The sequence below is a fragment of the Cryptocyanus atlanticus LEGE 06306 genome (assembly GCF_056633155.1).
The window spans coordinates 1-55,661 of record NZ_JBSJOZ010000001.1; the positions used below are offsets into that span (position 1 = coordinate 1).

The 55,661-nt window shown below is 69.4% G+C and carries 52 protein-coding genes (1 of these 52 running past the window's edge); 29 read left to right on the forward strand and 23 right to left on the reverse strand.

Annotation, left to right across the window (positions count from 1 at the left end; all coding sequences use genetic code 11):
• Positions 1-192, forward strand: a 192-nt coding sequence (locus ACWJI7_RS00005) for a sigma factor-like helix-turn-helix DNA-binding protein (protein WP_479934238.1), incomplete at its 5' end; no start/stop codon positions are given.
• Between the two features lie 419 nt (positions 193-611).
• Positions 612-2,237, forward strand: coding sequence for a PhnD/SsuA/transferrin family substrate-binding protein (locus ACWJI7_RS00010; protein WP_479934240.1), 1,626 nt, complete (start codon positions 612-614; stop codon positions 2,235-2,237).
• A gap of 5 nt (positions 2,238-2,242) precedes the next feature.
• On the opposite strand, the gene ACWJI7_RS00015 is transcribed toward ACWJI7_RS00010, so the two are convergent.
• Together ACWJI7_RS00015 and ACWJI7_RS00020 are read right to left on the reverse strand one after the other, a co-directional pair.
• Positions 2,243-2,731, reverse strand: coding sequence for a hypothetical protein (locus tag ACWJI7_RS00015; RefSeq protein ID WP_479934241.1), 489 nt, complete (start codon positions 2,729-2,731; stop codon positions 2,243-2,245).
• A 40-nt stretch (positions 2,732-2,771) separates the two neighbouring features.
• Complete coding sequence (locus ACWJI7_RS00020; RefSeq protein ID WP_479934242.1) at positions 2,772-4,367, reverse strand: ABC1 kinase family protein; 1,596 nt, start codon at positions 4,365-4,367, stop codon at positions 2,772-2,774.
• Between the two features lie 170 nt (positions 4,368-4,537).
• On the opposite strand from ACWJI7_RS00020, the gene ACWJI7_RS00025 reads away from it, so the two are divergent.
• The 3 genes from ACWJI7_RS00025 to ACWJI7_RS00035 are packed head-to-tail and all read left to right on the forward strand — an operon-like array spanning position 4,538 to position 7,479.
• Positions 4,538-5,914, forward strand: a complete 1,377-nt coding sequence (locus ACWJI7_RS00025; RefSeq protein ID WP_479934244.1) for an aminotransferase class I/II-fold pyridoxal phosphate-dependent enzyme — start codon at positions 4,538-4,540, stop codon at positions 5,912-5,914.
• A 12-nt stretch (positions 5,915-5,926) separates the two neighbouring features.
• Positions 5,927-6,577: a precorrin-6Y C5,15-methyltransferase subunit CbiT gene (cbiT, locus tag ACWJI7_RS00030; RefSeq protein WP_479934246.1), complete on the forward strand. Its 651-nt coding sequence runs from the start codon at positions 5,927-5,929 to the stop codon at positions 6,575-6,577.
• Positions 6,574-7,479, forward strand: coding sequence for a phosphatidate cytidylyltransferase (locus ACWJI7_RS00035; RefSeq protein WP_479934248.1), 906 nt, complete (start codon positions 6,574-6,576; stop codon positions 7,477-7,479). The genes cbiT and ACWJI7_RS00035 overlap by 4 nt, the downstream gene beginning before the upstream one ends.
• Positions 7,480-7,498: 19 nt before the next feature.
• Here the strand turns inward: ACWJI7_RS00035 and ACWJI7_RS00040 are convergent, their stop codons facing one another.
• The 5 genes from ACWJI7_RS00040 to ACWJI7_RS00060 all read right to left on the reverse strand — a co-directional run bounded on the left by ACWJI7_RS00040 (position 7,499) and on the right by ACWJI7_RS00060 (position 13,500).
• Positions 7,499-8,173: an LmeA family phospholipid-binding protein gene (locus ACWJI7_RS00040; protein ID WP_479934249.1), complete on the reverse strand. Its 675-nt coding sequence runs from the start codon at positions 8,171-8,173 to the stop codon at positions 7,499-7,501.
• Between the two features lie 26 nt (positions 8,174-8,199).
• Positions 8,200-9,108, reverse strand: coding sequence for an alpha/beta fold hydrolase (locus ACWJI7_RS00045; protein ID WP_479934251.1), 909 nt, complete (start codon positions 9,106-9,108; stop codon positions 8,200-8,202).
• 8 nt (positions 9,109-9,116) lie between these two features.
• Positions 9,117-10,223, reverse strand: a complete 1,107-nt coding sequence (locus tag ACWJI7_RS00050; protein ID WP_479935096.1) for an iron-containing alcohol dehydrogenase family protein — start codon at positions 10,221-10,223, stop codon at positions 9,117-9,119.
• Positions 10,224-10,275: 52 nt separating this feature from the next.
• The gene (locus ACWJI7_RS00055) at positions 10,276-12,840 is read right to left on the reverse strand and encodes an ATP-dependent Clp protease ATP-binding subunit (protein ID WP_479934252.1); all 2,565 of its coding nucleotides are present in this window, start codon (positions 12,838-12,840) and stop codon (positions 10,276-10,278) included.
• A 174-nt stretch (positions 12,841-13,014) separates the two neighbouring features.
• Positions 13,015-13,500 (reverse strand): GNAT family N-acetyltransferase, encoded by a 486-nt coding sequence (locus tag ACWJI7_RS00060; RefSeq protein ID WP_479934254.1) that lies wholly within the window; start codon positions 13,498-13,500, stop codon positions 13,015-13,017.
• A 106-nt stretch (positions 13,501-13,606) separates the two neighbouring features.
• Here ACWJI7_RS00060 and lysA point away from each other — a divergent pair, with 106 nt between their 5' ends.
• The 7 genes from lysA to ACWJI7_RS00095 are packed head-to-tail and all read left to right on the forward strand — an operon-like array spanning position 13,607 to position 20,210.
• Positions 13,607-15,004, forward strand: a complete 1,398-nt coding sequence (gene lysA / locus ACWJI7_RS00065) for a diaminopimelate decarboxylase (protein WP_479935098.1) — start codon at positions 13,607-13,609, stop codon at positions 15,002-15,004.
• A 22-nt stretch (positions 15,005-15,026) separates the two neighbouring features.
• Positions 15,027-15,890, forward strand: a complete 864-nt coding sequence (gene cdaA, locus ACWJI7_RS00070) for a diadenylate cyclase CdaA (RefSeq protein WP_479934256.1) — start codon at positions 15,027-15,029, stop codon at positions 15,888-15,890.
• The gene (locus ACWJI7_RS00075) at positions 15,887-16,681 is read left to right on the forward strand and encodes an isoprenyl transferase (RefSeq protein ID WP_479934258.1); all 795 of its coding nucleotides are present in this window, start codon (positions 15,887-15,889) and stop codon (positions 16,679-16,681) included. The genes cdaA and ACWJI7_RS00075 overlap by 4 nt, the downstream gene beginning before the upstream one ends.
• A gap of 23 nt (positions 16,682-16,704) precedes the next feature.
• The gene (gene bioB, locus ACWJI7_RS00080) at positions 16,705-17,697 is read left to right on the forward strand and encodes a biotin synthase BioB (RefSeq protein ID WP_479934260.1); all 993 of its coding nucleotides are present in this window, start codon (positions 16,705-16,707) and stop codon (positions 17,695-17,697) included.
• The gene (gene trhO, locus ACWJI7_RS00085; protein WP_479935100.1) at positions 17,676-18,623 is read left to right on the forward strand and encodes an oxygen-dependent tRNA uridine(34) hydroxylase TrhO; all 948 of its coding nucleotides are present in this window, start codon (positions 17,676-17,678) and stop codon (positions 18,621-18,623) included. The genes bioB and trhO overlap by 22 nt, the downstream gene beginning before the upstream one ends.
• Positions 18,624-18,651: 28 nt before the next feature.
• Entirely contained in the window at positions 18,652-19,692 is a 1,041-nt protein-coding gene (locus ACWJI7_RS00090; protein WP_479934262.1) for a DUF952 domain-containing protein, read from the forward strand.
• The gene (locus tag ACWJI7_RS00095) at positions 19,686-20,210 is read left to right on the forward strand and encodes a hypothetical protein (protein ID WP_479934264.1); all 525 of its coding nucleotides are present in this window, start codon (positions 19,686-19,688) and stop codon (positions 20,208-20,210) included. Before ACWJI7_RS00090 ends, ACWJI7_RS00095 begins: the two co-directional genes overlap by 7 nt.
• On the opposite strand, the gene ACWJI7_RS00100 is transcribed toward ACWJI7_RS00095, so the two are convergent.
• From ACWJI7_RS00100 to ACWJI7_RS00115, 4 genes are all read right to left on the reverse strand, one after another.
• Positions 20,194-20,895, reverse strand: coding sequence for a phytochelatin synthase family protein (locus ACWJI7_RS00100; protein ID WP_479934266.1), 702 nt, complete (start codon positions 20,893-20,895; stop codon positions 20,194-20,196). The two genes, ACWJI7_RS00095 and ACWJI7_RS00100, sit on opposite strands and share 17 nt — an antisense overlap.
• A 106-nt stretch (positions 20,896-21,001) precedes the next feature.
• A complete protein-coding gene (locus tag ACWJI7_RS00105) occupies positions 21,002-21,940 on the reverse strand; it encodes a mechanosensitive ion channel domain-containing protein (RefSeq protein ID WP_479934268.1) in 939 nt (312 codons plus the stop codon).
• An 18-nt stretch (positions 21,941-21,958) separates the two neighbouring features.
• On the reverse strand, positions 21,959-23,275 hold the full coding sequence (locus tag ACWJI7_RS00110; protein ID WP_479934271.1) for a hemolysin family protein: 1,317 nt from the start codon (positions 23,273-23,275) through the stop codon (positions 21,959-21,961).
• A 108-nt stretch (positions 23,276-23,383) separates the two neighbouring features.
• Positions 23,384-24,184, reverse strand: a complete 801-nt coding sequence (locus tag ACWJI7_RS00115) for a DUF2459 domain-containing protein (RefSeq protein ID WP_479934273.1) — start codon at positions 24,182-24,184, stop codon at positions 23,384-23,386.
• A gap of 147 nt (positions 24,185-24,331) precedes the next feature.
• On the opposite strand from ACWJI7_RS00115, the gene ACWJI7_RS00120 reads away from it, so the two are divergent.
• The 4 genes from ACWJI7_RS00120 to sulP all read left to right on the forward strand — a co-directional run bounded on the left by ACWJI7_RS00120 (position 24,332) and on the right by sulP (position 30,453).
• Positions 24,332-24,556 carry a hypothetical protein gene (locus ACWJI7_RS00120; protein ID WP_479934275.1) on the forward strand — a complete coding sequence of 75 codons (225 nt, stop codon included), beginning with the start codon at positions 24,332-24,334 and terminating at the stop codon, positions 24,554-24,556.
• A gap of 535 nt (positions 24,557-25,091) precedes the next feature.
• Entirely contained in the window at positions 25,092-25,370 is a 279-nt protein-coding gene (locus ACWJI7_RS00125; RefSeq protein WP_479934276.1) for a hypothetical protein, read from the forward strand.
• 611 nt (positions 25,371-25,981) lie between these two features.
• A complete protein-coding gene (locus ACWJI7_RS00130) occupies positions 25,982-28,765 on the forward strand; it encodes a cyclic nucleotide-binding domain-containing protein (RefSeq protein WP_479934278.1) in 2,784 nt (927 codons plus the stop codon).
• 11 nt (positions 28,766-28,776) lie between these two features.
• Entirely contained in the window at positions 28,777-30,453 is a 1,677-nt protein-coding gene (gene sulP, locus ACWJI7_RS00135) for a sulfate permease (RefSeq protein ID WP_479934280.1), read from the forward strand.
• Here the strand turns inward: sulP and gap are convergent.
• Together gap and gltS are read right to left on the reverse strand one after the other, a co-directional pair.
• Entirely contained in the window at positions 30,450-31,445 is a 996-nt protein-coding gene (gene gap, locus ACWJI7_RS00140) for a type I glyceraldehyde-3-phosphate dehydrogenase (protein WP_479935101.1), read from the reverse strand. The genes sulP and gap overlap by 4 nt on opposite strands.
• A gap of 73 nt (positions 31,446-31,518) precedes the next feature.
• The gene (gltS, locus tag ACWJI7_RS00145; protein ID WP_479934281.1) at positions 31,519-32,745 is read right to left on the reverse strand and encodes a sodium/glutamate symporter; all 1,227 of its coding nucleotides are present in this window, start codon (positions 32,743-32,745) and stop codon (positions 31,519-31,521) included.
• Positions 32,746-32,787: 42 nt separating this feature from the next.
• Between gltS and ACWJI7_RS00150 the strand changes: the two genes are divergently transcribed.
• Positions 32,788-33,033, forward strand: coding sequence for a hypothetical protein (locus ACWJI7_RS00150; protein ID WP_479934283.1), 246 nt, complete (start codon positions 32,788-32,790; stop codon positions 33,031-33,033).
• A gap of 94 nt (positions 33,034-33,127) precedes the next feature.
• Here the strand turns inward: ACWJI7_RS00150 and ACWJI7_RS00155 are convergent, their stop codons facing one another.
• The 3 genes from ACWJI7_RS00155 to ACWJI7_RS00165 form a co-directional block, all read right to left on the reverse strand.
• Entirely contained in the window at positions 33,128-33,706 is a 579-nt protein-coding gene (locus tag ACWJI7_RS00155; RefSeq protein ID WP_479934285.1) for a hypothetical protein, read from the reverse strand.
• 66 nt (positions 33,707-33,772) lie between these two features.
• Complete coding sequence (locus ACWJI7_RS00160; RefSeq protein ID WP_479934287.1) at positions 33,773-34,012, reverse strand: DUF3136 domain-containing protein; 240 nt, start codon at positions 34,010-34,012, stop codon at positions 33,773-33,775.
• Positions 34,013-34,127: 115 nt separating this feature from the next.
• Entirely contained in the window at positions 34,128-34,346 is a 219-nt protein-coding gene (locus tag ACWJI7_RS00165; protein WP_479934289.1) for a CP12 domain-containing protein, read from the reverse strand.
• A gap of 195 nt (positions 34,347-34,541) precedes the next feature.
• On the opposite strand from ACWJI7_RS00165, the gene ACWJI7_RS00170 reads away from it, so the two are divergent.
• The gene (locus tag ACWJI7_RS00170) at positions 34,542-34,904 is read left to right on the forward strand and encodes a 4a-hydroxytetrahydrobiopterin dehydratase (protein WP_479934291.1); all 363 of its coding nucleotides are present in this window, start codon (positions 34,542-34,544) and stop codon (positions 34,902-34,904) included.
• Here the strand turns inward: ACWJI7_RS00170 and ACWJI7_RS00175 are convergent.
• Positions 34,901-35,842: a transglutaminase family protein gene (locus ACWJI7_RS00175; protein WP_479934293.1), complete on the reverse strand. Its 942-nt coding sequence runs from the start codon at positions 35,840-35,842 to the stop codon at positions 34,901-34,903. The genes ACWJI7_RS00170 and ACWJI7_RS00175 overlap by 4 nt on opposite strands.
• A gap of 43 nt (positions 35,843-35,885) precedes the next feature.
• The gene (locus ACWJI7_RS00180; protein ID WP_479934294.1) at positions 35,886-36,080 is read right to left on the reverse strand and encodes a hypothetical protein; all 195 of its coding nucleotides are present in this window, start codon (positions 36,078-36,080) and stop codon (positions 35,886-35,888) included.
• Positions 36,081-36,334: 254 nt separating this feature from the next.
• On the opposite strand from ACWJI7_RS00180, the gene ACWJI7_RS00185 reads away from it, so the two are divergent.
• Positions 36,335-37,522 carry a metallophosphoesterase family protein gene (locus ACWJI7_RS00185; protein WP_479934296.1) on the forward strand — a complete coding sequence of 396 codons (1,188 nt, stop codon included), beginning with the start codon at positions 36,335-36,337 and terminating at the stop codon, positions 37,520-37,522.
• 5 nt (positions 37,523-37,527) lie between these two features.
• Positions 37,528-40,308 (forward strand): AAA family ATPase, encoded by a 2,781-nt coding sequence (locus ACWJI7_RS00190; RefSeq protein WP_479934298.1) that lies wholly within the window; start codon positions 37,528-37,530, stop codon positions 40,306-40,308.
• A 4-nt stretch (positions 40,309-40,312) separates the two neighbouring features.
• Here the strand turns inward: ACWJI7_RS00190 and ACWJI7_RS00195 are convergent, their stop codons facing one another.
• A complete protein-coding gene (locus ACWJI7_RS00195) occupies positions 40,313-41,296 on the reverse strand; it encodes a GGDEF domain-containing protein (protein WP_479934300.1) in 984 nt (327 codons plus the stop codon).
• Between the two features lie 114 nt (positions 41,297-41,410).
• On the opposite strand from ACWJI7_RS00195, the gene ACWJI7_RS00200 reads away from it, so the two are divergent.
• Positions 41,411-41,863, forward strand: a complete 453-nt coding sequence (locus ACWJI7_RS00200; protein WP_479934302.1) for a heavy metal-responsive transcriptional regulator — start codon at positions 41,411-41,413, stop codon at positions 41,861-41,863.
• Between the two features lie 15 nt (positions 41,864-41,878).
• On the opposite strand, the gene ACWJI7_RS00205 is transcribed toward ACWJI7_RS00200, so the two are convergent.
• Positions 41,879-43,153: a PQQ-dependent sugar dehydrogenase gene (locus ACWJI7_RS00205; protein ID WP_479934303.1), complete on the reverse strand. Its 1,275-nt coding sequence runs from the start codon at positions 43,151-43,153 to the stop codon at positions 41,879-41,881.
• 121 nt (positions 43,154-43,274) lie between these two features.
• Here ACWJI7_RS00205 and ACWJI7_RS00210 point away from each other — a divergent pair, with 121 nt between their 5' ends.
• Genes ACWJI7_RS00210 through ACWJI7_RS00225 form a run of 4 tightly spaced genes read left to right on the forward strand, consistent with a single transcriptional unit; the run spans position 43,275 to position 48,154 of the window.
• Complete coding sequence (locus ACWJI7_RS00210; RefSeq protein WP_479934305.1) at positions 43,275-43,901, forward strand: succinate dehydrogenase cytochrome b subunit; 627 nt, start codon at positions 43,275-43,277, stop codon at positions 43,899-43,901.
• 16 nt (positions 43,902-43,917) lie between these two features.
• On the forward strand, positions 43,918-45,828 hold the full coding sequence (locus ACWJI7_RS00215) for a fumarate reductase/succinate dehydrogenase flavoprotein subunit (RefSeq protein ID WP_479934307.1): 1,911 nt from the start codon (positions 43,918-43,920) through the stop codon (positions 45,826-45,828).
• Entirely contained in the window at positions 45,825-46,577 is a 753-nt protein-coding gene (locus ACWJI7_RS00220) for a succinate dehydrogenase/fumarate reductase iron-sulfur subunit (RefSeq protein WP_479934308.1), read from the forward strand. The genes ACWJI7_RS00215 and ACWJI7_RS00220 overlap by 4 nt, the downstream gene beginning before the upstream one ends.
• Positions 46,578-46,627: 50 nt before the next feature.
• On the forward strand, positions 46,628-48,154 hold the full coding sequence (locus tag ACWJI7_RS00225) for a bifunctional orotidine-5'-phosphate decarboxylase/orotate phosphoribosyltransferase (protein ID WP_479934309.1): 1,527 nt from the start codon (positions 46,628-46,630) through the stop codon (positions 48,152-48,154).
• 16 nt (positions 48,155-48,170) lie between these two features.
• On the opposite strand, the gene pyrC is transcribed toward ACWJI7_RS00225, so the two are convergent.
• Together pyrC and ACWJI7_RS00235 are read right to left on the reverse strand one after the other, a co-directional pair.
• The gene (pyrC, locus tag ACWJI7_RS00230) at positions 48,171-49,286 is read right to left on the reverse strand and encodes a dihydroorotase (protein ID WP_479934311.1); all 1,116 of its coding nucleotides are present in this window, start codon (positions 49,284-49,286) and stop codon (positions 48,171-48,173) included.
• A 55-nt stretch (positions 49,287-49,341) separates the two neighbouring features.
• Positions 49,342-50,679, reverse strand: coding sequence for a TrkH family potassium uptake protein (locus ACWJI7_RS00235; RefSeq protein ID WP_479935103.1), 1,338 nt, complete (start codon positions 50,677-50,679; stop codon positions 49,342-49,344).
• Between the two features lie 283 nt (positions 50,680-50,962).
• On the opposite strand from ACWJI7_RS00235, the gene ACWJI7_RS00240 reads away from it, so the two are divergent.
• From ACWJI7_RS00240 to ACWJI7_RS00255, 4 genes are read left to right on the forward strand one after another with little or no spacing between them, the layout of a single operon-like run.
• Positions 50,963-52,033, forward strand: coding sequence for an amino acid ABC transporter substrate-binding protein (locus ACWJI7_RS00240; protein ID WP_479934313.1), 1,071 nt, complete (start codon positions 50,963-50,965; stop codon positions 52,031-52,033).
• Between the two features lie 17 nt (positions 52,034-52,050).
• Positions 52,051-53,040 (forward strand): ABC transporter permease subunit, encoded by a 990-nt coding sequence (locus tag ACWJI7_RS00245; protein ID WP_479934316.1) that lies wholly within the window; start codon positions 52,051-52,053, stop codon positions 53,038-53,040.
• Positions 53,040-54,308, forward strand: a complete 1,269-nt coding sequence (locus ACWJI7_RS00250) for an amino acid ABC transporter permease (RefSeq protein WP_479934318.1) — start codon at positions 53,040-53,042, stop codon at positions 54,306-54,308. The genes ACWJI7_RS00245 and ACWJI7_RS00250 overlap by 1 nt, the downstream gene beginning before the upstream one ends.
• A gap of 3 nt (positions 54,309-54,311) precedes the next feature.
• Positions 54,312-55,088 (forward strand): amino acid ABC transporter ATP-binding protein, encoded by a 777-nt coding sequence (locus tag ACWJI7_RS00255; protein ID WP_479934320.1) that lies wholly within the window; start codon positions 54,312-54,314, stop codon positions 55,086-55,088.
• Between the two features lie 6 nt (positions 55,089-55,094).
• On the opposite strand, the gene ACWJI7_RS00260 is transcribed toward ACWJI7_RS00255, so the two are convergent.
• Positions 55,095-55,661: the final stretch of a chromate transporter gene (locus ACWJI7_RS00260; RefSeq protein ID WP_479934322.1), read on the reverse strand. It continues 843 nt past the right edge of the window; only the last 567 of its 1,410 coding nucleotides appear in the window; its start codon lies off the right edge, out of view; it ends in the stop codon at positions 55,095-55,097.

The window sequence follows — 55,661 nt, forward strand, 5'->3', positions numbered from 1 at the left end:
GAGCAGCTGCCGGAGGTGCAGCGCAGCGTGCTGAAGATGCGCTACGGCATCGACGGCGAAGAGCCGATGAGCCTCACCTCGATCGCCCGCAACCTCGGCATGAGCCGGGACAAGACCCGCAACCTGGAGCGCAGAGCCCTGGAGGGAATCCGCTCCCGCTCCCGCCAGCTGGAGGGGTATCTGGTGGCCTGATCGGCAGTCAGGCTGGTTCGCACGGAACTGATGCAGGCCGGGTCACTCCCAGCGGAATCTGGGAGTTGGGATTCCTCTGTGGTTGAGCTGGGAATCCTTGAACGAACAACGCCACTCCCTTGACCCGTGAACTGTCCTCCCCAAACCCGCGTCACCACCACCAACGTTCGATTGCAGCAGCGGAATCTCGAGCGCCTCGACATCCTCACCCGCGCCTGGGGGATGGCCCACCGAGGTGAAGCCCTCGATCACCTGCAGGATCAGCTCTGGGATGAGCCCGTCTATGAGAGAGCTTCGGCGCACTCCCAGCTGGTCCCATCGGGATCCACCGTAGTCAGTCGAGGCTATTCGCCCTTACAGTCGGCCCATCAAGGTGGTGGCGTAGGCAGTTGGCTTCGCAGTCTGCGTACAAAACGGCATTGAGCAGAGCTCTCGACTCCACCCGAGACGGACTCAAGCTGTTTGTAGACGCCAGCCTGGCTGAGCGATTCGGGCATCAGTGGCATCAGCACGAAAAGGTGCGAAAGATGTTCCCCTTTGGACCGCCCTATGGAGCCGAAGGGCCCGCGCTCGATGCGGCTGCTCTACTGAAGCTGCTGTCTGATACGTACTACTGGAAGATTCTCTTCAGCCAGCGATTCGGCTCAGGTAGCCGCTGGAGAATCGACAGCTTGAGGGACCTGCGCAATCGCCTTGCCCACGATCAGGGAGAAGATCCGCTCTTCCGCAGCCGCCCTTCAGTCCTGGGCTATCTCGAGAGCATGGAAGTCCTGCTCCAGGCGATCGACAGCCCCCAGGCAACGGAGGTGCGGGCAATCAAGAGCGAGATCAACCCGGGCCCGATCGAAACTCTGCGGCGCCTGGTCAGCGGAAGGGCCCCTGGCTCGAAGCGCTTCTGGGCGGCAGGGCTGGGGACAATCGCGATCAGTGGCTTCCTGATCGACTACTACCGATCCCCGAAAGTCCGAGCCGAGAGCCTTGTGATCGGCACACCCCATCAACGCCTCGACAACTACCGCACTCTGGAGACGGCGCTGGAGCACCGACTGAAGCCGGATCGGCTGATCAACCATCTGCTCGGCAAGCGCGTTGATGTGATCCTCACAAACACCAACAGCTACCCCAAGGCCGTGGCGGAGCTGAAAGCACTCAACTGGGATGTGGCCTTGGCCTATTCACCGATCGTTTCGATGTCGGCGATGGAGCTCGGCTATCGGCCGATCGGCGTGATGTTCCCGGAGAGCAAAGGGTACACCTCGGTGATCTTCACCCGCAAGGACAGCCCTATCCAGAAACTGGCAGATCTGGGGCCTGATTCCAAGGTGGCCCTTGGAGATTACTACTCCGCTACGAAGTACTTCGTGCCGATGGCGCTGCTCAAAGGCAGGCGTGTGACCCTGCTAACCAATCTGGAGGTGTCCGAGATCTTCGATCTGGTGCGCGATGGCAAGGCCGATGTGGGAGTGGCGGCCCGAAGCTTCGAACAGGAACAACCCTCGGATGAGTTCAGTCCGGAGCGGAGCGAGGAGGGCTTCCGGGTGATTGCGCGCGGAGATCCACTCCCGGCAGCGGTGGTGGCCCTCTCTCCCGGCCTCGCCGACAGGGATCGTGAGGTGCCCGCAAGGGTGCTCATGGAACTTCCCGCCGATGTACGGCACCGGGACCGGGCGAACTACGGCCCCGGTACCATTCCCGATTACGGCCCAATGGAACGGGTGGTGGCTGAGGTTCGGTCCTTCAGCGCCTGTCTCAAGCTGGATGGAACCACCCTGTCAATCGCCTGTCCGCCTGGACTGAATATCGTCTCCCATGACCTGTGGATTGACGACGTCTCGATGGCCGGAACCGCCGTGTTGGTTAACGCCACCGGCATCAATCGCCAGCCGATGGCCATCTCGATCGAGCGCTCCCTCCTCAACCAGCTGGTTTCTGAAGTGACCCACTCCCAGTTGAAAGGCCGTCACCTGCAGGTGCTGCTGGCAGCCGGTGCGGGTCCAGGCCCCCACCACATCCTGCACCCCAACCAGATCGAATGGCAGAACTGATCGGCTCAGAAGAACTGGTCGAAATTGTCGAAATCCACGGCCCGGAAGCTGCCGTCCTGCACCTGGGCCATCAAGCGCTCCAGCTGCACCCACAGGGCTCCGCCGGTGAGCAGGGAGAGCAGCAGGGCCACCAGCAGGGCGGTTCCCCCCCCGAAGCCGAACACCTGCAGGCTGCCGCCGATGAAGAGGGTCACCCCGATCACCAGCGCGCTGTAGGAGGCGATCACGTCGCCGCTGCCCAGCGGCAGCAGGGCGAGGCGATCCTGTTTCCAGCCTTCCAGCCGGTTCTGCACCTGGCGGGCAAAGGTGAGTCCGCAGAGCACGCTGATCAGCAGGCCCACCCCAGCCAGGAAGAAGGGGGGCTGACCCAGGGGAACGGACTCCAGCAGGATCTCCTGGGCGTCAAGGTCACCCAGCAACCCCAGGGACGCCTCCTGAGCCACCTGCTGCAGATCCCCCGAAGCGGAGGTGACGAGGGCGGCAACGACGCTCACGGAAGGGGACCGGACGGGACGGTGACCCTACCGCCGCCCCTCAGGCGGCGGCGCCGAGGGGGTTGAAGCGGTGCAGAACGCCCCCAGCCAGCTTGCGGGGCGAGAAGGTGCGGCGCACTAGGGCAAGCAGGGCCTGCAGGTCCTCGGTGTTGATGCGGTTGTCGCGCACCAGCATCAGCAGCAGCCGCTGGCGCAGGCTGCCGCCCCGTGGACCGAACAGCAGGCGAAGTCCGGCGCCGGCCACCGGCAGCAGATCGGGGTTGGCCTCGTCCTGCTCCACCACGGCCAGCAGGCTCTCGAGCCGCTCCAGCTGGAGCCGCCCCCGGCGATCGAAGAGCACCTCGAGCAACTTCTCGCGAAGCTCGGCGGTGTCGCCGGCCAGCAGCCGGCGGGCCACGTAGGGATAGGCGACCCGGATGATCCGGAAGCTGGGGTCGAGCCGCAGCGCCAGGCCCTCCTGGCTGACCACCGCCCGGATGATCAGGGCGAAGCGGGCCGGCACCCGGAAGGGGTAATCGAACATCAGCTCGGAGAACCGGTCGGTGATCGCCTTGAAGTTGAAGGACCCCACGTTCTCCCCCAGCTGACCACCGAGCACGGTTTCCAGGGCCGGCACGATCGGAGCCAGATCGGCGTCGGGGCGGAGGAAACCGAGGGCGCGGAAGTCGCCGGCGAGGGCCTCGAAATCCCGGTTGATCAGATGGACCACAGCCGCGGTGAGCGTCAGACGGTCCGCGTCGCTGATCGAATCCATCATGCCGAAATCGACATAGGCCACATGGCCCATGGCCCCGGTGCGGCCGGGCAGGGCGAAGAGGTTGCCGGGGTGGGGATCGGCGTGGAAATAGCCGAATTCCAGCAGCTGCTGCAGGCCGGCCATCACTCCGGTGCGGATCAGGGCATCGGGTTCGAGCCGGTGGGCCTCGAGCTCCAGCCGGTCCTGCAGCTTGATGCCGTTGATCCAGGTGGTGGTGAGGACCAGCCGGCTGGAGACCTGCCGCTCCACGCGAGGCACCGTCACCGTGGGGTTGTCGGCGAACAGGGCGCCGAACCGATCGGCATTGTCAGCCTCACGGCGGTAATCGATCTCCTCGAAGAGGGTGTGACCGAATTCATCGATGATGTCCCCGAGCCCGAAGCCCAGGTTCAGCGGCAGGAACGGGGCTGTGAGGATCCCGAGCAGGCGGATGATCACCAGATCGCGGCGCAGCAGGTAGGCCAGATTCGGCCGTTGCACCTTCACCGCTACCCAGTGGCCCGGAGTGAACTCCGCCTTGTACACCTGCCCCAGGCTCGCCGCCGCCACCGGATAGGGCGGGAACGTCTCGAACAGCTGCCCGGCCGGGGATCCCAGCTCCGACTCGATCACTGCCAGGGCCTGGGCGTGGGGGAAGGGGGGCAGGTTGTCCTGCAGCTGGGTGAGCTGCTCGAGCCAGTCGCGCCGCACCAGATCGGGGCGGGTGGAGAGGGCCTGGCCCACCTTGATGAAACAGGGTCCCAGCTGGGTGAGCGTGGTGAGGATGCGGCGGCCGAGCTGGCGCTGCACCGCCGCATCGGCGCTGCTGCCCTGCACGACCAGCACCAAAGCCAGCCCCGCCAGCTGCCAGAGGACCACCAGCAGGCGGCCGACCAGCACCCAGGGTCTCCGGAGCAGCCAGCGCAGATCAGCGTCGGGGTCGTAGCGGGGCGGTGGCCCCTCCAGAGGGACCGGGCGGATGGGTCGGAGCGGGGGGCGGACGGTGATGGTCGGAACTCCTGCGGCGCCTGTGGTCCACTCTCCAGACTCTAGAAAGCCCCCCCCTGAGCATGCTTCTGCCCCGGGCTCTGCGGAGCCTCCGTCCCGGCCTCGATCTGTACCTGCCCGCCCACGGGCGGGGGCGGGGCCTGGCGCCGGAGCTGCGGGAGCTGCTGCGGCAAGCACCCGGCAGCTGGGATCTGCCGGAACTGGCGGCGATCGGGGGGCCGCTGGACATGGAAGGTGCCGTGGCAGCCTCCCAGGCCAGCAGCGCCCGGCTGTGCGGCTGCGACCGCTGCTGGTTCGGGGTCAATGGGGCCAGCGGTCTGCTTCAGGCGGCCCTGCTGGCCATGGCCGCCCCCGGTGAGCGGGTTCTGCTGCCCCGAAACCTGCACCGCAGCCTGCTGCACGGGTGTGTGCTCGGCCGCCTGCGACCGGTGGTGTTCGATCTGCCCTTCGATCCGGCCACGGGCCTCTGGCAGCCACCCAGGGCGGATCAGCTGCGCCGGCTGCTGGACCGGGCCGGCCCCTTGGCAGGGGTGGTGCTGGTCCATCCCAGCTACCAGGGTCTGGCGGGAGACCTGCCGGCGCTGGTGGACCTCGTCCATCGCCGGGGGCTGCCGGTCCTGGTGGACGAGGCCCACGGCGCCCACTTCGGCGGGCCGGGTCTGCCCGGCACGGCCCTGGCGGCGGGCGCCGATCTGGTGGTGCAGTCCCTGCACAAGGCAGCCGGCGGGCTGGCCCAGAGCGCCGCCCTGATGCTGCAGGGCGCGCGACTGCCGGCCGCGGCGGTGGAACGCAGCCTGCTCTGGCTGCAGACCTCCAGCCCCAGCGCCCTGCTGCTGGCCTCCAGCGCCGCCGCCCTGGCCCATCGCCACAGCCCGGCCGGCGAGCGACAGCTCCGTGATGCCCTGGCCATCGCCGCCCAGCTGCGGGCGCGGCTGCTGGCCGCCGGCCTGCCCCTGGTGTCCAATCAGGATCCCCTGCGGCTGGTGCTCCACACCGCAGCCCTCGGCCTCAGCGGCCCGGCGGCCGACACCTGGCTGCAGCAGCGGGGCGTGACGGCCGAACTGCCCGAACCGGGCTGCCTCACCTTCTGCCTGGGGATCATTCCGCCCCGGGGTGTGGGGCGGAGGCTGCCCATCCAGCTGCGGCGCCTGCGGGACGCCCTGGGGGGCGAACCCTTGCCGCCCTTCCGCCGCCCCCCCCTGCCACCAATGGCGGAGCCCGAGCTGGACGTGGAGGTGGCCTGGCGGGCACCCTGGACGGTGGTGCCGCTGGAGCAGGCGGCGGGCCGTCTGGCCGCCGAGCCCATCTGCCCCTATCCACCGGGCATCCCCCTGCTCATTCCCGGTGAGCGGATCGATCCGGGGCGGGTCGACTGGTTACGGCGGCAGCGGGTCCTCTGGCCCGGCCAGATCGCTGATACCGTGAAGGTTGTGGCCTGAACGGCGCAGCGGATGGGCGCACGGGAGCGAAGGGGGCCGCCGCAATCCGGTCCGGCGGTGGAGCCTCCGTTCCAGTGGGATTTCGTCACTCCGGGCCTGCCCGACAGCGTGTTCGAAGGTGCCCCGGGGTTCAGTCCGACTCCGATGGAACTGCGGGTGATGCTGCTGGCCCACCTTCGGCCCAGGGCCGATTCCACCGTCTGGGATGTGGGCGGTGGCACGGGGGCGCTGGCCCTGGAGATCGCCCGGCTGATGCCCTCCGGCGCCCTGCACACGCTGGAGAGGGATCCGGAGGCGATTGAGCTGCTGGAGCGGAACCGCCGCCGCTTCGGAATCTCGAACCTGCACATCCATGCCGGCCAGGCGCCCGAGGATCTGGCGCGCCTGCCGGGCCGGCCGGACCGGGTGGTGCTGGAGGTGGGGCGCCCCCTCGCGACGGTGCTGGAGGCCGTCTGGAGCGCCCTGCTGCCGGGGGGGCGCCTGGTGATCAGCACAGCCAGCCTGGAGGGGCTGGTCGATGCGACCGATACCCTGAGCCAGCTCGACGCCCGGGACGTGCAGGTGGTGCAGGCCACGGTTCATCGCATGCAGCGGCGGGGCAGCCAGGCGCGGCTGGCCGCGGCCGAACCTCTCTTCCTGATCGCGGCCGAGCGTCTCGGGTGAGTCAGACCCGCCGGGCGCCAACCTCCCTGCCCAGGCTGGTCAGTGGACTTGCGGCCGGCGGCTTCGGGCTGCTGGTGGTGGGACTGGGGGGGTGGTGGTTCACGCTGGCGGTGGGAGTGATCGTGCACCTCGGCCTGCTGGAGTTCTTCCGGATGGCCCAGTTCAAGGGCATCCGTCCCGCCACCAAGACCACCCTGGTCGCCTGTCAGCTGTTGCTGATCGCCACCCAGTGGGCCAGCGGCGGGGGCATGGCGGTGGATCTGGCGGCGGCGGTGCTGCCGCTGTCGGGGGCCGTGATCTGTGGCTGGCTGCTGCTTCAGCCCGTGACCGGCACGATCGCCGACATCGCCGCCTCAATCTTCGGGCTGTTCTACCTGGGCTTCCTGCCCAGCCACTGGCTGAGGCTGAGGGATCTCGGCGATGGGCTTCTGGCCCCCCGCCTGGGGGATCCGGGCTGGCCGATCTCGAGCGGAATGGCTCTCACCCTGCTGGCCTGCCTGCTGGTGGTGGCCACCGATATCGGCTCCTATGTGATCGGCCGCCGCCTCGGCCGGCATCCCCTCTCCCCGATCTCCCCGGGCAAGACGGTGGAGGGGGCCCTGGGCGGAGTGGGCTGCGCCGTGCTGGTGGGAGCCGTGGGCGGGGTGCTGCTGGGCTGGCCCTGGGGCTGGCTGGTGGGAGCCCTGCTCGGGGGCATGGTGGCGGTGTTCGCCCTGGTGGGCGATCTGACCGAATCGATGATGAAACGGGACGCGGGGCTCAAGGATTCCGGCGACGCCATCCCCGGTCATGGAGGCATTCTCGACCGGATCGACAGTTACCTGTTCACCCCGGCGGTGGTCTTCTATGTGGTGACTCTGCTGGTACCGCTGCTGGATCAGGCCTCTCCACCGCTGGGCTAGAGCCCCGCCGCGGCTGGGCTCAGGGAGTCACCCTCGCCTCGCCGTCCAGCCGCAGCATCTCCCCCTCAAGGCTGACCCTGTCGATGTGGATGTTGGGATCCATCGGCAGCCGGGCCCTGCTTCGGCCATCGAGACCGAGCAGCTCGACGCCGCCGTCCACGGCCACCGGTCTCGTCTCCAGCTCGACCCCCCGGTGTTCGCCCAGGGCGGCGGCCACGAAGATCAGCTGATCGCGGGCGATGCGTAGCTCCAGCAGCGGCACCAGGCCGAACAGGGTTTCACCGAGCTGGTCACTCAGGCTCCGCCACTGGGGCCTGGCCAGGGAGCGGGTCAACCCGTCCGCGCTGAAGGCCACCTGCCCGACGATGGCGAAGGGATGCTCCAGGGTGACGGTCCGGGTGCGAAGCCACGGACCGATCCGGACCCGCAGGGCCTCGCTGCGCAGCTGCACACGCTCGATCTGCAACCCCTGATAGGTCACCCGTCGGGCCATCAGCGTGACGCCCTCAAGCTGGCCACGCAGCAGCTGCAGAGCCGATCCATGCAGCTGAAGCTCCAGGCTGTCGACCCCCTCGCAGCGGCTCCGCACCCAGAGCTGGAGACCCGCCGCCAGCAGGGCCAGCACGGGTCCGCTATCGCGGCCCCGCTCAGGGGGCTGGGGGAGGGCCTCCGGCGGATCGGGGCGGCTCGTCATCCGCGGATCAGAGGCACCATTCCCTCCTAACAGAGCAGGGGTGTGGCGTCGAAGGCGGCGAACGTGGCGGCCACGGCCTCGGGTCGGTCCAGGTGGGACAGGTGGCCGCAGTCGGCCAGCTCCCGCAGGCGCGTGCCCAGCAGGGCCTGGGCCGCCCGCTTCTGGGGTGCCCTGAGAATCCGGTCCTGCGCCCCCCACAGCACCTGAAGCGGCTGGGGCGGCAACGGATCGCCAGAGCCGGCGAACCCCCCACTGCGGGCGAAGCGCCGGAGGGAATCGGCCCAGCCCGGAGCCTGCAGGTGGAGGGAGGCGATCTCCTCCTCGGCGGGCCCCACGCTGGCGGCCGGGTCGGCGAAGGCCTGGCGACAGAGGGCACGCCGCACCCACGGCAGGCCGAGAAAGCGAACCCCAAGGGCGTCGAGCAGGGGCGGCAGGGGCATCGGACGACCGGTCAGGCCGGCGGGGGCCAGCAGCAGCAGCCGGCGGATCCGAACGGGATGGCGGCGGGCCAGTTCCACCGCCACGGAACCACCCATCGAGGCGCCGATCACCGAAACCGACGGCGCACTCGCCGATCCGACCTGCTCGGACATGGCCAGCAGCAGCGCCTCGAGGTGGGCGAGCACACCGGCCGGGGTGAAGGGCCCCTGCACCGGACGTGGTCCGAAGCCGAACCCGAACAGATCGGGGATGAACAACCGCGCCCGGGGGGCCAGCAATGGAGCCAGTCGCCGGAACTCCAGAAAGGAGCTGTCAAAACCGTGCAACAGCAGCCAGGGCTCCCCGGAGCCCAGCACCGCCACCGGCCAGCGGCCTTCCAGGCCCGGCAGGTTCCACCACTCCACGCTGGCCGCCAGATCACGCCCCAGCGGATCCTGCAATCCGGCGGCGGCGGCGGCCACCAGCCGGGGCCCATCCAGGGGGGCGGACGGCACGGCCGGGCTCAAGCGGACCGCTCGATCGAGAGGGTGGAGGGGGTTCCGGGGCCGGAGGGGTTGGAGCCCCCCTCGTCCGCCGTGCTCACCAGGGCCGCCAGCAGCTCCGGCGGACTCACGGGGAAGGGCAGGTGGTGCAGATCGGACCCGGCTCGGCAGGCATGGACGCAGACCTCCAGGAGCTGACTGAGGCGGGTCGGGGAGAGGCCCAGGTCGGCCAGGGTCACCGGCAGGCCAAGGGCACGGAAGACGGGGAGCAATTGGCGGCGGGCCTGGCCGGCCAGGCGGTTCCCGCCCAGCATCTCCTCCAGCCGCAGCTGGGCCAGCACGCCGACGGCCACCTTTTCGCCGTGCAGCGAACCGTGGGTCGCCTCGAGCTGGGTGAGGCCGTTATGGACCGCATGGGCAGCCACGGTGCGACAGCGGGCGCCCCCCAGACCACCGATCAGTCCGGCGGTGAGAGCACAGGCCTCGGCCACCCGAACCCAGGCCTCGCTCCCGGGCCGCTCGATCGCCGCCGTCCCGTCGAGCAGCAACTGATCCCGCAGCACACGGGCCAGCTGCACGGCCTGCTGCACCAGACCGTCGGTGCTGGCACCGCTGCTCACCGAAGCCTCATACCACTTGGCCATCGCATCGGCGATGCCGCTGGCCAGGGTGCGCGGCGGAGCCGTGCGCACCAGGTCGTGGTCGAAGACGAGAAGATCGGGGCAGCGGGCGAGCTCCACGTCGCGCACGAAGGCGCCCTGGGGGGTGTAGAGATTGGCGAGGGCCGTCCATCCGGCGCAGGTGGCCGCACTGGTGGGCACCGTGACGCAGGGAAGGGCCAGCCGGTGGGCCAGCAATTTGCCGGCATCGAGAACCTTGCCGCCCCCGGCGGCGATCACCCCATCGCGACCGGTGGCGCTGGCTTCGGCGGCAAGCCGCACGAGATCGGGCTCGCAGCAGTCGTCCTGCAGTTCGGCCCCCAGGGGGTCAAGGCCGATTACGCCCAGGTCGGCCAGCAGCCCCTCCCGCCGGCAACGGGTGACCCGGCTTCTCCCGAGCAGCAGCGGCCGTCGGGTGAGGGTGGCGATCGCCCCGAGGGAATGGGACCAGGCCGATGGGCCTCGCATCAGCCTGGCGGGGGCCACGGCGTGCTGCTGCAGCACCTCCACGACGGCCGGATCAGACGCTGGCACCGGCCAGTTCGGGTTCGGTGACGACGGTCTGGTGGCGGATCACCACCTGCTTCTCGTCGTTGACATCGACGAGGGCCGAGTCGCCTTCCTTGAGGCGACCCGAGAGGAACTCCTCCGCCAGGCTGTCCTCCAGCAGGCGCATGACCGCACGGCGCAGGGGACGGGCCCCGTAGCTGGGGTTGTAACCCTCTTCCACCAGGCGCTCCTTGAAGGCCTCGGTGACCGAGAGGCCGATGCCTTTCTCCTGCATGCGGGCGAAGACCTCACGCAGCATGATTTCGGCGATGTCCTTGACCTCGTCGCGGCTGAGCTGCCGGAAGACGATGATCTCGTCGAGACGGTTGAGGAATTCGGGACGGAAGTACTGCTTGAGCTCCTCGTTCACCAGGGAGCGGATCCGGTTGTACTGGGTCTCCTCCACGGCGGCGCCGGAGAATTCAAAGCCGAGCCCCCCGCCACCTTTTTCGATCACCTTCGAACCGATGTTCGAAGTCATGATGATCAGGGTGTTCTTGAAATCCACCGTGCGGCCCTTGGAATCGGTGAGGCGACCGTCTTCAAGCAATTGAAGGAGGAGGTTGAACACATCGGGATGGGCTTTCTCGATCTCATCGAACAGCACCACGGTGTACGGGCGCCGCCGGACCGCCTCGGTGAGCTGGCCGCCTTCATTGAAGCCGACATAGCCGGGAGGGGAACCGATCAGCTTGCTGACGGTGTGGCGCTCCATGAACTCGGACATGTCGAGCCGGATCATGGCTTCCTCGCTGCCGAAGAAGTAGGCGGCTAGGGCCTTGGTGAGTTCCGTCTTGCCGACGCCGGTGGGGCCGGAGAAGATGAAGCTGGCGATCGGACGGTTGGGGTTCTTGAGACCCACCCGGGCACGGCGGATCGCCTTGGACACGGCCTTGACGGCTTCGTCCTGCCCGATCAGACGCTGGTGGAGGGTGTCCTCCATGTTGAGCAGCTTCACCGATTCGCTCTCGGTGAGCTTCTGGACGGGAACCCCGGTCCAGGCCGCCACGATCTGGGCGATGTCCTCTTCGGTGACAACGGGATGGCGCTCCCCGGCGGAGGAAGCCAGGGCCAGATCCGCGGCGGTGCTGACCTCCACCTCCGCTGCGGTGGCGACGGCTTCAAGGCCGCTGTCGCTGGCCGGCTCGCCATCACGGCGGGCCTGGAGGATGGAGCGGATCTGCTCGCGCAACTCCACCTCCTTGTCGCGCAGCTCACCGGCCTTGGTGAAGTCCTGCTGGCGCACCGAGTCCTCCTTCTGCTTCTGAACCTCACGGAGCTGCTTGTCGAGCTCCTTGGCGGCCGGGGGCAGCTTGGAGTTGAGCAGGCGCACGCGGCTGCCGGCCTCGTCGATCAGGTCGATGGCCTTGTCGGGGAGGAAGCGGTCGGAGATGTAGCGATCCCCCAGGGTGGCCGCGGCCACCAGGGCCTCATCGCTGATCTTGAGCCTGTGATGCTGCTCGTAGCGCTCCCGCAACCCGTGCAGGATCTCGATCGTCTCGACCACCGAAGGCTCACCCACCATCACCGGCTGGAAGCGTCGCTCAAGGGCCGCGTCCCGTTCGATGTGCTTGCGGTATTCATCCAGGGTGGTGGCCCCGATGCACTGCAGCTCTCCCCTGGCCAGGGCGGGCTTGAGGATGTTGGCCGCATCGATGGCGCCCTCGGCCGCACCGGCGCCGATCAGGGTGTGCACTTCGTCGATCACGAGGATGACGTTTCCGGCCCCCCGGATCTCCTCCATGATCTTCTTGAGCCGCTCCTCGAACTCGCCGCGGTACTTGGTGCCGGCCACCAGCAGGCCGATGTCCAGGGTGAGGACGCGCTTGTCCTCAAGGATGTCGGGCACCTCTCCCTGAATGATGCGCTGGGCGAGGCCTTCGGCGATGGCGGTCTTGCCGACACCCGGCTCCCCGATCAACACGGGGTTGTTCTTGGTTCGCCGGCCGAGGATCTGGACAACCCGATCGATCTCGTTCTGGCGGCCCACCACGGGATCGAGCTTGCCTTCGGTGGCCAGCTGGGTGAGATTGCTGCCGAATTCATCAAGGGTGGGGGTCTTGGTGGAGCCCTTGCTGCCCCCTCCGGCGGTGACCTCGGCGGTTTCACCCAGCATGCGGATCACCTGGGTGCGGACCTTGGCCAGGTCGACACCGAGATTCTCAAGGACCCGGGCGGCGACACCTTCGCCCTCCCGGATCAGACCGAGCAGCAGGTGTTCGGTGCCGATGTAGTTGTGGCCGAGCTGCCGGGCCTCCTCAAGGGACAGCTCCAGCACGCGCTTGGCCCGGGGAGTGAACGGGATCTCCACCGCCACGAAGCCGGAGCCCCGACCAATGATCTTCTCCACCTCCACGCGGGCATCCTTGAGGTTGACCCCCATGGACTTGAGTACCTTGGCGGCCACGCCCGTTCCCTCGCCGATCAGCCCGAGGAGGATCTGCTCGGTGCCCACGAAGTTGTGGCCGAGGCGGCGGGCCTCCTCCTGGGCCAGCATGATGACCTTGATGGCCTTCTCGGTAAACCGCTCGAACATGGGCGGTGCCTGTGCAAGTTCCCCTAACCTATCAGGGCTGGCAGGGTCCGTGCGGCTCGTTGGGTCGGAATGGCAGATCCGTTGCGCCAACTGGGGAGAGCCCGGTCATTCGCAATAGCCTCGACGACTTAATCCTTCGGCGTTCCGCATCAACAAAGGGCGGCAATCCGTACCTCACTGATCGCCGGCCAGGGGATTGACCAGCTCCACCCATTGGATCAGAGCATCCTGGCCGTCGTGGTAGTAACCGCGACGACGGCCCGCCACGGCGAACCCGAACGCGGCGTAGAGGGCCAGGGCGGCCGTGTTTCCGGCGGAGACCTCCAGGGTGGCCCGTTCGGCCCCTTCCCCGATCGCCTCACGCAGCAGGGCCTCCAGCACCAGGGCGGCCAGGCCCCGGCGGCGGTGGCGGGGGTCCACGGCCACCAGGCTGATGTGGAGCTCTTCGAGGATCAGCCAGCCGCAGGCCACGGCCCGCAGGGCACCCTCCTGCCAGATCCCGAGGCAGGGCCGCCGGGGGCCGGCAAGCTCGCTGCGCCACTGGTTCTCGCTCCAGGCGGCGCGACGGGCCCGGCGATCAAGGGCCACGCAATGGGGATGGTCCTCCGGCCCCAGCCGCCTGACCAGCCGTGTGGCGGGCGATTCGACGTCTCCAGCCATGGTCGTCCCTACGATTGTGAACCGAGCCCGAGCCCCAGTCCGCAGGATTCCCCCGATGATCGTGTCTTCCGTCAGCGCACCAGCGGCACCGGGACACTCACCGGGCATGGACGGCTCAGCTCCTGACGCCCCTGGCTCGGACGCGGTTCCGTTCTACGAGCCCGGCCGCGACCCCGCCAGCCCGAACCGCAATCTCACCCCGCTCAGCACCCGGCTCCAGGCCGACGGGGCCCTCGAGGTGGGCGGCTGCGGACTAGCCCCCCTGGCCCGCCGCTATGGCACCCCCCTCTATGTGCTTGACGAAGAGACCCTGCGGGCCAGTTGCCGGGCCTATCGCGAGGCCCTCCTCGCCCACTACCCCGGCCCCTCCCTGGCGCTCTATGCCTCCAAGGCCAACAGCAGTCTGGTGCTGAGTGCCCTGGTGGCCTCCGAAGGGCTGGGTCTCGACGCCGTCTCGGCCGGCGAACTGCTCACCGCGCTGGAGGGGGGCATGCCACCCGAGCGGATCGTGCTGCACGGCAACAACAAATCGGACCAGGAACTGGCCCTGGCGGTGGAGCACGGCGTGACCGTGGTGGTGGACAACACCCACGACCTGGAGCGGCTGGCGGAACTCGCGCCGGCCGCCGGGCCGCCGGTGACCCTGATGCTCCGCTTCACGCCGGGCATCGAATGCCACACCCACGAGTACATCCGCACCGGCCACCTCGACAGCAAGTTCGGCTTCGATCCCGACCAGCTCGAACCGGTGCTGTGCCAGTTGCGCGACTGCGCCTGGGCCCGTCTCACCGGGCTGCACGCGCACATCGGCTCCCAGATCTTCGAGCTGCAGCCCCACCGGGACCTGGCGGCGGTGATGGCCGATGCCCTGGCGCTGGCCCGCTCCCTGGGGCACCCGGTCTGCGACCTGAACGTGGGGGGCGGGCTGGGGATCCGCTATGTGGAGAGTGACGATCCCCCCAGCATCGAGGCCTGGGTGCGGGGTGTCGCAGGGGCTCTCAGCGAGGCCTGCCGCGCCCGGGGCCTGGAGCTGCCCCGACTGTTGTGTGAACCGGGGCGCTCCCTGGTGGCCACCGCCGGCGTGACCCTCTACACGATTGGCAGTCGCAAGCAGATCCCCGGGATCCGCACCTACCTCTCGGTGGACGGCGGCATGAGCGATAACCCGCGGCCGATCACCTACCAGTCGAGCTACACGGCGGTGCTGGCGGAGCGGGCCTCATCCCCGGCCGAGGAGACGGTGACCCTGGCGGGCAAGCACTGCGAATCCGGTGACGTGCTGCTCAAGGATCTGGCCCTGCCCGCCAGCCGCAGCGGTGACGTGCTGGCGGTGTTCGCCACCGGGGCCTACAACGCCTCGATGGCCTCCACCTACAACCGCATCCCCAGGCCGGCGGCGGTGCTGGTGGGCGAGGGCCGCTCCGAGCTGGTGCAGAGGCGGGAGAGGCCGGACGAACTGCTGCTCCACGACGTTTTGCCAGAACGGTTCCGCCCGGTACCGTGACGTCAGCGCGGATGGGGGCTCTGTGATCTGGCTGAGGCTCATCGATCTGCGCCTGCTGCTGGATCTGCTGTTCGCCTCCGCCCTCGGAGTGCTGCTTCTGGCCCGGGTCCGGGAGCCGCGCACCCTCTGGCTGCTGAGGGGCTGGCTCTTCCTGGTGGCCCTGGTCTGGGTGGTGCAGCGCTTTGCCAACCTGCCCCTCACCACACGGCTGCTGGAGGCGGTGGTGCTGGGCTGCAGCCTGGCTCTGGCGATCCTCTGGCAAGGGGAGCTGCGGCGCCTGATGGAGCTGCTCGGCACCGGCCGCCTGGATGTGCTGCTGGGCAGTCAGTCCACCGATGAAGGCCTCTCGGGCACCGTCGCCCTGCTCAGCCAGGCGGCCGGCAGGCTCTCCCAGAGCCGGCGGGGAGCCCTGATCCTGGTGGATCTCGGCAGCGACCTGCGCCCCGAAGACTTTCTCAACCCTGGAATCGAACTGGACGCGGTGCTCTCGGTCGATCTGATCCTCAACCTGTTCGCCGCCGACACGCCTCTCCATGACGGTGCCCTGCTGGTGCGCGAGAACCGGATCCTCTCCGCCGGTGTGATCCTGCCCCTCTCCCGCCAGGGGATCACCCGCTTTGGCACCCGCCACCTGGCCGCCCTCGGCATCACCGAACGGTTCGATCGCTGCCTCTGCATCGTCGTTTCCGAAGAAACGGGCACCCTCTCGCTGGCACGGCAGGGAAAGCTGGAGCGGCCGATCACCAGCAGCCGCCTGAAGGATCTGCTCACCGCCGCCCTCGACCTGCCGGCACCGAAGCCCGCCACCAAACCCACCGGCGGCTCGGTGGTCGCCCTGCCCACGGGACGTAGCGTGGCCGAGGACAAACCCGAATCCCGCGCATGAGTCGCTCCCAGGCGACCACCGACCCGATCCGGGCGTCCCTGGGCCGTTCGGCACCGCTGCCGGCCCGACTCGATCCGGCCAGGCTGCCCAGCCATGTGGCGGTGATCATGGACGGCAACGGCCGCTGGGCCCGGCAGCGGGGTCTGCCGCGGGTGATGGGTCACCGGGAAGGGGTGGCAGCCCTGAAGCGCATGCTGCGCCTCTGCAGTGACTGGGGCATCGGTGCCCTGACCGCCTACGCCTTTTCCACCGAGAACTGGAACCGACCCGGCGAGGAGGTGAGCTTCCTGATGACCCTGTTCGAGCGGGTGCTGGCCCGGGAACTGGAGGCGCTCGAGCAGGAACAGGTGAGAATCCGGTTTCTGGGCGACCTCGAAGCCCTGCCGGCGGGCCTGCAGGAGCTGATCGCCGCCGCCACGGCGCGGACCGCGGCCAACACGGGGATTCACTTCAATGTCTGCACCAACTACGGCGGCCGCCGGGAGCTGGTGCAGGCCGCCCGGCGACTGGCGGAACAGGCCGCCCGTCACGACCTGGACCCCGCCAGCATCGACGAAGCCTGCTTCGAAGCGGAACTGCACACCGCCGGAGAGGTGGATCCCGATCTGCTGATCCGCACCAGCGGCGAGTACCGGATCAGCAATTTCCTGCTCTGGCAGCTGGCCTACGCCGAGATCCACATCACCGACGTGCTCTGGCCCGATTTCGACGACGATGCCCTGCTCGTGGCCCTGCTCGACTACCAGAGCCGGCAGCGTCGCTTCGGCGGCGTCGAGCCGATCGCCTCCTGAAGCCCCTTCCCCCGCCGCCCGTCTTGATCTCCCCTCAGACCGACAGGGCTTCCGCCCTCCCCGTGCGCCACGACTGGAGCCGCCCCGAGATCCTCTCCCTGCTGGAGGCCCCCCTGCTGGATCTGCTCTGGCAGGCCCAAGCGGTGCACCGCAGCGCCAACCCAGGCTACCGGGTCCAGCTGGCCTCGTTGCTCAGCGTCAAGACCGGCGGCTGCGAGGAGAACTGCGCCTACTGCCCCCAGTCGATGCACAACAGCAGTGATGTGACCGGCCGGCCGGAACTGGAGGTGGAGCCGGTGCTGGCACGGGCACGGGCAGCGAAGCAGGCCGGAGCCCATCGCTTCTGCATGGGCTGGGCCTGGCGTGATATCCGCGACGGCGCTCCCTTCGAAGCGATGCTCGCCATGGTGCGGGGCGTGAGGGAGCTGGGCCTGGAGGCCTGTGTCACCGCCGGCATGCTCAGCGATGCCCAGGCGGAGCACCTGGCGGCGGCGGGGCTCACCGCCTACAACCACAACCTTGACACCAGCCCCGAGCACTACGGGCACATCATCACCACCCGCACCTACCAGGAGCGGCTCGAAACCCTGGCGCGGGTGCGACGCTCCGGCATCACCCTCTGCTGCGGCGGCATCATCGGCATGGGCGAATCGCTCGACGACCGGGCCGGGCTGCTGGAGGTGCTCGCCGGCCTGGATCCCCATCCCGAGAGCGTGCCGATCAACGCGCTGGTGGCGGTGGAAGGCACGAAGCTGGAGGAGCGCCCGGTGGTGGATCCCCTGGAGCTGGTGAGGATGGTGGCCACCGCCCGCATCCTGATGCCGTTCAGCCGCGTACGGTTGAGTGCCGGTCGGAAGCAGCTCAGCCGCGAAGCCCAAATCCTCTGCCTGCAGGCCGGGGCCGATTCGATCTTCTACGGCGACACCCTGCTCACCACCGGCAACCCCGACGTCGCCGCCGACCGGGAACTTCTGACCGCCGCCGGGGTCAGACCCTGGCAGGAGGGGGGAGCCTGAACAGCCTGCAGGTGGCCGGGTTCTATGCGTTCGCGCCGTTGACGGAGCTGCGGATCCTGCGGGACGAGCTGATGGCTTTGGCCGGCGAGGAGGCCCTCCGCGGCACGATCCTGCTGGCCGAAGAGGGCATCAACGGCACGGTCTGTGGGCCGGAGGCGGGGGTGAGGCGGCTGCTGGCCCGGCTGCGAAGCCTTCCAGCCCTGGCGGGCCTCGAAGCCCGGCTGAGCCGGGCGCCCTCCCAGGCCTTCCACCGCCTCAAGGTGCGCCTGCGGCCAGAGATCGTCACGATGGGCCACCCCGAGCTTCGGCCGGCCGAGCAGGCCGGAGCTCCGGTGAATCCAGGGGATTGGGACGCGATGATCCGCGATCCAGACACCCTGCTGATCGACACCCGCAACGCCTATGAGGTGGCCATCGGTCGCTTCGAGGGGGCGATCGATCCACTCACCCCCACCTTCCGCTCCTTTCCGGAGTGGGTGGAGCGGGAGCTCAGGCCCCTGATCGCGACCCGTCGGCCCCAGCGGCTGGCGCTCTACTGCACCGGCGGCATCCGCTGCGAGAAGGCCAGTGCCTACCTGCGCCACACCGGCGTCGAGGCGGTGCACCAGCTGCGGGGGGGGATCCTCGGCTATCTCGAGGCCAGCCCGGCCCGGGGCAGCAGCTGGCGGGGCGAGTGCTACGTGTTCGATCAGCGGGTGAGCCTGACGGCCGCCCTGACCCCGGGCAGCCACAGCCTCTGCCACGCCTGCGGCCTGCCGCTCGCTCCGGCCGACCGGCAGCTGAGCAGCTACGTGCCGGGGGTCAGCTGCCGCCATTGCCTGACGCGCTTCAGCGAGGACGATCGGAGCCGGTTCGCCGAACGCCAGCGCCAGATCGAGCGCTCCGAACGCCGTGGGGAGTGCCACCTGGGCCGACCCCTGACCTGAGACCCCAGCCCTGCCGGACTTCCCCCCCATGACCACCCTGCCGATCCTCTACAGCTTTCGCCGCTGCCCCTATGCCATCCGGGCCCGGCTGGCCCTGGCGGCGGCGGGGCTGAGGCCTGGGCGGGACCTGGAGCTGCGGGAAGTGGATCTGCAGCGGAAGCCCCCCGAGCTGCTGGAGACTTCCCCGAAGGGGACCGTGCCCGTGCTGGCCTTGCCCGAGGGCTCCGGTGCCCCCGGACGGGTGCTTGATCAGAGCCTGGCGGTGATGCGCTGGGCCCTGGAGCGGCGGGATGATCAGGATCTGCTGCGCCAGCGCGGTGGGTCCGCTGTTGCCGGCGAGTCCAGTGCGATGGAGGTCCTGATCGCCGAGAACGACGGCCCCTTCAAGCTTCACCTCGACCGGTTCAAGTACTCCCCACCCGCTGGAAAAGGGGGCTGGGAGCGGGGCAACGGGGATTGGGTGGCACCACGCGCCGCCGCTCTGGCCGTGCTGCGCCGCTGGAGCGCCCGGCTCGCGCCGGGTGGATGGTTGCTGGGCGATCGCCCCTGCCTGGCCGACTGGGCCCTGCTGCCCTTTGTGCGCCAGTTCCGCCAGGTCTCCCCCGAGACGTTCGACACCGAACCCGACTTGGAGCCCCTGCAGGGCTGGCTCCGGCGGTTCCTGGAGGGCCCGGAACTCCAGGAGATGCTCGATTCGACCTGGGGCCCGCGCCGGAGATGGCGCTCGGGTCGCTGGCTGTATCACCTGGCCCTGGCCGGGGAGTGGCGGGCCGCCACCGCCAGCGGGCAGGCCTACGCACGATCCAGCCGGGGGCTCGCTCTGGCCGATGTGGGCTTCGTGCATGCCAGTGGCGCGGGCCAGATCGAGGGCACCTATCGCCGCTTCTATGCCGATGCCCAGGAGGTGCTGCTGCTGACGATCGATCCAGCCCGGTTGACCGTGCCCGTGCGCTGGGAGCCCGCACCGCAGGGCGGTGACTGCTTCCCCCACATCTTCGGCGCCGTGCCCCTGGAAGCCGTGCTGGCGGCCGAACCCTTTCGTCCCGAAGGCGGAGACGAACGATGCTGAGCCTGGCGGCGATCGAGCGGCGGGCGGCCGCGCGGGGCCTGCTGCTGCGGCTGCAGGTGACGGGTCAGCTGGGGCTCCGGAGCCTTCGGGTGGTGGTGGCCCAGCCCCGGGCCGGCCGTCCCCCCCTGCTGATCGGCGAACTGAAGGGCTGGGCCCTGCCGAACGCCGACGGCCTGCAGCTCGACACCCTGCGGGTGCAGGGGGAGGGCCGCTATCGGGTCGGTGTGATGATCTGGGCCGCCAGCTTCGCCTGGGCCCTCGAGAGCACGTCCTGCCGCACCGCGCGGCTGCTGGCGATCCGGGACGACGACGCCGGGCACCGGAAGCTGGTGCGCTACTTCGAGCGACTGGGGTTCACCCCGGTGCGCCAACTGGGGGCGGGCCCGGTGGACCTGGCCCTGCGCCTGGTGTGGGGTGGCTCGGGGCTGCTGATGCGGGGAGACTGCCGCGACGGGCTGCAGCGATGCGAACGCCTGCTGGGCACCACCTCGCCGCCACCGCTCAGGGAAGACGGCTGATCATCACCAGGCCGCGGCTGCGACCTGAGCTGCGATCGCGGCTGCGGGCCGCCCGCCAGAGATCGGCCGTCGGCACCCAGACGGAGGGGTAGCGATAACGGGCCACATCAAGGATGAGCACCCGGTCGCTGGGGGCGTGGAAGGCCGCCAGCGGGGCGATGTGGCCGCCCCCAGCCTGGCCGAGGAGCTTGCGGTCGTAGTTGACCACCAGCCGGTCGGAGGGTGCCGACAGGTTGGCGCGCAGCAGGGAGCGGAACGCGGCGAGATCGAGCCGGTCGGCATGGACCGCCTCGGCCCGCACCCCCTGGCTGCGCAACAGGCCGGCCAGCTGCTGCAGCGTCATTCCTTCCCGCGCCACGGTGGCCGGAGGAACCACCTGGCGGGCGGCCGGGTTGTCGAACAGGTTTTCCTGGGTCCAGAAGCGGTAGCTGCCGTAGCCGGCGGCGGGAGGGCCGGGCACCTGCAGGCTGTTGAGCACCATCACGATGCTGGCCACTCCGCAGTAGGCCAGGTTGGCCTGGGTAAGGAAGTGTTCGGCCAGGGGGCCGTAATCGGCGCGCTCGCCACTGGCCATGAGCAGGGCCTGTCCCGGCGCCTCGGGCAGGGGGATCGGACCCTCGGAGCGGGCCGGCAGCGCCGGGGCGATCAGGCTGAGGGCCGCCAGGCTCAGCAGCGGCAGGATCATAGGGGCACGGAGTGCTGGCGGGAACGGAGCCATCCAGGGAGCAGGGGCCGGCGGTGGAGCCAGAAGCGGTCATTCGCGCTCAGGGCTGCCGACAGCTTGGCGGCTTTCAGAGCGCCGCGGGTCCCCGGCCGGGGCCATCGGCATCCAGCCGGACCCGCAGAGCCGGCGCCGCCACCAGTTCCACCGTGCTCGAGGCCAGCTCGACGCTGCGCGTGCTGGCCTCGATCTCATCGAGGATGCGACTGAACAGCCGGTCTTTGGTGAAGCGGCGCTGCTGGAAATCCACCACATAGCGCAGCGTGAATTCCAGCCAGTTGTCAGTCACGACAAGCGTCACCGTGGATTCGATGCGGGCAGCATCAATCCGGTACTTGCGGGTCATCCGGCTCCAGGCCTCCCGGGCCGGTACCACGGTGCCGGCGGAGGCCTCCTCCAGGACCCGCAGCAACAGAGCCCGGGCCAGATGATGGTCACTGCCGTGGCGGATCGGGATGACCACTTCATCCCAGACATAGGGAAAATCGCCTGAGTAGTTAAATACGGGCTCCTTAAAGACAAAGCTGTTGGCAATACGAACGATCCGGCCGTTGTAGAGATCTGATTTGACCCAGTCACCACATTCCATCAAAGTCGTTCGCAACGGGCTGACATCAATCACATCACCCATGATGCCACCCAGCTGAACACGATCACCTGTGGTGTAAAACTGACCCAGGGAAATCGCCGCCCACCCGGCCACACTGGCAATCACTTCCTGCAGGGCGAAGGCCACACCGGCGCCCACCACTCCGAATACCACGGTGAGCCGTCCGAGGCTGTCACTGAACACGATCAGAACCAGCAGCAGCATCACGGCATAGCTCGCCAGTCCGATCGTCTTGCGGAGGCGATAGCGCAGATCGGAGTCCTCCAGCTGGCTGCTCAGCAGCCGGGCCAATGCCCGGCTGCTGAGCGAGATCAGCACCAGGCCGATCGCCACCTCGATCAGCCGGATCGTGGTGACGTCGGCCAGCCAGCGTTGGAGCGTCGTCCAGGAATCGGCCATCGCAGAGGGGAAGCGGCCTCACCCATCCTGTTCAGGCTGGAGGGGGCTGACCAGCACCTTGTCAACACGTTTACCGTCCATGTCCATCACCTCGAGGCACCACCGGCTCCACGGAACCTGCTCCCCCGCCCTCGGGATGTGCCCAAGCAGATGCAGGATCAGTCCACCGAGGGTATGGAAGTGTCCGTCAGGTTCCTCCTGCCGTGACCGGGCTCCCACCAGCTCACGGAAATCGGCGATGTCGAGGGCACCATCGATCAGCCAGCTGCCATCCTCACGCTGGACGATCAACGGCTCCTCCTGTTCCTGCTGGGAAGGAAGATCGCCCACGATCGCTTCCATCAGATCGTTGAGGGTGACCAGCCCTTCGATGCCACCGAATTCATCGCTGACCAGGGCGATGTGGATGCCCGTGCGCCGGAACTGCTCGAGCACCTGCAGAGCCCGGGCGGATTCCGGCATGTAGAGGGGCTCCTGAACGAGCGCCGTCAGATCCTGAAGGTCTCCGGACAGCTGGGATGCCAGCAGCGTGGCTCCGCGGATCACCCCCAGGCAGGCATCCAGGCTGCCCCGACCCAGCGGAAAGCGGGAGTGGTGGCTGGTGACCACCTGCCGCAGGCTGACCTCGATCGGCGCGGAGGCATCCAGCCAGCTGATCTCGGTGCGCGGTGTCATGATCGCCTGGATCGGGCGATCCCCGAGTCGAAACACCCGCTGCATCATCTCGGTTTCGGCCGCTTCAAGCACGCCGGTTTCGGCCCCCTGACGGATCAGGGCCTTGATGTCGTCTTCCGTGATCGCGGGTTCGGTCCTGGTTGGAACACCGAGCAGGCGCAGGGTGGTCCCGGTGGAGCAGTCGAGCAGCCGCACCAGGGGTGAGGCGAGCCGGGAGAGCAGCCGCATCGGCGGCGCCAGGGCGCAGGCGATGCGCTCCGGTGCCGCCAGGGCCATGCGCTTGGGGACCAGCTCCCCGATCACCAGGGAGAGATAGGTGATGAGCCCCACCACCAGGGCCAGGCTCACGGCGGGGGCGACCTGGCTGTTCACCCCCGGGATGGCGCGGAGCAGCGGTGTGAGATGGGCGGCGAGGATGGTGCCGCCGAGGGCACCGCTGAGCACCCCGATCAAGGTGATGCCGATCTGGACCGTGGCGAGCAGTTCGTTGGGAGCTCTGGCCAGGCGCAGGGCCAGCTGTGCCGGGCGGCTGCCCTGGAGCGCCAGGGTCTCCAGCCGGGCGGTGCGCGCGGTGACGACGGCGATTTCCGCGCCCGAGAACAGCCCGTTCGCCACGATCAGCAGCAGGATCGCCACCGCATCGACGAGGAGATCTGGCACGGAGCGGTCCGGGGATCAGGGCGAGATGGACCGTAGGAGACGGATGCGGGCGCTTCGAACCTCCCGGCGCTGCGAAGCATGGGGTCGGTCGGTCGGTTGCCCGGCGGATCAGTCACGGACAGGGCCCCCAGGCCCCCGGGGCATGGATTCGACCGCAGGCCCCACGCCGGTGGGCTGCGCCGGGCCAGGTCGGACGGGCCGCGGGTGGTCATCCGAGGAACCGGGGACAGCCCTCTGGGCAGCGGACTCCCCATCCCCCTGCGGTGCGCAAGGCCGGCGGTTCAGCTCCAGGTAGTCCATGAGCGCGTCGGGGCTGAACAGGAGAGCTGGCACCAGATCGAAGCCGGCGCGACGAAGCGCTCTGGCGATCCACTGATTGCAGGTGTTCAGTAGGTTGTAGCGACCTTCGGCTGCATAAAACTGACCAGGGGCACCTGTCCCTGGCTTGAGCGCCACCAATCCCCCGGAGGCGTCCCGCGAGAAACTCGAGGCCACGAAGGCGGTCAGGGCGGCCAGTTCCTCGGTAGACAGGCAGGTGCTGATGCGTGATTCAGCCGCGAACGACCGCTCCGGAGGCGCCGTGAGAGCCACCACGTGAAGCACGCTCCCCCGGGACCGGAACAGGGCCTGAACCGCCAGTCCGGAGGTCGCCTCGTCCGCCTGGTAGTAGTCGACATCACCCCAGCCGACCTCATAGCTCTCGGCCTCAGCAAAGCGCCTCTCCAGGGCCGGGACCCTTCGGTTCAGCGCAGCGGCTGGAAGGATCAGACCCCCATGCCATCCGTGATTCACCACCGTCACCGGATGGGATCGAACCGGGCTGAGCTCGGCTTCAGGCCCGCTGGGGGGAGGTGGAGTGGAGCAGCCGGCCAGGCTCAGGGCCAGCAGCATCCTGAGAAGCTGATTCATGCCCCGAACGGCCCGAGATGGGCAGGTACACGCGTGTGCCAAGCCTGCCTAGGGCCCGGGAGGCGGTCAATGGAGCCGGCGCCGGCTCCCGGGCCCGGATCCGCGCTTAACAGAAAGTCACACTAGCCTGGTCAAAAGGAGAACGACATGGATTTCATCTTCGTGGCGCTGTACGGGATCTGTTTTGCCGTGATTGCGGGTGGGGCCTTCGCCCTGATGCGCCAGGGCATTCAGGTGGCCGACCAGAGCAGGGTTTCCAGCCGGCCGCGGCGCTCCTCAAGTCATCCGGAAGCTCCGGCCGTGGGAGAGGACGTGCTCTACGTGGACCTCAGCCGCGAGCGCCTCGAGAGCCTCTACAACCAGGCCAGCTGAAGCCAATGCGGGCCACCCCCTGACGTCCGGGGGGCCACCCAGAGATCCGACCGCCCTGTCCATCAGGTGGCCTTCGCGTCTCTCCAGCCGGCATGGGCGCCGAAACGGATGCAAAGACTGCCCTCCACCTGGGCTCTTGTGTTGGTTGCCGTGAGGACGGTCGCTGCCGCTGCGTTACACCGATTCACCTCCCAGTTGAGCCAACCCAGGGCCGGTCCTGCCCCCCTGGAGGCAAGGCCCCGGGTGTTGTTGGTTCGGCCCGACCGAGCCACTGGAGATGGCCCGGGGTTGATCGAACGCCACGATGAATTCCCCCAAAGAACTGACGCTTGCAACCGGAATCAGCCTCCGGGGCAGCCGGGCAGGAACGCCGGAGCAGACGGCTTCTGCGGATCCAGGATTCCAGCGGCCGGCAGGGATCCTTCCCCAGCCGTCAGCCTGGCGCATCCCACCAGTGCCCCCTGCTGGAGACAATCAAGACCGGCCACTCCTCCCCTCCGCACAAACCTCACCAGACCGCTTCCGTGCTAGGGAGATGGTTGATGTTCCTCCCATTCGAATCGGTATGCACCGCTCCCCCGGCACGGACGAGGGTCTCACGGTTGGTCAGCTCCTGATCAGCCTTGCCCTGATCGGGATCGTTGCCTCGCTCTGGTTCACCCTGAAGCCCGCTCCGAAGACGCGGATGCCCGCCGAGCAGTCGCATGGCGGTGCTGGATTGCGTCAGCGTGCTGGCCTGTCGCATCGACCGGGCACCTCTCCTGAGCGGTTGCTGCACGCTCGGGAAGCGGCCCCAACGGAAGGACGGGGCTGATCGGTCAGATCGAAAACGGCCGGCGGTGACCCAGGGCTGGTGGTCGCTCCATGCCGTGAGCAGACAACACTCCTGCAAGGTGGCTCAGGCGGCCAGGGCGACAGCTCTGCGGTCAGTCAATCCCTCGCCCAGCGTTGCGTGCATCGGGAGGACGAGCAATCCAACTCACCATCGGGATACTCAAAACCTGCCTTCCTGGCATTCTTTTCAATCTCGGCAGGACCATCCCCGGAGAAGGATCTGGTGGTTTTCGCCTCAGCCCCAGGACTCAAGACGAGCATGACGGCCGCCACAACCAGACTGAGAATTCGCACAGGCCTACTCTGGCTTTGTGGAGCGTAACGAGCGCGATCCGGGCTGGCTGCCAGGCTTCAAGCATTGAAACCACATTCAGGTCGCCACCCTCTGCCTGGAGCACCGAAGTCGCCCCATCCCGAATCAGCGGAGTCGACGCCCGGGCCCCGTCACGAACGCGGGCGGGTGATCGCCTGGAAGCGCGGAGAACGGGTCGGCGCGGAAAGGGGAGATGGCCTTCGTTCTCCGCCCGTCAGCTCCCGGGGAGCGTCCCGGTCAGATGCAACAGCTAGTCTCAGCCCCTCCGCAGCCGTTCGATGGCGCCCCAGCTGTCGGAAGCCCGCCTGCATGGCATCCGCTGGTTCCTCGCCGCCGGCTGGCTTCTGATCATCGCCTCACTGCTGTTTGATCCCTGGACAGCGCGGTTCACCGATCCCGGTCACCCCTGGAGTCCGCTGCGCCTGCCGGAGCAGTGCATCCCCGTGCAGGGCGTCTGCCTGAGCGAGCAGCCCGTACCGCTCGGCACAACCCTGTTCTGGGGGGCAGTGGTGCCCTCGGCCATCTTCATCCTGCTGGTGTTCGGCCACGAGTTCTGGCGCCGCATCTGTCCGCTCTCGTTCCTCTCCCAGATCCCCCGGGCCCTCGGTCGCCAACGCCAAATCGAGAAACGCAATCCGAAGACGGGTGAGCGTCGCCGGGTGCTGGCCAAGGTGCCCGCCGACTCCTGGCTGGCCAAGCACTATTCCCGGATCCAGTTCGGCTGGCTGTTCGTGGGCCTCTGTGGCCGCATCCTCTTCTTCAATGCCGATCGGCTCGTGCTGGCGGTCTGGCTGCTGGGCACCATCGCAGCGGCGATCGGCGTGGGCTGGCTCTATGGCGGCAAGAGCTGGTGCCAGTACTTCTGTCCGATGGCGCCGGTCCAGAGCGTCTACAGCACCCCATCGGGCCTGCTCACCAGCAAGGCCCACATGAGCGAACAGCCGATCACCCAGTCGATGTGCCGCATCAGCCTTCCGGATGGCAGCGAGCAGAGCGCCTGCGTTGCCTGCCAGCAGCCCTGCATCGACATCGATTCCGAACGGCTCTACTGGAGCCGGATCGGCACCCCAGAATTCGCCCTGGAGCGCTACGGCTACGTGGGCCTGGTGCTGGGCTACTTCCTCTATTACTACCTCTACGCCGGCAGCTGGGACTACTACTTCTCGGGCGCCTGGGCCCGCCGCAGTGATCAGTTCGCCCAGTTGCTCGATCCAGGCCTGTTCCTGTTCGGCCAGCCGATCGACATCCCCCGGCTGGTGGCCGTGCCCCTCGTGCTCGGCCTGTTCACCTGGTTCGGGGTCGTGCTGGGCCGGTGGATTGAGGGCCGGGCCCGGGCCGCCTCCCGCCGCGGGCCCGTGGCAGCGGCACCGGAGCTGATCCGTCACCGGGTTTTCGCGATCGCCACCGCCCTCGTGTTCAACCTGTTTTTCCTGTTCGCGGGCCGCCCCTTGCTGCGACTGCTGCCCATCTGGTTTCAGGCCCTCTTTGATGGGGCCCTGGTGGCCCTCAGCACCCTGTGGCTGGTGCGGGCCTGGAAGCGAAGCCCCGAGATCTACGGCCGCGAGAACCTGGCCAGCCGCTTCCGCAAACAGCTCGAGCGGCTCCATCTGGATGTGGGCCGCTTTCTCGATGGCCGCTCCCTGGCCGATCTCAACACCCATGAGGTCTACGTGCTCGCCAAGGTCTTGCCCGGTTTCACCAGCGAAAAGCGGCAGGAGGCCTACAAGGGAGTGGTGCGCGAGGCCCTGCAGGAGGGCTATGTCGATGGGGCCAGCAGTCTGGAGGTGCTGCAGCAGATGCGCCGGGAGCTTGGCATCTCCGACTCCGAGCACGAGCAGCTGCTCGAGGAGCTCGGGGTGGAGGATCCTGCCCTGCTCGATCCGGACAACCGCCGCAGCCTGGAGGACCAGGTCCGTCTGAACGGGTACCGGCGCTCCCTGGAACGGTTGATGCAACTGCAGAGTCGCCGGGCCGATCCCGAGGCGATCCAGTCCCTGCGGCGTTCCTACGGCATCACCCCCGGGGAGGAGGAGTGGATCCTGGGCGGACTCTCACCCGGCGCCGGCGCCGCCCAGCGCGCCAGCGCCCTGCTGCAACGGCTGCCGGAACTGATCGAAGCCTTCCGGGCCCTGCACCAGCCCTCCCTGCCGGAGCAGCCCGTCGTGCGCGCCCTGCTCACCGACCATCTGCGTCACCGGCAGGAGCTCAGCCTGCGCGCGATTCTCGAGGCCCTGGTCACCCTCCGGGAGGATCCGGCCGTGCCGGCGCTGGTGGCCGGCCTGCAACGGGTTTCGCCCCTGATCCTGCTGGAGCTGCTGGAGTCGGGACCCTGGAACGACCGCCTGCCCCCGCCCGTGCTCGAGGCCCTCACCCAGCCCACCGATCCCGCCGCCAGCTGCTCCCTGGAGGTGCCGCTGCCCGCCACGCTCCACCACCTGGAGACCCTGCTGCAGGAACGCAGCCCCCTGATCCAGGCTGCTGCCCTGTTCCTGATCGCCCGTCTCGATGCCGCTCGCGGCCGGGCTCTGGCCGAACGACAGCGGGGATCCGAGCAGGCTCCCCTGCTGCGCCGCACCGCCGAGCGGCTGCTGGACGCTGGGGAGGTCACCCCTGGGCTGGGCCAGCTTCCCGAGCTTGAAGCCCGGGTGTATCTGGCGGGAAGCGATTTCTTTCACGGCACCCACCTCGACACCCTCGATGGCCTGGCCGAGGCCTCCGAGCTGCGCCGTTATGGCGCCGGCGAGCTGATCACCGAAACCGGCGACACCTGCCGGGAGCTGCTGCTGCTGATCGAAGGGGAGGCCGTGGCCCGCTATGAGGAGGACGGTGGCTCCCGCCTGGAGCAGCTCCTGCCCGGCCAGGTGCTCGATGAACTGGAGGTGCTCACCCACAGCGCCACGCAGAACACGATCGTGGCCCAGCGCGCGGGCACCCGCCTGCTGGCGGTGCCGGTGGACTCCTTCGACGCCTGGCTGGATCATGACCCCGATTTCGCCCGGCGGGTGCTGGAGCTGGAGAGTCGCCAGTTGCAGCGGCTGATGCGATCCGTTCACTCCTGCTGAGGGCCCGGGCCGTGCCGCTGGACCTGGGCCGCCTGCTCACCGACCGGCGCGGCTGGCGGCGGGGCGACGGGCGGGGCGACGTGCTGGCCGGCGTCACGGTGGCGGCCTACCTGATCCCCCAGTGCATGGCCTACGCCGAGCTGGCGGGGGTGGCGCCGATCCGCGGTCTCTGGGCGATCCTGCCGCCGCTGCTGGTCTATGCCGTGCTCGGCTCCTCCCCCCAGCTCTCGGTCGGACCCGAATCCACCACGGCGGTGATGACGGCGGCGGCGATCGGTCCGCTGGCCGCTGGCGACCCGGCCGCCGCCGCCGGCCTGGCCAGCCTGCTGGCGCTGCTGGTGGGCCTGATCTGCTGCGCCGGGGCCTGGGCCCGGCTCGGGTTTCTGGCCGACCTGCTCTCCAGGCCCGTGCTGGTGGGCTATATGGCCGGGGTGGCGCTGATCATGATCACCAGCCAGATAGGGCGGATCAGCGGAGTGGCCCTCAGGGCGGACAGCCTGATCGGAGAGCTGCTGGAGCTGCTGGGCCGCACCGACGAGATCCATCGACCGACTCTGCTGCTGGCGGCCGGGGTGCTGATGGTGCTGCTGCTGATCGGGCGCCGCTTCCCCAAGGCCCCCGCCCCCCTGCTGGCTGTGCTGCTGGCGATGGCGAGCGTGGCCCTGTTCGGCCTGCAGGAGCGGGGGGTGGCCGTGATCGGCCCCATTCCGGCCGGTCTGCCGGCCTTCATCTGGCCCGCCGCCGTGCCCACTGGCCAGTTGCGGTTCCTGCTGCCCTCGGCCCTGGGCATCGCCCTGGTGGGCTATTCCGACAACGTGCTCACGGCCCGGGCGTTCGCCGCCCGCGGCGGCTACCGCATCGATGCCGACCAGGAACTGCTCGCCCTGGGGGCGGTGAACCTCGGCAACAGTGTGCTACAGGGCTTTCCTGTGAGCAGCAGCGGCAGCCGCACCGCCATCGGCGATTCCCTCGGCAGCCGCTCCCAGCTGTTCTCACTGGTGGCCTTCGCCGTGGTGCTGCTGGTGCTCCTGGTGGGCCGCCCCGTGCTGGCGCTCTTCCCCCGGGCGGCCCTGGGGGCGATCGTGATCTATGCCGCGGTGGGGCTGATCGACGTGGCGGACTTCCAACGGATGCGACGGTTCAAGGCCAGCGAGTTCCGCCTGGCCCTGGTGACCGTGGTGGGGGTGCTGCTGAGCGGCATCCTGGTGGGGGTGGCCCTGGCGGTGGCGCTCTCGGTGATCGACCTGTTCGCCCGCCTGATGCGCCCCCACGACGCCGTGCTGGGCTCGGTGCCCGATCGGCCCGGCCTCCATGACGTGACCGACTGGGCCGGAGCCACCACCATCCCCGGGCTGGTGCTCTACCGCTACGACGCCCCCCTGTGCTTCGCCAACGCCGAGAACTTCCGGCGCCGAGCCCTCATGGCCGTGGCCGCCGAGACCACACCGGTGCAGTGGCTGGTGATCAACGCCGAAGCGATCGTCGAGATTGACATCACCGCGGCCGACGTGCTGCGCGAGTTGCACCGGGACCTGGCCAGCCAGGGGATCGTCCTCGCCATGACCCGGGTCAAGCAGGAGCTCTATGTCCAGCTTGAGCGGGCCGGTCTGCTGGAGCTGATCGCTCCCGAGCTGTTCTTTCCCACCATCCCGACGGCGATCGAGGCCTTCCGCCAGCGCACCACCTAGCCCGCGATGTGTTGGATCAGGTCGAGGCACTTGCAGGAGTAGCCCCATTCGTTGTCGTACCAGGCCACCACCTTCACGAAGGTGTCGGTGAGGGCGATGCCGGCAGCGGCATCGAACACGGAGGTACAGGTCTCGCCGATGAAGTCGCACGAGACCACCGCCTCGTCGGTGTACCCGAGGATGCCCGCCATCGGCCCCGCCGCCGCCGCCCGCATCGCCGCCTTGATCGCCTCGTAGCTGGCGGGCCGCTCCAGGTTCACCGTGAGGTCCACCACCGACACGTCGGGGGTGGGCACCCGGAACGCCATGCCGGTGAGCCGGCCTTCGAGGGCCGGAATCACCCGGCCGACGGCCTTCGCGGCACCGGTGGAGGAGGGAATGATGTTCTGACCGGCACCCCGACCCCCCCGCCAGTCCTTCACCGAGGGGCCATCCACCGTTTTCTGGGTGGCAGTGGTGGCATGAACCGTGGTCATCAGCCCATCGCGGATGCCGAAGGCGTCGTGCAGCACCTTGGCGATCGGAGCCAGGCAGTTGGTGGTGCAGGAGGCGTTCGACACGATGGCCTCGCCGGCATAGCTGGTGTGGTTGACACCCATCACGAACATCGGCGTGGCGTCCTTGGAGGGGGCCGAGAGGACCACCTTGCTGGCGCCGGCCTCGAGATGGGCCCTGGCGCTGGCCTCGGTCAGGAACAGGCCGGTGGATTCAAGCACCACCTCGGCCCCCACGGCGCCCCAGTCCAGGGCCTTCGGATCACGCTCGGCGCTGACACGAATCGCCCGGCCGTTGACGATCAACCGGTCGCCCCGGGTCTCCACCTCCCCCCGGAAGCGACCATGGGTGGAGTCGTAGCGAAGCATGTAGGCGATGTAATCGAGATCGATCAGATCATTGATCGCCACCACCTCGATGCCCTCGATCTCAAAGCTTCGGCGAAACACCAGCCGGCCGATGCGGCCGAACCCGTTGATCCCGATCCCGATCGCCATGGCCCCTTCCCCCTGCGTGCCTCCGATCCAGCAGCGTACCGGTGGGGGCACCGATCCACCCGGTGGGTCCCGATCAGCCCAGGGCGTTGAGGAACCGCTGGATCACCACCGCGTTGCTGAGATCCACGAAGAATCCCGACACCAGCGGCACGATGATGAAGGCCTGGCGGGCAGGGCCGTAGGTCAGGGCCACCGCCGACATATTCGCCATCGCGGTGGGGGTGGCGCCGAGGGAGATGCCCCCGAATCCGGAGCAGATCACCGCGGCCTCGTAGTCCCCACCCATCGCGCGGAACACCACCGCCAGGGAGAACGCGATGGCCACCAGGAACTGGGCGGCCAGGATGACCAGGATCGGCCCCGCCAGATCGGCGATCGTCCAGAGCTGGAGGCTCATCAACGACATCGTCAGGAAGATGCCCAGGGAGATCTCCGAGATGATGGCCAGGGAGCGGGTCCTCGCCGGCCAGTCGATCGTCAGCACCCGCGGCACGGTATTGGTGAGCAGGATGGCGCCGAAGAGGGCGCAGACGAACAGGGGCAGGTTGCTGCCCAGGGCCTTGAGGGTCTCATGGAGCACCTCCCCCAGGGCCAGGCTCATGTTGAGCCAGAAGAGGGTGTTCAGCAGGCTGATGTAGGTGGTGGAGCCCGGGCCGCTCTCGCGTCGATCGGGGGCCGCAGAAGCGGCCGCCGCCGAAGGCTGGAGCCCGTGGCGGCGGATCAGCAGACGGGCGATCGGTCCCCCCATCAACGAGGCCAGCACCAGGCCGAAGGTGGCACAGGCCACCCCGATCTCGAGGGCATTGGGGACCCCATGGGTCTGGGCGAAGCGGGGGGCCCAGGCAATGGCCGTGCCGTGGCCGCCCAGCAGCGACACCGAACCGCCCAGCAACCCCAGCACCGGATCGAGACCCAGAACCGCGGCCATGCCGGTGCCCACCAGGTTCTGCATCACCATGTAGCCGAGAGTGAGTACCAGCAGCACCGCCAGCGGTCTGCCACCGCAGAGGAGTGTCTTGACATCGGCGTTGAGACCGATGGCAGCGAAGAAGTAGAGCAGAAGAAAGTCACGGCTGGCCAGGTTGAAGCTGATCTCCAGACCCGTGAGAGCATGCACCCCCGCCAGCAGCAGGCAGACCAGCAGGCCGCTGGTGACAGGTTCGGGAATGTTGAACCGGCGCAGCGGAGCCACCCGGCGGTTCAGCCAGCGCCCCACCGCCAGCACCACGATGGCGATGTTGAAGGTGGCGAAACTCTCGATCTGCATCGCGGGAGGGGGGACGGATCCGGGCCGATGCATGGCAGCATCCCTCAGACCTTGCCGGAGAAGCCCATGCACCGCGTGTCCCCTTCGCGATGGCCCTTCGCCCTCGCCCTGCTCATCGGCCTGGCTTCCGCCCCGCCAGCGGTGGCCGGCTCCATCACCGAAGACTCGATCATCGATCAGGGCAGCGCCCTGCAGAACGCCATGGAGCGGGTGCCCCAGGGCGCGACCGTCACCGGCAGCAGGTGCATCGAGGTGGTCACCCCGGGTGAATCCTTCCGCTATCGCTGCAGCGTGACCTACACCGAGGGGGCGGCTCCGTAGCTGGCGAGTCCGGAGCTCGTATGGCGTGGATGGATCGGGAGTCGATCGACTCGGTGCCGGACGACCCGGTGCCGGTGGTTGCGGAAAGACCGGGTCAGCTGGATTTGGGCTGGGCCGGAGCCGGGGGTTTGGCCGCCGGGGGCTGGCTGGCCGGCGCCTTGGGACTGGCCGGCGCCTTGGGGGTGGCTGGGGCCTTGGCGGGTGGGGGCTTGATGTTCGCGCAGAGACTGGCGACCATCAGATCCTCGCCGCCGTTGCTGGGGGATTCCTCGACCCCGAGCGGCAGGCGCCAGGGTTCCCAGTCGGCGTCGCCGACCCGCCGGCTGATCTTCAAGGTGGGGCAATGCACGCCCACTGTGCCGCTCACCGCGGGGGTGTCACAGGCAAAGACGGTGGTGTGGACACCCTTCTCGCTCAGACGCCAACTGGACCATCCGTAGCGGCAGGCGCCGAAAGTCCTCCAGTTCGGAGCCTTCAGCTGGCGGATCTTCTCCAATAGCTCCCTCTCGCTCCCCGAGGCCGGGGCCCCGGGTGGATCCCCAGCGGCCGGCTGGGGTGTGGCGGGCTGGGCGACCGCCGGCTGGGCATCGGGGGCCGGCTGGGCCAGGGCCGGATCAGCCCAGACCGGCACCAGGGCCAACGGCACCAAGGCACCCAGCAGTGGCCGTGCCATGTGTGAACGGATCATCAAGGCAATTCTCCCCTTCCGGCAGGCGGAACGAGCCAATGGTGATGCTAGCTAGGGCTTCTGCTTGCTCTGCAGATAATCCCGCCGCAGCAGGGTGAAGAGGTAATCAGGAGCTTTGTACAGACTCGGCAGGCAATTGTGAAGCGTTTCCAAACGGCTCCAGCAGACCGTGCGCTGGATCTGCTTGGAGGTGCGCTCTTCAATGATCAGCATCTTGAGAGCCTTGCAATAGAGGTGATAGTTCGCCTCCAGCTCGCCCACCGTGAGCGTTGTTGCCTCAGCCTTGGCCATTCTCAATCATTCACAGATGTTGGGATGGATTCGCCCGGACGGACGCCAAATCTCGTGGTGTAACTCAGAGGTGCAACTCAGTCGTGCAATTGAGTTGCGGCCCCCGGTGCGTCGCTCAGTCGTCATAGACCCGGCATTCCACGGCGGAGGGGTTGAGATCACAGTAAACCTCCAGCGGTGATGGGTCTTTCTGCTCATCGGGATGGTGCGTCTTGTATTCCTCAAGACTGCTCAGCTCTTCTTCAAGGTGACGGGCCTTCCCGCTGTTCCCTTCCGCCAGAGCCTGCTCCAGCTCCTCACGGTCTTTGGCGATATGGGAATCGATATCAGACATAGGAAAGCCGTGGGTGTCTCACCCAGAGTGCCAGGCCTGCAGAACCTATGCAGAAAATCGGCCCAGCGCGAGGGGTCCCGGGCCCCGCAATCTTTCGTCACTGATGCTGTAAAGAAGTGCGAAGGGCCCGATTGGGGGCCTGTCCCGGCTTGCATCAAGCCAGAGTGAAGGTCGACGTTGCACGGAGCTGGAGCGATGGCTCTCAACCAGGAACCCTGTCTGCCCTGCCGGGAGGGGGCACCCACCCTCACCGCCACCGAACTCGACACCCTGCTGCAGGAGCTGGCAGGCTGGGAGGTGATCGACGGCCACCACCTTCACAGAAGCTGGGGTTTTCCCGATTTCCAGTCGGCCCTGCACTGGGTCAACCAGGCCGGGGCGATCTGCGAGGCCGAGGGCCATCACGCCGAATTCGAACTGGGCTGGGGCCATGCCGCCGCCTCGATCCACACCCACAAAGTGGATGGGCTCACCCGCGCCGACGCGGTGCTGGCCGCCAAATTCGATGCGATGACCGCCGGTCAGACCCGGCCCTACGGCGGCTACGCCGTGTCTTAGACGGTCTGGGCGGACTGGGTGATCACGACGGCCGGGTCCCCTTGGCCGGTGGTTGGTTCGAGCGCCTCCAGGTCCGCCAGGTCCGCCTCCGTGTCGGCTGCGGCCAGGCGGATCGTGTAGCCCAGCTCGGAGCCCACCCGGGTGCCCCGGTAGGTGCCGGTGGTGGGTGCCGCCAGCCGATGGTCCGGGGAGGCGGCCAGGGCCACATGGCCGTCGGCGACGGCCAGACCGAGGCTGGGGTCGTAGCCCCGCCAGCCCCCGCCGGGCAGGTAGACCTCCGCCCAGGCATGCAGTTCCTGCTCGGTCACCTCGGGTGGGTGGTGGATCGAATAGCCGCTCACGAACCGGGCCGCCAGGCCCTGGCTGCGGCAGGCCGCCACAAACAGCATCGCCGTGTCACGGCAGGCCCCCTGGCGGCCGCTGAGCGTCTGCTCGGGCGTCAGCGGTTCTCCGTCAAGACGGCCGATGTGATGGAAGGTGGTGTGGATGTGATCAGCCAGGGCAGGGAGGAAATCGGCCGTGGCTCCCCGCACCCCTTCACCCAGCTCCCGGGCCCAGGAGTCGACCAGCGGAGAGCCGAGGGGGATCCGGCAGGGGCTGAGCGAGACCGCTTCCCCCTCGGGATAGACCACCGGCAGGCGCTGACATCCCGGATCGGTGATGATCCAGTCGAACGGGTTGGCGCGGAGCGTGCGCACCAGGCTGTCGACCGCGATGGTCAGCCGGTCCCGCTTGCGCTCGAACCAGAAGACGGTCGCATCGGTGCCGTCTGGCTCCAGGATCCGGCTCATGCCCTCGGGGTCGTCCCGGAGGCGCACGCCGTGGTGCAGCACCTGCTGGGCTGGGTCCTGACGCGGGGTGAGCCGCAGGGTCAACGGCTCGAGAAAGACCGGCCGCTCGTAGCTGTAGCGCAGGACGTGGTGAATCCGGAACAGCATCGTCGCTGCCTTGATGGCCAGCCACTCTGATCCAGACCGGTGATCAGCGCCGGCCGAGCAGCTCTTCCCAGCTGGGGGCCACCGGGAGCTGGGGGCGGAGGGCCGAGGAACCGCGACGGTTGCGGCGGCGGCTCGACGGGCCAGGCTCCGGGGAGACGGACGCGCCGTGCTGGAGCCTGGAGGCGACCGGGACGACGGTGGACCGGCTGAACGTGGAACGGAAACGGGATCGGGTCATGGTGAAACGGGATCGGGGATATGAACGCGCACCGGCCTGGCACCCTTCCCAGATCGGGAGTCGCACGAGGTGCCCGGAGGAACGGGGGCCGGACCCGGGAAGCAGGGGGACGGCACGGTGCTGATGACGACGGACACGGAAAACAGCCGACGGGACAGCGTCCGGTGGGTGTTCGAAGTGCAAGCTTCTGTCGTACTTGATCAGCATAGAGCATCCCCACGGGGGTCTTACGGTTTCGTCACCACCGCCGCTCCATGATCCGGCTCCTCCACACCGCCGACTGGCAGATCGGCAAGCCCTACCGCTGGGTCCACGATCCCCTCAAACGCTTCCGGCTCCAGGAGGAGCGCATTCGGGCGATCGCCCGCCTCGGAGCCGTGGCCCGGCAGCGGCAGGCCGCCCTGGTCCTGGTCGCCGGTGATCTGTTCGATTCCCCCACCGTGCCGCCCTCCGCCGTGCTCGATGTGCTGGAGGCGATCGGCTCGATCGAGGTACCGCTGCTGGTCATCCCCGGCAACCACGACCATGGCGCCCCCGGCTCCCTCTGGCATCGGCAGGATCTGGAGCGGGAGCGCCGGCGCCGGGCGCCGAACCTCACCCTGCTGCTGAAGCGGGAGCCCCTGGAGCTGGATCAGGCTGTGCTGCTGCCCTGCCCCCTGCTGCGGCGCAGCGAGAGCGGCGATCCCACCGCCTGGATCCGCGCCCTCGACCTCGGTGCTCTCCCGGCCGCCAAACCCCGCCTGGTGCTCGCCCATGGCAGCGTGCACGGGTTCAGCGCCCGCGACTACGGCGGCGATCCTGAGGTCCGCGCATCCACCGGCAATCAGCTGGATCTGGCCCGTCTGCCGGCGGATGCGATCGATTACATCGCGCTGGGCGACTGGCACAACCTCAAACAGGTCTCGGAGCGGACCTGGTACAGCGGCACACCGGAGCCCGACCGCTTCGATCAGGGGGAAGGCAACCTGCGCGGTCAGGTGCTGCTGGTGGAGGCGGAGCGGGGGGGGCTGCCCCGGGTGGAGCCGGTCTCCACCGGCCGGCTCCGCTGGCACAACCGGCTCGTCCGCTTCGAGGGCGACGAGTCCCTCGATCGTCTGGAGAGCGACCTGGCCGCCCTGATCGGCGACCGGGTCTCCGCCGATCTGCTGCGGCTGGAGCTGAGCGGCAGCCTCAGCCTCTCCGCCCACCAGCGCTTCGATCAGCTCTGTGAGGCGCTGGGGCACCAGCTGCTGGAGCTGCGGCTGCGGGGACGCTGCGACCGGACCCCCCGAGATCAGGAGCTGGAGGCCCTCACCCGCCGGCCGGGAGACCCGTTGATCGCCCGGGTGGCGGGTGAACTGCAGGCGCGGCTGGTGGAGCGGGAGGAGGAGGGCGACGACGAGGCCGCCCGCATCGCCCGGCAGGCGCTCTGCGAGCTCTACGCCCTCACCATGGACGGCTGATCCCGATGCGCCTGTTGCACTGCCGACTGCGCCAGGTGCGTGTGCACGCTGATCTGGCGGTCGGGTTCGGCCCGGGACTCACCGTGATCGGAGGAGCGAACGAGGCCGGCAAGAGCACGCTGGTGGAAGCCCTGCACCGGGCCCTCTTCCTGAAGGCCTCCGCCACCGGAGCGCCAGTGGAGGCGCTCCGGTCCCGCCGGCACGCCGGTCACCCGGAGGTGGAGATCGGCTTCGCGGCCGCCGGCCAGAACTGGACGCTGCTCAAGCGCTTCAGCGGCGCCAGCGGCACCGTCGCCCTCACCGCCGCCAGCGGCGACCAGCTGCAGGGGGCCGCCGCGGAGGAGCGGCTGGCGCAGCTGCTGGGGGTGGGCGAGATGCTCGGTAGCCGCCAGGCCCAGTCGGTGCTGCCCAGCCGCTGGGCCCATCTCTGGGTGCTGCAGGGCGAAGCCGGTCGCGATCCCCTGCAGCGGGGCGGGGCCGCCTACGACCTGGCCACCCTGCTGCCGCTGCTGGAGCAGGAAGGGGGCGCCGCCCTGCAGTCCCCCCTCGACCAGGCCGTGGCGGCCGCCATCGAGACCAAGCTGGAGGAGAACCTCACCGGCAAGCGCGGCGACGTGCGTCGCAACGGACCCCTGGGGCTGGCGGAGCAGGAGCGGCAGGCCGCCGCCGCCGCCCTGGCCCAGGCCGAGGAACTCCGGGCCGCCTACGACGCCGCCAGCGAGGAGCTGGCCACCCTGGGCGAACGCCTCGCCCGGCTCCAGGACGAGGAGCTCCCGGCCCTGGAGGAACGCCGCGCCGCGGCGCTGGTCAGGGCCGAGAAGGCGCGGGCGCTGGAGGCCATTCTGGCGCTCCGGACCAGTGAGCTGATCCCCCTGCAGCTGCAGCTTGAGCGCCTGGAGGACGAGGCGGCCCAGCTGGAGGCCCTCGATGGGGCACTGCGGAGCGGGCGGGAACGCCTGGCGACCCTGGCGGGAGAGCGGAGCTCGGCGATGGCCACGATCGAGGCCGCCGCCGCCAGCCTGGAGAGCCTGGAGGCGGCGGGGCGGCTCCTGGAGGGGCAGCGGCACCGGCTGGAGCGCCGGGTCGAACTGGTTCAGGAGCTGCTCCGGCGCAGCCGCGACCGCCTGGACCGGGAGCGGCTGCTGCGCAGCTGGCGGGAGCTGGAGGTCGGCGAAGCGGCCATCGCGGCCCTGAACCGGCAGCTGGAGGCCCTGCCCCCCACCAGCCCCGCCCACCTCCGGCGGCTGCGGGAGCTGGATCAGGCGGTGCGGGATGGCCGCACCCGGCTGCAGGCCCTGGCGGTGGGGGTCGAACTGCTGCGCGCCGACCTGCCGGTGAGTCTCGAGGGCGAACCCCTGGCCCCCGGAGAGGAGCGTCGGCTGAGCCAGGCGGGTGAACTGCGGGTGGGGAATGGGGTGAGCCTGCGGGTCAGCCCGGGCGGGGGTGGGGCCCTGGAGGAGGTGCGGGCGGCCTTGGAGCTGGCGGAGGAGGCCCTGGAGCGGGGCCATCGGTTTCTGGGGGTGGAAAGCCTCGAGGCGGCCGAGGAGCAGCTGCGCCGGCGCGAGGCCCTGGAGCAGGAGCTGAAGGCGCGGCGCGGCGCCACGGCCCGCCCGGATCCGGCGGCGCTGCGGGGCGAGATCGAGGCGATCGAGGCGCGCCTGGAGCGCAGGGACGCCGCCCTCGAGGCGCAGGCCCCCGCCTGGGAGGAGCTGGAGCAGGACCCCGGCGGTGTCCCCCTGGGGCTGGAGGACCTGGGCGATCCAGGCACACCGGCGGAGCAGCTGGAGCGGGCGATGGTCCTCGAGCAGTGGCTCGGCGCGCTGCAGAACACCCTGGCCAGCCAGCGCAGCGTCCAGGCCGGCCACGACCGCCGGCGGCAGGCGATCGCCCGCACCCTGCAGGAGGGCCAAGCAGCCCTGGCCCAGCTGGAGCGGCAGCAGGCCGCCCTGGAGGCGGACCTGAGGGTGCGGGCCGAGCGCCGCCAGACCCTGCTGGCCGGCCACGGCGATCCCAGCACTGTGACGACGGCCCGGGACAGCATGCGGGAGCGGCTGGCCGTCTCCCGGCGGGAACTCGAGGCGCTGGCCCTCCAGCTGGTGCCCCTGCGGGACGGGGGAGAGGGAGCGGAGGAAAGCGCGATCTCGGCCAGCCTGGAACGGCTGCGCGGCGAGCTGCCGGAACTGCTGGAGCGCCAGGGCGCCGCCCGGCAGCGTTGCAGCACGATCAGCGCCGACGATCCCTACGGCGCCCTGGAGCAGGCCCGGGTCGCTCTCGAGGAAGCGGAGGCCACCCTGGCCCCGATCCAGCGGCGCCTGGAGGCGCTGCGCCTGCTGCGCCACCTGTTCGCGACGTTCCGCTCCGATCTCTCGCAGCGCTACACCGCGCCCCTGGCCGCGGCGATCAGCGACTACCTGGGGCCGCTGCTGGGTGAGGACCCGGAACCCCACTGTCAGCTCTCCTTTGACCAGGCCCAGGGTTTCAGCGGCCTGCGGCTGCGACGCGGCGGCAGCCTGCATGCCTTCGACGAACTGAGCGGAGGCATGCGGGAGCAGCTGGCGGCGGCCCTGCGGCTCTCGATGGCCGATGTGCTGCGCTCGGCCCATGACGGCTGCCTGCCGCTGGTGTTGGACGACGCCTTCACCCAGTCGGATCCCCAACGGCTGGAGGTGGTGCGGGGGATGCTGGAGGCGGCGGTGGCCCGGGGGCTTCAGGTGATTCTGCTCAGCTGTGATCCGGCGGCCTACTCCGCGCTCGAGGGCACCCGGGTGGAGATCCGCTCCGGCTGAGCCGTCAGGGGGCGAGCAGGCTGGCGATCTGGTTGCGGCCGTTGGTCTTGGCCAGATCCAGGGCCCGCTCCGCCCGCTGCACCAGATCGGGGAAGCCGCTGTCGGCATGGCCGAGGCAGCTGATTCCGCCACTGATCCGCAGGCGGTAGTCGGAATGGGCGAACACCCCGCCCATCCGGCCGGTGGCCACCCGCAGGTTCTCCGCGAGCCGCATCGCCCCTTCCGCGTCGGTGTCGACCAGCAGGATGGCGAACTCCTCGTCACCGAGCCGGGAAATGAAATCCTGCTCCCGCAGCAGGCTGCGGCAGAGGGTGCTGAAGTCGAGCAGCACCTGGTCGCCGGCGGGATGGCCCCAGCGGTTGTTGATCAGGCGGAAGTTGTCGATGTCGACGCAGAGCAGGGCCAGGGGCTCGCCGCGGCGACGGGCCCGCTCCACCTCCCGCTCCCCCACCGCGAAGCAGGCGGCCCGGTTGGCCAGGCCCGTCACCGGACAGAGGGAGGCCTCGCGGCGCAGTTCGATCTCCCGCATCACCAGGTCGCCCAGCAGCCGTAGCTGCGCGATCTGCTCCGCATCGAGCTGGCGGGGCTTGTGATCGATCACGCAGAGGCTGCCGAGATTGTGTCCTTCGGGTGAGCGCAGGGGCGCGCCGGCGTAGAAGCGGATATTCGGATCGCCCAGCACCAGCGGGTTGGCTCGGAAGCGCTCATCCTCCAGGGCATCCGGCACCACGAGCACATCGGAGCCGGCGATGGTATGGGCGCAGAAGGCCTGCTCCCGCGGAGCCTCGCTCCGGTCGATGCCCCGCTTGGCCAGGAACCATTCCCGGTCCTCGTCCACCAGCGAGATCAGGGCGATCGGCGTTTGGAAGATGCCAGCGGCCAGGTTGACGATCCGCTCGAAATGGTCGTCACCATCCTGGCCGACAAGCCCGTGGCGCTCGAGGTCACGCAGCCGCTCCTGTTCGTCGGTGGGGATGGGATAGGGCATGCCAGAGGTTCCTGCTGGGCGGGCGACCGGAAGCATCGCCGCAGCTCCCTTGGCTCAACTGTAGGAAGGCGAGCGCGGTCGTAATCTTCTGGTCGGCTCGCGGGTGCGGGGTCCATGGCCATCACTCAGGCGGTGACGAATGGCGGAAGGCTCAGCGGCGAGCTCACCCAGACCGTCATGAAGATCGGTGCCCTGGCTCGATGCTCAGGGCTACCGGTCAAGACCCTGCGCTACTACGAAGACCTGGGCCTGCTGCCCACCGTGGGCCGCAGCGACGGGGGCTACCGCCTGTTCGGTCCCGAGGCGCTGCGGCGGCTGGCCTTCATCCGCCGGCTCAAGGCCCTCGGCCTCAGCCTGGAGGAAATCCAGGCCAGCCTGGCGGTGCACGACCGGGGCCAGCTCCCCTGCGAGGAAATCCGCCAGCGGCTGGAGCACCAGATCGAGCGGGTGGATGAGCGCATGCTCGAACTGGCCCAGCTGCGGTCGGAGCTGCAGGAGCTGCTGAGCGGCTGGCGCAGCGACCCGCGGGCCGATGGGTCCGTGATCTGCCCCAATCTCAGGGTCTGAGGGAGTCGGCGGAGTTCAGGGCCGGGGAGGGGGGGCTGGGCCGGGCTCCAGCCGGATCAGCCGTCCGTCCGTGGCGCTGTCGGTGAGCACGTAGAGGAAGCCGTCCGGTCCTTCCCGCACGTCCCGCACCCGGGCCGAGATCGGCAGCGACTGCTGCTCCACCACCTGACCGGCCCCGTCCAGCCGCAGCCGGCGCACGTCGCGGGAGACCAGGCCACCGGCAAACAGCTGCCCCCGCCAGGCGCCCAGGCGGGCGGCGCTGGCCACCACCAGACCCGAGGGGGCGATGGCGGGAGTCCAGACGAGCCGGGGATCCTCCAGGCCGGGTGCTGACTGCCGCTCGGAGATGGGCGGGCCGCCGTACTCACGGCTGTGGGTGACCAGGGGCCAGCCAAAGTTGCCGCCGGCAGCCACCTGGTTGAGCTCGTCTCCGCCGCGGGCCCCGTGCTCACTGACCCAGACCTGGCGGCGGATCGGGTCGTAGGCCATCCCCTGGATGTTGCGATGGCCCAGACTCCAGACGGCTCCGGCCCCGGGGACGGCGCGGAAGGGATTGTCGGGGGGCAGGCTGCCGTCGTCGTTCAGGCGCAGGATCTTGCCCAGGTCACTGGAGGGGGTCTGGGCCTGGAGCCGGATCAGCTGGCCCGCCAGGGAGATCGGCGGGTTGCCGCCATCGCCGATCGACACCAGCAGGGTGCCGTCGGGTAACCAGAGCAGCCGCGAGCCGAAATGCTGGCCGCCCGGCTTGAGCGGTTGGACGGCATGGATCACCTCCAGGGCCTCGAGAGCCGTGCCGGCCGCGTTGAGGCGTGCCCGGGCCACACGGGTGTGGTTGGCCTCGGGCTCCCCCGCCGCGTAGGTGAGGTACACGAGGCGGTTCCGGTCGAAGCGCGGATGGAGCGCCACATCCAGCAACCCCCCCTGGCCGGCCGCCAGCACCGGGGGCACCCCGGAGATGGGCCGGGGATCGAGCACCCCCTGGCGCACCCGGCGGAGGCGACCCGGCCGCTCCGTGATCAGCAGATCCCCATCGGGGAGCCAGGCCACGGCCCAGGGGTGCTCCAGTCCCTCCACCAGCACCCGCTGGCGCAGCGCCACTCCCCCGGACTCGCCACCGCCGCTCTCGCTACCGGTCAGGGGCTCGGCCCGGGAGCAGCCGGCCAGAACCAGCCCACCGCCGCCCAGCAGGATCGCCACGACCACCGGTGCCAGCCGCCGCCGGGGGCAGCGCCCACCGGGCCGCCGGCTGGCCGCCGGGGGGGGCGTCCGGTGCGGACTCGAAAACGGCATCAGGGCAGGGGCGCAGCGGAACCGAGGCCGGCGAAACCGGTGCGGACCGGACGGCGGGGCCGTGTTCCTAGCATCGTGAGCTGGAAGGGCGGCGCCGCGGCGGCTGCCGGGTTGTGACGCGATGCTCCTGGCGATCCCGATCTCCGGTCTGCTGCTGATCCTGTTCCTCGGGGTCCATCTGCTCGGGGTGAGCCAGCTGCTGGTCGATCCGGCCGGCTTCGAGCGCAGCGCCAGCGCGCTCCATGGCAACCGCTGGCTGCCGCCGCTGGAGCTGGGGCTGGCCCTGGTGGCCCTGAGCCACCTGGCGCTCACCCTCCGCCGGGCCGTCCTCAACCGCCAGGCCCGCGGCCCGGTGGGCTACGGCCAGCTCCGCAGCCGCCGCCAGGCCCCCCTGGCCAGCCTGGCCTCCCGCAGCGCCCCCTGGAGCGGCGCCGTGCTGCTGCTGTTCCTGGCGGTGCACCTGGCCCAGCTGAGGCTGCAGCGGCCGCCGCCCGGGCTGGAGGCCGAGCTGCTTCGCTCCGCCCTCTCGGCCCCGTGGGCCCTGGCCCTCTATGTCCTGGCCGGAGTGGCCCTGGGGTTGCACCTGCTGCATGGGGCTGAGAGCGCCTTCCGCAGCCTCGGGGTGCTCGATTCCGGCAATGCCGCCCTGATCCGGGGCGCCGGCCGCCTGCTGGCCGCGGTGGTGGGAGGCGGCTTCGCCCTGCTCCCCGTCGCGGTGATGGTTTGGCCGGCGATCGGACGGCCTTGAGAGGGGAAGCTCGCCGATGACGCTCGATCCCCGGGTGCCTTCAGGGTCGATCGTCGAAGCCTGGAGCCGGCACCGCCGGGAGCTTCCCCTGATCAGCCCGGTGCGCAAGCGCGGGTTCCGCCTGCTGGTGGTCGGCAGCGGCCTGGCCGGTGCCTCGGCGGCGGCGACTCTGGCGGAGCAGGGCTACTCGGTGCGTCTGGTCACGTATCACGACAGCCCCCGCCGGGCCCATTCGGTGGCGGCCCAGGGGGGCATCAACGCCGCCCGGAACTATGCCAACGACGGCGACAGCGTCGAGCGGCTCTTCCGCGACACGGTGAAGGGGGGCGACTTCCGTGCCCGTGAGGCCGGCTGCCACCGCCTGGCGGAGATCAGCGGCGCGATCATCGACCAGTGCGTGGCCCAGGGGGTGCCGTTCGCCCGGGAGTACGGCGGCAGCCTGGCCAACCGCAGCTTCGGCGGCGCCCTGGTGAGCCGCACCTTCTACGCACGCGGCCAGACCGGCCAGCAACTGCTGGCCGGTGCCTACCAGGCCCTGATGCGCCAGGTGGCCGCCGGCCGGGTCGAACTCCTGCCCCACCGTGAGCTGGTGGAGCTGATCGTGCATGAGGGCGTGGCCCGCGGCGCCGTCTGCCGCCATCTGCACCGGGGTGAGCTCGAAGCGTTCACCGCCCATGCCGTGCTGCTGGCCAGCGGTGGGTACAGCAATGTGTATCACCGCTCTACCAACGCGGTGAAATCGAACGCCAGTGCCCTCTGGCGGGCGCACCGCCACGGAGCCCTGTTCGCCAATCCCTGTTTCACCCAGATCCATCCCACCTGCATCCCCAGCGGCGACCCCCACCAGAGCAAGCTGACGCTGATGAGCGAAAGCCTGCGCAACGACGGGCGCCTCTGGCTGCCGGCCCGGGCGGGCGACGGGCGTTCCCCCCAGGACATTCCGGAGGACGAACGCGACTATTTCCTGGAGCGCCAGTACCCCGCCTACGGCAACATGGTGCCCCGTGATGTGGCCTCCCGCCGGGTCCGGGAGCGCTGCCTCGCCGGCCACGGGGTGGGTGCGGACGGGCGCTCGGTCTATCTCGATTTCTCCGAGGCGATCGGCCGCGACGGCCTCGCCGCGATCGAGAGCCGCTACGGGAATCTCTTCGCCATGTACGAGCGCATCACGGGGCGGGACCCCAGCCACGAGCCGATGCGGATCTATCCGGCCCCCCATTACACGATGGGCGGCCTCTGGGTGGACTACAACCTGATGAGCACCCTGCCGGGGTTGTTCGTGCTCGGTGAGGCCAATTTTTCGGAGCACGGCGCCAACCGGCTCGGAGCCAGCGCCCTGATGCAGGGGCTGGCCGATGGGCTGTTCATCGCGCCGGCCACGGTCACCGGCTGGCTGGCGAGCCGCCTCCACCGGGAGCTCATGGACGACGCTCCCGCCTGCCGCGCGGCCGTGGACGCCGCCGCCCATCGCCAGGCGGAGCTGCTGGCCATCGGCGGCTCCCTCTCCAGCGCGGTGCTCCACCGGGAGCTGGGTCAGCTCCTGAACGACCATTGCGGCATCAGCCGCCACGCCGCGGGTCTGCGGACCGGCCTGGAGGCGGTGGCCGCCCTGCGGCAGCGGTTCCGGAGCGAACTGCTCGTGCCGGATCACGGCGACGGCCCCAATCCGGAACTGGAGAAGGCCCTCCGCCTGGAGGATTTCATCGAACTGGCCGATCTGATGCTGCGCGATGCCCTCGCCCGGGAGGAATCCTGCGGGGCCCACTTTCGCGAGGAGCACCAGAGCGAGCGGGGGGAAGCCCGCCGCGATGACGCCCGCTTCTCCCACATCGCAGCCTGGCGCTGGCGGCCGGACGGCGAACCCGATCGCCTGATCGAGCCCCTGCGCTTCGAGCAGACCGAACCGAGCCGGCGTGACTACCGATGAACGATCCATCCCCGCCGCCGCTCAGCCTGAGCCTGCGCATCTGGCGCCAGAGCACACCGGAGCGGGCCGGAGCCTTCCACACCTACCGCCTGAGTGATCTGAGCCCCGATCTCTCCCTGCTCGAAGCGCTCGACCGGCTCAACCAGGAGCTGCTGGAGCACGGGGAGCGGCCGGTTCACTTCGATCACGACTGCCGTGAAGGCATCTGCGGCTCCTGCGGCTTCCTGGTGAACGGCCAGGCCCACGGCCCCCAGCCGGGCACCACGGTCTGCCAGCTCTACCTGCGTCAGTTCCACCCGGGCGACACGCTCAGCCTGGAACCCTTCCGGGCCCGCGCCTTCCCGCTGATCCAGGACCTGACCGTGGACCGCTCGGCCTTCGATCGTCTGATCGCGGCGGGGGGCTTTGTGTCGGTCAACACGGGCGGTGCCCCGGAGGCCAATGCCCTGCCGGTGGGTCGGGAGCAGGCGGAGCTGGCCTTCGAGGCGGCCAGCTGCATCGGCTGCGGCGCCTGCGTGGCGGCCTGCCCGAACGCGGCCGCCAGCCTGTTCGTGGCCGCCAAGCTGGGCCACCTCGAGCACCTGCCCCAGGGCCGGCCCGAGGCGGAGCGGCGCGCTGGATCGATGCGGCAGGCGATGGAGGCGGAGGGCTTCGGCCACTGCGGCAACCAGCTCGAGTGTTCGGCCGTCTGCCCCAAGCAGATCCCGTCGGAGTGGATCAGCCGCATGAACCGCCGCCAGGGCCGGTGAGGCGGCGGGCCGGCACGGCTCGCTGCCATGCTGGCGGCAGGGCCGGGGCCATGAGCTTTTTCATCAAACTCACCGAGGCGATGGCGAGTCGCCAGTCGCTGCTGATCACCGGGCTGGATCCCAACCCGGAGATGCTGCAGACCTGGACGCGCCACAACCCCGGCAGCGGCTCGTTCCTGGCCCAGGCGCGGCGCTGGATCAAGGCGGTGATCGAAGCCACCTCCGACAACGTCTGCGCCTACAAACCCAGCCTCGGCTTCTACCAGGCCCTGGGGCCGATCGGCATCGAGCTGCTCAGGGAGGTGCGGGAGCTGGTGCCCCTCGAGCTGCCCCTGATCCTCGACGCGAAGCACGGCGACCTCAATTCCTCCTCCGCCCTCGCCCATTACCTGTTCCGCGAGCTGGGCGTCGACGCGGTGACCCTCTCCCCCCTGGCCGGCCAGGACATCGCCGCCCCGTTCCTGCTCTACCCGGACCGGGCCGTGGTGCTCACCTGCCACAGCTCCAACCCCGGTGCCCGGGTGGTGCAGCATCACCCCGACGAGGCCAACCCCCTTTACATGACGCTCGTGCGCGAGACCCAGCTCTGGGGCACGCCCGAACAGCTCCTGCTGGAGGTGGGCACCAGTGATCCCCAGGTCCTGGAGCGGGTGCGTCGGGCTGCGCCGGAGCGGTTCCTGATCCTGCGCAGCCTCTGGGGGGAGGAGGAACGGCTGGAGGCCCTGCTGCAGGCGGGCCTCACCTCCAGCGGCGACGGCCTGCTGCTGCCCCTGCCCCAGCACCTCCTGGTGGAGGAGGGCATGGCGGCGGACACCCGGGCCCTGCGGGAGCAGATCGAGCGGATGCGCTCCGGCTGGGATGGGGGCGGCTCCGACCGCTGCGATCTCTGGCTGCCGGCCCCGACGGCCCGGCCCGAGACGACCAGCCCGGATCAGCCGAATGGGTCAGCCCTGGCGGACCCCGAACCGGCCGGCGACAGTCTGGACGCGCTGATCACCGATCTGTTCGACATCGGTTGCCTGCTGTTCGGTGAGTACGTGCAGGCCTCCGGTGCCCTCTTCAATTACTACATCGACCTGCGCAAGATCATCTCCGATCCCAATCTCTTCCACCGGGTGCTGCATGCCTACGCCGGCAAGCTGGAGCGACTCTGCTTCGATCGCATCGCCGGCATTCCCTACGGATCGCTGCCCACGGCCACCGGCCTGTCGCTGCAATTGCACGTGCCGCTGATCTATCCACGCAAGGAGGTGAAGGCCCATGGTGCCCGCCGCCTGATCGAAGGGGATTTCGATGAGGGCGACACGGTAGTGGTGGTGGATGACATCCTGATCACCGGAGGCAGCGTGCTGGAGGGGATCGCCAAGCTGGAAACCTCCGGCCTGCTGGTGCAGGACGTGGTGGTGTTCATCGACCACGGCGGCAGCGCCTGCACCCGGCTCAACGACGCCGGCTACACCTGCCATCCCGTCGTCGGCATCGAGCGGATCACCTCGGTGCTGCTCAACGCCGGACGGTTGAGCCCGAGCCAGGCCGATCTGCTGGGGGCTGCAACGTCAGCCACACCCGTGTCCTGAGTCTACCTGGCGTCGCTTAGGGGCTCACCAGGCGCCAGGGCAGGGTCTCGCCAGCCTGGAACGGCACCAGGCTCTGGCACTCATCCCTGGCACCCAGCTCCAGGCGCTCGGGCACCCGCAGCGACTCCCGCCGCAGCTCCACCGTGCCGGTGTTGAGCGACAGGCCGTAGAAGCGGGGACCGAACTCGGAGGCGAAGGCCTCCAGCCGCTCCAGAGCCCCGTCCTGCTCGAACACCTGGGCGTAGCTCTCCAGGGCGTGGGGGGCGTTGAAGATGCCGGCGCAGCCGCAGGCCGATTCCTTGGCGCTGCGGGGGTGCGGGGCCGAATCGGTGCCCAGGAAGAACTTCGGGTTACCCGAGGTGGCCGCCCCGCGCAGGGCGATGCGGTGCAACTCCCGCTTGGCCACCGGCAGGCAGTAGGCATCGGGGCGCAGCCCACCCTGGAACATGGCGTTGCGGTTGATCTGCAGATGGTGTGGAGTGATCGTGGCCGCCACCTGCCCGGGCATCTGCCGCACGAAGTCCACGGCCTCGGCGGTGGTGATGTGCTCGAAAACCACCTTCAGGCCGGGGTGGCGCCCCACCAGGGGCTCGAGATGGCGCTCGATGAACACCGCCTCCCGATCGAAGATGTCCACCGCCGCGTCGGTGACCTCGCCGTGGATCAGCAGCGGCATGCCGATGCGCTCCAGCGTCTCGAGCACCGGGGCGATCCTGGCCAGGTCGCTGACCCCGGCCGCCGCATGGGTGGTGACGTGGGCCGGGTAGAGCTTGGCGGCGGTGAACACTCCCTCGGTGAAACCCCGCGCCAGCTCCGCCGGCTCGATCGTGTCAGTGAGGTAGGCCGTCATCAGCGGTGTGAAGGCCCCAGGGCCGCCCGCGCCCCCATCCCCCGCACTCTCCCCCTCCTTCTCGGGCCCGATCCCGGCGGCCACCGCGGCCAGGATCCGCTCCCGGTAGGCCCGAGCCGCCGCCACGGTGGTGATCGGCGGCACCAGGTTGGGCATCACGATCGCCCGCCGGAACTGCCGGGCCGTGGCCGGCGCCACCGCCCGCAGCAGGGCGCCGTCGCGCAGGTGCACATGCCAGTCATCGGGGCGGCGCAGGACGAGATGGCCTGAACGGGGCGGCATGGCTGGAGGGGCGCTGCCGGCCATCCTCCCCGCCCATGGGCCTTCGCCGATCAGCCTACAGATACAGGTCTTCGTGCTGATAGGAGATCCGCGGCCGCGGATGGCTGCCGAACAGGGCGGAGAGCAGCAGCAGGATGCCGATCCGGCCCACGAACATGCCCACCATCAGCACCAGCTGGCCCCAGCGGTTGAGCTGGGCCGTCACCCCCACGTCGAGCCCCACGGTGGCGAAGGCCGAGATGCAGGTGAACAGCTTCTCCTGGAAGCTGAACACCTGACCCTCCAGGTTGAGGGAGCGGTCGAACCCCAGCAGCAGGGCCATCAGCAGCACAAACAGAAGTGAGGAGAGGGTCACGCCGATCGCCCGCAGCACCACCTTGTCGGAAATGGTCCGGCGCCGGATCACCACCGTGTCCTCCCCCCGCAGGGTGGAGCGGGTGGCCGCCACCAGGGCCGCGAAGGTGGTGGTCTTGATGCCCCCGCCGGTGCCGCCGGGACTGGCGCCGATGAACATCAGCGTCATCATCAGCAACAGCCCCGCCTCCGAGATCGTGGCCACCGAGAGGGTCACGGTGTTGAATCCGGCGGTGCGGGCGCTCACCGACTGGAACAGCACCACCTGCAGCTCCTGCCACCACGGCAGGGGGGTGAACCCTGTGAAGCGGCTGACGTGCTCGGTGAACAGCAGCCCCACCGCACCGACCACCACCAGCACGAACGAGACCCGCACCACCAGCCGGGTGTGCAGGCAGAAGCTGCGGATCTGCTTGAACTTGAAGCGGTTCTGCCAGAGATCGTTGGTGACCCTGTAGCCGATTCCCCCCGCCACGATCATCACCATGATCACCAGATTCACCACCGGATTGGTCTGGTAGCGCATCAGGCTGTCGCTCCAGAGGGTGAAGCCGGCATTGTTGTAGGCGCTGATGCAGTGGAACAGCGAGGCCCAGAGGCGCACCATCGGCCGGTCGATGTCGCGGAAGCCGAGGGTGAACAGCACCGCGGTGCCCAGGCCAATCACCCAGGCGGCCGTGATCACGATGGAGTGGAAGGTGTTGCCGATGCCGCCGACTCCGAATTCATCCATGGCCCGGCCATGGTCGAGGCGGCGGCGGAGCCCCGAGCCCCCCTGCACGAAGCCCTGCAGGAAGGTGGTGATCGCCATCAGGCCCAGCCCGCCGGTGAGCATCAGGGCGGCCAGCAGCACCTGGCCGGCCCCGGTGAGGTCGCGGCCCACATCCACGATCGAGAGGCCGGTCACGGTGATGGCCGACACCACGGTGAACATGGCCTCCCAGAGGCCGACGCTCTCGGTCGAGAAGACGGGCAGGGCCATCAGCATCGTGCCGATGATGATCACCAATAACCCGGTGATCACCGTGAACTGGGGCACCGTGCGCCGGGAACGCCAACGCCGCAGGCGATCGAATTCGCGGCGCAGCGGCTTGGGGGTGTCGGAGCGGGTTCCGCTGGACGCCGGCTTGACGATGGGCCTCGAGGTGCCTGGCACCCATCCGTTCCGATGCGATCCCATTATCAGGATCCGCGGCTGTCCGCGCGGGGCCGCACCGCTGGCCTGTGGGCGGGTGGGGTGGTGGGCGTTGCGACCGGCACCCCCGTTCCGGAGCTGGCAAACTGCGGCCACTTCTCCCGCGGCCTCCGGCACCGCCCCCTTGATGATCCGTCCGCGTCGTCTGCTCGGCTCCCTCCCCCTGCTGCTCGCCCTGGTGGCCGGTGGCTGCGCTGACGAGGGCGGGGGCGGCGGCGGCGTGCAGAGCCAGAAGCTCACCACCATCCGGGGCCGCGACAAGCTGGTCTGCGGGGTGGACGGCAAGCTGCCCGGCTTCAGTTTTCTCGGCCCCGACGGCACCTACACCGGCCTGGACGCCGACACTTGCCGGGCCGTGGCCGCCGCGGTACTGGGGGATCCAAGCAAGGTGGAGTTCCGCGATCTGAACTCCAGTGAACGCTTCGCCGCCCTGGCCAGCGGCGAGGTGGACATGCTGGCCCGCAACACCACCATGACCCTCAGCCGTGACGCCGCCGGCGGCAACGGCATCTCCTTCGGTCCCACCACCTTCTATGACGGCCAGGGGATGATGGCCCCGGTGGCCAGCGGCATCACCACCCTGCAGGATCTCGCCGGCAAGCCGATCTGCGTTGAAAGCGGCACCACCACCGAGCTCAACCTGGCCGACCGGATGCGGGAGCAGGGGATCCCCTACACACCGCTGAAGTTCCAGACCGGCGACCAGACCTACGCCGCCTACCTGGGTGGCCGCTGTGTCGCCGTCACCAGTGATCGCTCCCAGCTAGCGGCGAAACGCAGCGGCTTTCCCCAGCCCGACGCCCACACCCTGCTGAGCGTGGTAATGAGCAAGGAACCGCTGACACCGGCCTCGATCAACGGCGATCCCGCCTGGGCCGATGCCATCCGCTGGACCGTCTTTTCCCTGTTTCAGGCCGAGGAGCTGGGGATCACCAAGGACAACGTGGCCGACAAACTGGCCGAGGCCAAAGCCAACACCAACCAGGCGGATCTGCGCCGTTTCCTCGGCGTCGAGGGTGACTTCGGCACCCAGCTGGGCCTGCCCTCCGATTTCGTCGTCCAGGCTGTCGGGGCAGTGGGCAACTACGGCGAGCTGTTCGAGCGCAATGTCGGCAGCGGCTCCCCGCTCAAGCTTGAGCGGGCCGAGAACCGGCTCTGGAGCGATGGCGGCCTGATCTACTCGCCGCCGTTCCGTTGACGCCCCGGTCCGGCCGTGTGACGAGCCCTACCCCCGTCATTCCCTGGTGGCGCAACCGTCGCATCCTGCCCTGGCTGGTGCAGGCGGTGGTGGGTCTGGTGCTGCTGGCAGTGATCGCCCTGCTGATGAGCAATCTGGTGCGAAACCTGGCCGCCGCCGGGCAACTGCTCAGCTGGCGCTGGCTGGGGCAGCCCGCCAGCTTCGACATCGCTGAAAGCCTGCTTCCGTTCGACGCGGCCATGCCCTACTGGCGGGCCCTGCTGGTGGGCCTGGTGAACAGTCTGCGGGCGATCCTGCTGGGCCTGGTGGGCGCCACCCTGCTCGGCACCGCCCTCGGCATGGCGGCCTTCAGCGGGAATGGGTTGCTGCGCCGGCTGGGGCGGGTCTACGTGGAGGTGATCCGCAACATCCCCCTGCTGCTGCAGCTGCTGTTCTGGTATTTCGTGGTATTCCTCTCGTTTCCGAACGGTGAGCAGGCCCTGCAGATGCCGGGGCTGGTGGTTTCCAAGTCGGGCCTGTACCTGGCCGGCTTCGGCCCGGGGATGGCCTGGCTGGGGCCCCAGCTGGTCAATGGCGTCTGGCAGGCCCCGGTGCGCTTCTCGGTGGAATTCGTCGCCCTGCTCACGGGCCTGATCACCTACACCGGAGCCTTCGTGGCGGAGGTGGTCCGCGGCGGGATCGCCGCCGTGCCACGGGGCCAATGGGAAGCCGCCACCTCGCTGGGTCTGCACTGGCGCTCGAGCATGCGCTGGGTGGTGCTTCCCCAGGCCCTGCGGGTGATCGTGCCCGGCCTCAACAGCCAGTACATCAGCCTCGCCAAAAATTCCTCCCTGGCCGTGGCCGTCGGCTACGCCGACTTCTATTCCGTGGCGGAAACCACCCTCAACCAGACCGGGAGGGCCTTCGAGGTGTTCCTGCTGCTGCTGGCCGCCTACCTGATCCTCGATCTGATCATCTCGGCGCTGATGAATGGGGTGAACCAGTGGGTTCAGATCCGAGAACGCTGATGACACCCTCCCGACCCCCCTCGCCGTCAGCCGGACCGCCGAGCCCCCGCGGGCGCCGGCCAGGCGCCGGCTGGCGGGCGGAACTGCGGCGGGAGCTGTTCGCAACCCGCCTCGATGGGGTGATCAGCCTGGTGCTGATCACCCTGATTCTGGCGGCGGCCTGGGGACTGATGGGCTGGGCCTTCGGCCGGGCCCAGTGGCTGGTGATCCAGGCCAACAGCACCCTGTTCGCCGTGGGGCGCTACCCCCTGCACCAGCAGTGGCGGCTCTGGCTGCTGGTGGCCCTGCTCGCCGGCACCACCGGCCTCAGCTGGGGGCTGCTGCGCGCCCACCCCCGCGCGGACCGCCGCGGCCGGCTCTGGCCACCCAACGATCGTGTCGCCGCGGTGGGGCTGGCCGCCCTGGCGGCCTGGCTGCCCGCCGCCCTGGGGCTGACCCTGGCGTTGCAGGGGCGCTGGTGGGGCATCACGGCCCTGCTGCTGGCCCTGCGCTGGGTCAGTGGACGCTGGGGGAGGCTCCTGCCGCCCCGGCCGTTGCGGCTGGTGCCCCTGCTCTGGCCCCTGCTCTACATCTTGGGGCTGACCCTGATCGGCGGGGGTCTGGGTCTGGAGCGGGTGCCGCCAGCCCAATGGGGCGGCCTGCTGCTCACCATGCTGATGGCCAGTTTCGCGATCCTGCTGAGCTTTCCGATCGGGGTGCTGGTGGCCCTCGGCCGGCGCAGCGACCTGCCCCTGCTGCGCTGGAGCTCGGTGCTCTACATCGAGTTCGTGCGGGGGGCGCCGCTGATCACCCTGCTCTTTCTCGGCCAGAACATTCTGGGCTACATGCTTCCGGGCGGCCTTGCCCCCGACCGGGTCTGGCGGGCGGCGTGGGTGCTCACCTTCTTCTGTGCGGCCTACCTGGCCGAGGCGGTCCGCGCCGGCCTGGCGGCGGTGCCGGCCGGCCAGCTGGAGGCGGCCCGCTCCCTGGGCCTCTCGATGCCCCAGGCCCTGCAGCGGGTGGTGCTCCCCCAGGCTCTGCGCATCGCCCTGCCCGCCAGTGTGGGGCAGTTCATCTCGCTCCTGCAGGACACCACGCTGCTCTCCCTGATCGGCCTGCTCGAACTGCTGGGCACCGCCCGGACCGTGATGGCCAATCCAGACTTCCTTGGCAGGAACGCCGAGGTGTATCTCACCCTGGCCGTGCTGTTCTGGTGCTGCTGCGCCGCCCTGGGCCTGGGCAGCCGCGCCCTCGAACGCCGCCTCGATCCCACCCACGCCCCCGCCTGATCGATGACCGCCTCCGCCTCCGCCAGCACCGCCTCCCGGGGAGCAGGCCCCTGGATGATCGAGGCAGCCGGCGTCCAGAAGTGGTATCCCAACGGCTTCCATGCCCTTCGGGGTGTGGATCTGCAGGTGGCGAAGGGGGAGGTGGTGGTGATCATGGGGCCCTCGGGCTCGGGCAAGAGCACGTTCATCCGCACCTTCAACGCCCTCGAGGACTTCCAGGAGGGCTCGATCCGGGTGGACGGGATCGCCCTCTCCAACGACCTGCGCCAGATCGACGCGATCCGCTGCGAAACCGGCATGGTCTTCCAGCAGTTCAACCTCTTCCCGCACCTCACCGTGCTGGAGAACCTCACCCTGGCACCAGTGCTGGTCCGCCGCCGCCGCCGCCAGGAGGTGGAGCGCGAGGCGATGGCCCTGCTGGATCGGGTCGGCATCGCCGAACAGGCGAGCAAGTATCCCGGCCAGCTCTCCGGCGGCCAGCAGCAGCGGGTGGCGATCGCCCGCTCCCTCTGCATGGACCCCCGCATCCTGCTGTTCGACGAACCCACCAGTGCCCTCGATCCGGAGATGGTGGGGGAGGTGCTCGATGTGATGCAGAGCCTGGCCGCCGATGGCATGACCATGGTGGTGGTGACCCACGAGGTGGGCTTCGCCCGCAAGGTGGCCCACCGCGTGGTGCTGATGGCGGAGGGGCAGATCGTGGAGGTGGCCCCGCCCGCCGAGTTCTTCACCAACCCGCAGCACGAGCGCAGCCGTCAGTTCCTTTCCCAGATCGGCTGAGGGCCCTCAGATCGGCCGGGTGCCGCCGGCCAGCAGCAGCCGGAGCCCCCCCAGCAGTGCCGCTACCCCGATCAGCCGCAGCACCGGCCAGCCCCAGCGAATCAGCGCCCAGCCGGAGGCCAGCATCACCGCCAGGGCGGCCAGATCGATGCCGCTGCCCAGACCGGGGGTGGGGCCGGCGGGCCAGAGCACATGCCCGGCGAAGAACACGGCCAGGTTGGCGATCACCCCCACCACGGCGGCGGTGATCGCCGTGAGCGGGGCACCCAGCCGCAGGTTCTCGCGGCTGGCCTCCACCAGCGGGCCGCCGGCCAGGATGAACAGGAAGGAGGGCAGAAAGGTGAACCAGGTCACCGTCACCGCGGCCACGGTGCCCAGCAGCAGGCTGCCGGAGCCGTTCCAGCCACCCATGAACCCCACGAACGTCACCACCATGATCAGGGGGCCTGGGGTGGTTTCACCCAGGGCGAGCCCGTCAATCATCTGGTCGGCGCTGAGCCAGCCCTGGAGTTCGACCGCCCCCTGGGCCACGTAGGGCAGAACCGCGTAGGCGCCCCCAAAGCTGAGTAAGGC

What these genes read in the sequence shown, in the direction of transcription:
- ACWJI7_RS00125 (WP_479934276.1), top strand. Translation starts at nt 25,092, where the DNA reads ATGGTTGATGTTCCTCCCATTCGAATCGGTATGCACCGCTCCCCCGGC.
- ACWJI7_RS00210 (WP_479934305.1), top strand. Translation starts at nt 43,275, where the DNA reads ATGCTCCTGGCGATCCCGATCTCCGGTCTGCTGCTGATCCTGTTCCTC.
- ACWJI7_RS00050 (WP_479935096.1), bottom strand. Translation starts at nt 10,223, where the DNA reads ATGCGAGGCCCATCGGCCTGGTCCCATTCCCTCGGGGCGATCGCCACC.
- ACWJI7_RS00055 (WP_479934252.1), bottom strand. Translation starts at nt 12,840, where the DNA reads ATGTTCGAGCGGTTTACCGAGAAGGCCATCAAGGTCATCATGCTGGCC.
- ACWJI7_RS00100 (WP_479934266.1), bottom strand. Translation starts at nt 20,895, where the DNA reads ATGATCCTGCCGCTGCTGAGCCTGGCGGCCCTCAGCCTGATCGCCCCG.
- ACWJI7_RS00190 (WP_479934298.1), top strand. Translation starts at nt 37,528, where the DNA reads ATGCGCCTGTTGCACTGCCGACTGCGCCAGGTGCGTGTGCACGCTGAT.
- ACWJI7_RS00155 (WP_479934285.1), bottom strand. Translation starts at nt 33,706, where the DNA reads ATGGCACGGCCACTGCTGGGTGCCTTGGTGCCGTTGGCCCTGGTGCCG.
- pyrC (WP_479934311.1), bottom strand. Translation starts at nt 49,286, where the DNA reads ATGCCGCCCCGTTCAGGCCATCTCGTCCTGCGCCGCCCCGATGACTGG.
- ACWJI7_RS00250 (WP_479934318.1), top strand. Translation starts at nt 53,040, where the DNA reads ATGACACCCTCCCGACCCCCCTCGCCGTCAGCCGGACCGCCGAGCCCC.
- gltS (WP_479934281.1), bottom strand. Translation starts at nt 32,745, where the DNA reads ATGCATCGGCCCGGATCCGTCCCCCCTCCCGCGATGCAGATCGAGAGT.
- ACWJI7_RS00170 (WP_479934291.1), top strand. Translation starts at nt 34,542, where the DNA reads ATGGCTCTCAACCAGGAACCCTGTCTGCCCTGCCGGGAGGGGGCACCC.
- ACWJI7_RS00025 (WP_479934244.1), top strand. Translation starts at nt 4,538, where the DNA reads ATGCTTCTGCCCCGGGCTCTGCGGAGCCTCCGTCCCGGCCTCGATCTG.
- ACWJI7_RS00220 (WP_479934308.1), top strand. Translation starts at nt 45,825, where the DNA reads ATGAACGATCCATCCCCGCCGCCGCTCAGCCTGAGCCTGCGCATCTGG.
- ACWJI7_RS00215 (WP_479934307.1), top strand. Translation starts at nt 43,918, where the DNA reads ATGACGCTCGATCCCCGGGTGCCTTCAGGGTCGATCGTCGAAGCCTGG.
- ACWJI7_RS00120 (WP_479934275.1), top strand. Translation starts at nt 24,332, where the DNA reads ATGGATTTCATCTTCGTGGCGCTGTACGGGATCTGTTTTGCCGTGATT.
- ACWJI7_RS00060 (WP_479934254.1), bottom strand. Translation starts at nt 13,500, where the DNA reads ATGGCTGGAGACGTCGAATCGCCCGCCACACGGCTGGTCAGGCGGCTG.
- ACWJI7_RS00200 (WP_479934302.1), top strand. Translation starts at nt 41,411, where the DNA reads ATGGCCATCACTCAGGCGGTGACGAATGGCGGAAGGCTCAGCGGCGAG.
- ACWJI7_RS00105 (WP_479934268.1), bottom strand. Translation starts at nt 21,940, where the DNA reads ATGGCCGATTCCTGGACGACGCTCCAACGCTGGCTGGCCGACGTCACC.
- ACWJI7_RS00095 (WP_479934264.1), top strand. Translation starts at nt 19,686, where the DNA reads ATGCTGAGCCTGGCGGCGATCGAGCGGCGGGCGGCCGCGCGGGGCCTG.
- ACWJI7_RS00255 (WP_479934320.1), top strand. Translation starts at nt 54,312, where the DNA reads ATGACCGCCTCCGCCTCCGCCAGCACCGCCTCCCGGGGAGCAGGCCCC.
- ACWJI7_RS00175 (WP_479934293.1), bottom strand. Translation starts at nt 35,842, where the DNA reads ATGCTGTTCCGGATTCACCACGTCCTGCGCTACAGCTACGAGCGGCCG.
- ACWJI7_RS00160 (WP_479934287.1), bottom strand. Translation starts at nt 34,012, where the DNA reads ATGGCCAAGGCTGAGGCAACAACGCTCACGGTGGGCGAGCTGGAGGCG.
- ACWJI7_RS00240 (WP_479934313.1), top strand. Translation starts at nt 50,963, where the DNA reads ATGATCCGTCCGCGTCGTCTGCTCGGCTCCCTCCCCCTGCTGCTCGCC.
- cbiT (WP_479934246.1), top strand. Translation starts at nt 5,927, where the DNA reads ATGGGCGCACGGGAGCGAAGGGGGCCGCCGCAATCCGGTCCGGCGGTG.
- ACWJI7_RS00185 (WP_479934296.1), top strand. Translation starts at nt 36,335, where the DNA reads ATGATCCGGCTCCTCCACACCGCCGACTGGCAGATCGGCAAGCCCTAC.
- ACWJI7_RS00205 (WP_479934303.1), bottom strand. Translation starts at nt 43,153, where the DNA reads ATGCCGTTTTCGAGTCCGCACCGGACGCCCCCCCCGGCGGCCAGCCGG.
- ACWJI7_RS00115 (WP_479934273.1), bottom strand. Translation starts at nt 24,184, where the DNA reads ATGAATCAGCTTCTCAGGATGCTGCTGGCCCTGAGCCTGGCCGGCTGC.
- ACWJI7_RS00225 (WP_479934309.1), top strand. Translation starts at nt 46,628, where the DNA reads ATGAGCTTTTTCATCAAACTCACCGAGGCGATGGCGAGTCGCCAGTCG.
- lysA (WP_479935098.1), top strand. Translation starts at nt 13,607, where the DNA reads ATGGACGGCTCAGCTCCTGACGCCCCTGGCTCGGACGCGGTTCCGTTC.
- ACWJI7_RS00180 (WP_479934294.1), bottom strand. Translation starts at nt 36,080, where the DNA reads ATGACCCGATCCCGTTTCCGTTCCACGTTCAGCCGGTCCACCGTCGTC.
- gap (WP_479935101.1), bottom strand. Translation starts at nt 31,445, where the DNA reads ATGGCGATCGGGATCGGGATCAACGGGTTCGGCCGCATCGGCCGGCTG.
- ACWJI7_RS00090 (WP_479934262.1), top strand. Translation starts at nt 18,652, where the DNA reads ATGACCACCCTGCCGATCCTCTACAGCTTTCGCCGCTGCCCCTATGCC.
- ACWJI7_RS00040 (WP_479934249.1), bottom strand. Translation starts at nt 8,173, where the DNA reads ATGACGAGCCGCCCCGATCCGCCGGAGGCCCTCCCCCAGCCCCCTGAG.
- ACWJI7_RS00195 (WP_479934300.1), bottom strand. Translation starts at nt 41,296, where the DNA reads ATGCCCTATCCCATCCCCACCGACGAACAGGAGCGGCTGCGTGACCTC.
- ACWJI7_RS00130 (WP_479934278.1), top strand. Translation starts at nt 25,982, where the DNA reads ATGGCGCCCCAGCTGTCGGAAGCCCGCCTGCATGGCATCCGCTGGTTC.
- ACWJI7_RS00075 (WP_479934258.1), top strand. Translation starts at nt 15,887, where the DNA reads ATGAGTCGCTCCCAGGCGACCACCGACCCGATCCGGGCGTCCCTGGGC.
- ACWJI7_RS00165 (WP_479934289.1), bottom strand. Translation starts at nt 34,346, where the DNA reads ATGTCTGATATCGATTCCCATATCGCCAAAGACCGTGAGGAGCTGGAG.